The sequence below is a fragment of the Agrobacterium vitis genome (assembly GCF_037039395.1).
Taxonomy (GTDB): domain Bacteria; phylum Pseudomonadota; class Alphaproteobacteria; order Rhizobiales; family Rhizobiaceae; genus Allorhizobium; species Allorhizobium vitis_E.
Window position 1 is genome coordinate 514,599 of record NZ_CP146242.1, and the last position, 56,364, is coordinate 570,962.

General features: G+C 59.7%; 56 protein-coding genes (2 of these 56 running past the window's edge). 22 read left to right on the forward strand and 34 right to left on the reverse strand.

The genetic code is table 11. From position 1 onward, the window contains the following. From V6582_RS04955 to V6582_RS05035, 17 genes are all read right to left on the reverse strand, one after another. A protein-coding gene (locus V6582_RS04955) for a baseplate multidomain protein megatron (RefSeq protein WP_197434485.1) crosses the window boundary here: on the reverse strand, positions 1-3,203 show its 5' portion. The gene continues 655 nt to the left of window position 1, outside the view; 3,203 of the gene's 3,858 nt are visible here — the first part of the coding sequence; it begins with the start codon at positions 3,201-3,203; its stop codon lies off the left edge, out of view. Positions 3,204-3,206: 3 nt separating this feature from the next. After that, positions 3,207-3,641 carry an NlpC/P60 family protein gene (locus V6582_RS04960; protein ID WP_156634335.1) on the reverse strand — a complete coding sequence of 145 codons (435 nt, stop codon included), beginning with the start codon at positions 3,639-3,641 and terminating at the stop codon, positions 3,207-3,209. A gap of 10 nt (positions 3,642-3,651) precedes the next feature. Further along, positions 3,652-4,542, reverse strand: coding sequence for a DUF2163 domain-containing protein (locus V6582_RS04965; RefSeq protein WP_156634333.1), 891 nt, complete (start codon positions 4,540-4,542; stop codon positions 3,652-3,654). Beyond that, on the reverse strand, positions 4,539-5,174 hold the full coding sequence (locus V6582_RS04970; RefSeq protein ID WP_156634330.1) for a phage distal tail protein, Rcc01695 family: 636 nt from the start codon (positions 5,172-5,174) through the stop codon (positions 4,539-4,541). Before V6582_RS04970 ends, V6582_RS04965 begins: the two co-directional genes overlap by 4 nt. A gap of 9 nt (positions 5,175-5,183) precedes the next feature. Beyond that, the gene (locus V6582_RS04975; RefSeq protein ID WP_070167832.1) at positions 5,184-5,783 is read right to left on the reverse strand and encodes a phage tail tape measure protein; all 600 of its coding nucleotides are present in this window, start codon (positions 5,781-5,783) and stop codon (positions 5,184-5,186) included. 3 nt (positions 5,784-5,786) lie between these two features. Further along, a complete protein-coding gene (locus tag V6582_RS04980) occupies positions 5,787-6,029 on the reverse strand; it encodes a rcc01693 family protein (protein WP_156634328.1) in 243 nt (80 codons plus the stop codon). Then, positions 6,026-6,382, reverse strand: coding sequence for a gene transfer agent family protein (locus V6582_RS04985; RefSeq protein WP_156634326.1), 357 nt, complete (start codon positions 6,380-6,382; stop codon positions 6,026-6,028). Before V6582_RS04985 ends, V6582_RS04980 begins: the two co-directional genes overlap by 4 nt. Positions 6,383-6,441: 59 nt before the next feature. Further along, on the reverse strand, positions 6,442-6,852 hold the full coding sequence (locus V6582_RS04990) for a phage major tail protein, TP901-1 family (RefSeq protein ID WP_070149403.1): 411 nt from the start codon (positions 6,850-6,852) through the stop codon (positions 6,442-6,444). 283 nt (positions 6,853-7,135) lie between these two features. Beyond that, positions 7,136-7,540, reverse strand: a complete 405-nt coding sequence (locus V6582_RS04995) for a DUF3168 domain-containing protein (RefSeq protein ID WP_156634324.1) — start codon at positions 7,538-7,540, stop codon at positions 7,136-7,138. Then, the gene (locus tag V6582_RS05000) at positions 7,515-7,697 is read right to left on the reverse strand and encodes a hypothetical protein (protein ID WP_156634322.1); all 183 of its coding nucleotides are present in this window, start codon (positions 7,695-7,697) and stop codon (positions 7,515-7,517) included. The genes V6582_RS04995 and V6582_RS05000 overlap by 26 nt, the downstream gene beginning before the upstream one ends. Then, positions 7,694-8,032, reverse strand: a complete 339-nt coding sequence (locus tag V6582_RS05005; RefSeq protein WP_234889841.1) for a phage head closure protein — start codon at positions 8,030-8,032, stop codon at positions 7,694-7,696. Before V6582_RS05005 ends, V6582_RS05000 begins: the two co-directional genes overlap by 4 nt. Further along, entirely contained in the window at positions 8,032-8,601 is a 570-nt protein-coding gene (locus V6582_RS05010) for a head-tail connector protein (protein WP_156634320.1), read from the reverse strand. Before V6582_RS05010 ends, V6582_RS05005 begins: the two co-directional genes overlap by 1 nt. Before the next feature lie 170 nt (positions 8,602-8,771). After that, positions 8,772-10,034 (reverse strand): phage major capsid protein, encoded by a 1,263-nt coding sequence (locus V6582_RS05015; protein WP_156634318.1) that lies wholly within the window; start codon positions 10,032-10,034, stop codon positions 8,772-8,774. 11 nt (positions 10,035-10,045) lie between these two features. Then, the gene (locus V6582_RS05020; protein ID WP_156634316.1) at positions 10,046-10,615 is read right to left on the reverse strand and encodes an HK97 family phage prohead protease; all 570 of its coding nucleotides are present in this window, start codon (positions 10,613-10,615) and stop codon (positions 10,046-10,048) included. A gap of 37 nt (positions 10,616-10,652) precedes the next feature. Beyond that, complete coding sequence (locus V6582_RS05025; protein WP_156634315.1) at positions 10,653-10,970, reverse strand: DUF6107 family protein; 318 nt, start codon at positions 10,968-10,970, stop codon at positions 10,653-10,655. Between the two features lie 189 nt (positions 10,971-11,159). Beyond that, a complete protein-coding gene (locus tag V6582_RS05030) occupies positions 11,160-12,377 on the reverse strand; it encodes a phage portal protein (protein ID WP_156634313.1) in 1,218 nt (405 codons plus the stop codon). Between the two features lie 314 nt (positions 12,378-12,691). After that, complete coding sequence (locus tag V6582_RS05035; protein WP_156634311.1) at positions 12,692-13,300, reverse strand: glycoside hydrolase family 19 protein; 609 nt, start codon at positions 13,298-13,300, stop codon at positions 12,692-12,694. Positions 13,301-13,568: 268 nt separating this feature from the next. Between V6582_RS05035 and V6582_RS05040 the strand changes: the two genes are divergently transcribed. Then, a complete protein-coding gene (locus V6582_RS05040; protein WP_197434484.1) occupies positions 13,569-13,712 on the forward strand; it encodes a hypothetical protein in 144 nt (47 codons plus the stop codon). On the opposite strand, the gene V6582_RS05045 is transcribed toward V6582_RS05040, so the two are convergent. The 5 genes from V6582_RS05045 to V6582_RS05065 form a co-directional block, all read right to left on the reverse strand. Beyond that, complete coding sequence (locus V6582_RS05045) at positions 13,713-14,957, reverse strand: DNA-packaging protein (protein WP_420360228.1); 1,245 nt, start codon at positions 14,955-14,957, stop codon at positions 13,713-13,715. A 246-nt stretch (positions 14,958-15,203) separates the two neighbouring features. After that, complete coding sequence (locus tag V6582_RS05050; RefSeq protein ID WP_156634309.1) at positions 15,204-15,770, reverse strand: hypothetical protein; 567 nt, start codon at positions 15,768-15,770, stop codon at positions 15,204-15,206. Positions 15,771-16,458: 688 nt separating this feature from the next. After that, positions 16,459-16,890, reverse strand: coding sequence for a Cu(I)-responsive transcriptional regulator (gene cueR / locus V6582_RS05055; RefSeq protein ID WP_156634307.1), 432 nt, complete (start codon positions 16,888-16,890; stop codon positions 16,459-16,461). A gap of 415 nt (positions 16,891-17,305) precedes the next feature. Next, positions 17,306-18,358 (reverse strand): hypothetical protein, encoded by a 1,053-nt coding sequence (locus V6582_RS05060; RefSeq protein WP_156634305.1) that lies wholly within the window; start codon positions 18,356-18,358, stop codon positions 17,306-17,308. A gap of 96 nt (positions 18,359-18,454) precedes the next feature. Further along, positions 18,455-18,919: a YcgN family cysteine cluster protein gene (locus V6582_RS05065; protein WP_197434486.1), complete on the reverse strand. Its 465-nt coding sequence runs from the start codon at positions 18,917-18,919 to the stop codon at positions 18,455-18,457. Between the two features lie 241 nt (positions 18,920-19,160). On the opposite strand from V6582_RS05065, the gene V6582_RS05070 reads away from it, so the two are divergent. From V6582_RS05070 to V6582_RS05085, 4 genes are all read left to right on the forward strand, one after another. Next, positions 19,161-21,284, forward strand: coding sequence for a transglycosylase domain-containing protein (locus tag V6582_RS05070; protein ID WP_349508924.1), 2,124 nt, complete (start codon positions 19,161-19,163; stop codon positions 21,282-21,284). Positions 21,285-21,390: 106 nt separating this feature from the next. Further along, the gene (locus tag V6582_RS05075) at positions 21,391-21,981 is read left to right on the forward strand and encodes a DUF1214 domain-containing protein (protein WP_337739224.1); all 591 of its coding nucleotides are present in this window, start codon (positions 21,391-21,393) and stop codon (positions 21,979-21,981) included. Then, entirely contained in the window at positions 21,974-22,525 is a 552-nt protein-coding gene (locus V6582_RS05080; RefSeq protein ID WP_156631693.1) for a DUF1254 domain-containing protein, read from the forward strand. The genes V6582_RS05075 and V6582_RS05080 overlap by 8 nt, the downstream gene beginning before the upstream one ends. A 224-nt stretch (positions 22,526-22,749) precedes the next feature. Next, positions 22,750-23,847 (forward strand): helix-turn-helix transcriptional regulator, encoded by a 1,098-nt coding sequence (locus V6582_RS05085; protein ID WP_156631485.1) that lies wholly within the window; start codon positions 22,750-22,752, stop codon positions 23,845-23,847. Between the two features lie 266 nt (positions 23,848-24,113). Here V6582_RS05085 and V6582_RS05090 read toward each other — a convergent pair whose 3' ends face one another. Then, a complete protein-coding gene (locus tag V6582_RS05090; RefSeq protein WP_156631486.1) occupies positions 24,114-24,545 on the reverse strand; it encodes an exopolysaccharide production repressor protein in 432 nt (143 codons plus the stop codon). An 826-nt stretch (positions 24,546-25,371) separates the two neighbouring features. Continuing rightward, positions 25,372-25,560 (reverse strand): hypothetical protein, encoded by a 189-nt coding sequence (locus V6582_RS05095; protein WP_197434354.1) that lies wholly within the window; start codon positions 25,558-25,560, stop codon positions 25,372-25,374. 426 nt (positions 25,561-25,986) lie between these two features. On the opposite strand from V6582_RS05095, the gene V6582_RS05100 reads away from it, so the two are divergent. Beyond that, positions 25,987-27,045, forward strand: coding sequence for a DUF2336 domain-containing protein (locus tag V6582_RS05100; RefSeq protein ID WP_156631694.1), 1,059 nt, complete (start codon positions 25,987-25,989; stop codon positions 27,043-27,045). 116 nt (positions 27,046-27,161) lie between these two features. On the opposite strand, the gene V6582_RS05105 is transcribed toward V6582_RS05100, so the two are convergent. Both V6582_RS05105 and V6582_RS05110 read right to left on the reverse strand, forming a co-directional pair. Then, a complete protein-coding gene (locus V6582_RS05105) occupies positions 27,162-27,518 on the reverse strand; it encodes a DUF1491 family protein (RefSeq protein ID WP_156631488.1) in 357 nt (118 codons plus the stop codon). A 61-nt stretch (positions 27,519-27,579) separates the two neighbouring features. Then, positions 27,580-28,215, reverse strand: a complete 636-nt coding sequence (locus V6582_RS05110; protein WP_156631489.1) for a TetR/AcrR family transcriptional regulator — start codon at positions 28,213-28,215, stop codon at positions 27,580-27,582. 179 nt (positions 28,216-28,394) lie between these two features. On the opposite strand from V6582_RS05110, the gene V6582_RS05115 reads away from it, so the two are divergent. The 4 genes from V6582_RS05115 to V6582_RS05130 are packed head-to-tail and all read left to right on the forward strand — an operon-like array spanning position 28,395 to position 35,040. After that, the gene (locus V6582_RS05115) at positions 28,395-29,468 is read left to right on the forward strand and encodes an efflux RND transporter periplasmic adaptor subunit (protein ID WP_337739226.1); all 1,074 of its coding nucleotides are present in this window, start codon (positions 28,395-28,397) and stop codon (positions 29,466-29,468) included. 1 nt (position 29,469) lies between these two features. Further along, complete coding sequence (locus V6582_RS05120) at positions 29,470-30,564, forward strand: efflux RND transporter periplasmic adaptor subunit (protein ID WP_156631490.1); 1,095 nt, start codon at positions 29,470-29,472, stop codon at positions 30,562-30,564. Further along, positions 30,561-33,686, forward strand: coding sequence for an efflux RND transporter permease subunit (locus V6582_RS05125; RefSeq protein ID WP_337739227.1), 3,126 nt, complete (start codon positions 30,561-30,563; stop codon positions 33,684-33,686). The genes V6582_RS05120 and V6582_RS05125 overlap by 4 nt, the downstream gene beginning before the upstream one ends. 1 nt (position 33,687) lies before the next feature. After that, on the forward strand, positions 33,688-35,040 hold the full coding sequence (locus tag V6582_RS05130; RefSeq protein ID WP_156631491.1) for an alpha/beta hydrolase: 1,353 nt from the start codon (positions 33,688-33,690) through the stop codon (positions 35,038-35,040). 65 nt (positions 35,041-35,105) lie between these two features. Here V6582_RS05130 and V6582_RS05135 read toward each other — a convergent pair whose 3' ends face one another. After that, positions 35,106-36,236 carry a peptidoglycan-binding domain-containing protein gene (locus V6582_RS05135; protein ID WP_156631492.1) on the reverse strand — a complete coding sequence of 377 codons (1,131 nt, stop codon included), beginning with the start codon at positions 36,234-36,236 and terminating at the stop codon, positions 35,106-35,108. Beyond that, positions 36,208-38,031 (reverse strand): ATP-binding protein, encoded by a 1,824-nt coding sequence (locus tag V6582_RS05140; protein WP_337739228.1) that lies wholly within the window; start codon positions 38,029-38,031, stop codon positions 36,208-36,210. Before V6582_RS05140 ends, V6582_RS05135 begins: the two co-directional genes overlap by 29 nt. 470 nt (positions 38,032-38,501) lie before the next feature. Between V6582_RS05140 and V6582_RS05145 the strand changes: the two genes are divergently transcribed. After that, positions 38,502-38,966, forward strand: a complete 465-nt coding sequence (locus V6582_RS05145) for a DUF5330 domain-containing protein (RefSeq protein WP_156631494.1) — start codon at positions 38,502-38,504, stop codon at positions 38,964-38,966. 125 nt (positions 38,967-39,091) lie between these two features. Continuing rightward, on the forward strand, positions 39,092-39,505 hold the full coding sequence (locus tag V6582_RS05150; protein WP_156631495.1) for a SufE family protein: 414 nt from the start codon (positions 39,092-39,094) through the stop codon (positions 39,503-39,505). A 77-nt stretch (positions 39,506-39,582) separates the two neighbouring features. On the opposite strand, the gene V6582_RS05155 is transcribed toward V6582_RS05150, so the two are convergent. Next, on the reverse strand, positions 39,583-40,284 hold the full coding sequence (locus V6582_RS05155; RefSeq protein ID WP_197434355.1) for a TetR/AcrR family transcriptional regulator: 702 nt from the start codon (positions 40,282-40,284) through the stop codon (positions 39,583-39,585). A gap of 258 nt (positions 40,285-40,542) precedes the next feature. Here V6582_RS05155 and V6582_RS05160 point away from each other — a divergent pair, with 258 nt between their 5' ends. Continuing rightward, positions 40,543-42,255 carry a CocE/NonD family hydrolase gene (locus tag V6582_RS05160; RefSeq protein ID WP_197434356.1) on the forward strand — a complete coding sequence of 571 codons (1,713 nt, stop codon included), beginning with the start codon at positions 40,543-40,545 and terminating at the stop codon, positions 42,253-42,255. Between the two features lie 88 nt (positions 42,256-42,343). On the opposite strand, the gene V6582_RS05165 is transcribed toward V6582_RS05160, so the two are convergent. Then, positions 42,344-44,287 carry a MacB family efflux pump subunit gene (locus tag V6582_RS05165; protein ID WP_156631498.1) on the reverse strand — a complete coding sequence of 648 codons (1,944 nt, stop codon included), beginning with the start codon at positions 44,285-44,287 and terminating at the stop codon, positions 42,344-42,346. A 3-nt stretch (positions 44,288-44,290) separates the two neighbouring features. After that, the gene (locus tag V6582_RS05170; RefSeq protein ID WP_432706308.1) at positions 44,291-45,517 is read right to left on the reverse strand and encodes an efflux RND transporter periplasmic adaptor subunit; all 1,227 of its coding nucleotides are present in this window, start codon (positions 45,515-45,517) and stop codon (positions 44,291-44,293) included. 992 nt (positions 45,518-46,509) lie between these two features. On the opposite strand from V6582_RS05170, the gene V6582_RS05175 reads away from it, so the two are divergent. Then, on the forward strand, positions 46,510-47,169 hold the full coding sequence (locus tag V6582_RS05175; protein WP_156631499.1) for a hypothetical protein: 660 nt from the start codon (positions 46,510-46,512) through the stop codon (positions 47,167-47,169). A 202-nt stretch (positions 47,170-47,371) separates the two neighbouring features. On the opposite strand, the gene V6582_RS05180 is transcribed toward V6582_RS05175, so the two are convergent. The 3 genes from V6582_RS05180 to msrB all read right to left on the reverse strand — a co-directional run bounded on the left by V6582_RS05180 (position 47,372) and on the right by msrB (position 49,388). Continuing rightward, positions 47,372-48,220: a DUF6456 domain-containing protein gene (locus V6582_RS05180; RefSeq protein WP_156631500.1), complete on the reverse strand. Its 849-nt coding sequence runs from the start codon at positions 48,218-48,220 to the stop codon at positions 47,372-47,374. Further along, entirely contained in the window at positions 48,213-48,578 is a 366-nt protein-coding gene (locus V6582_RS05185; protein WP_156631501.1) for a helix-turn-helix domain-containing protein, read from the reverse strand. The genes V6582_RS05180 and V6582_RS05185 overlap by 8 nt, the downstream gene beginning before the upstream one ends. A gap of 381 nt (positions 48,579-48,959) precedes the next feature. After that, the gene (msrB, locus tag V6582_RS05190) at positions 48,960-49,388 is read right to left on the reverse strand and encodes a peptide-methionine (R)-S-oxide reductase MsrB (protein WP_156631502.1); all 429 of its coding nucleotides are present in this window, start codon (positions 49,386-49,388) and stop codon (positions 48,960-48,962) included. A 328-nt stretch (positions 49,389-49,716) separates the two neighbouring features. Here msrB and V6582_RS05195 point away from each other — a divergent pair, with 328 nt between their 5' ends. The 8 genes from V6582_RS05195 to V6582_RS05230 form a co-directional block, all read left to right on the forward strand. Continuing rightward, a complete protein-coding gene (locus tag V6582_RS05195; protein ID WP_156631503.1) occupies positions 49,717-52,095 on the forward strand; it encodes a putative monovalent cation/H+ antiporter subunit A in 2,379 nt (792 codons plus the stop codon). After that, entirely contained in the window at positions 52,092-52,511 is a 420-nt protein-coding gene (locus tag V6582_RS05200; protein WP_060718949.1) for a Na+/H+ antiporter subunit B, read from the forward strand. Before V6582_RS05195 ends, V6582_RS05200 begins: the two co-directional genes overlap by 4 nt. Continuing rightward, a complete protein-coding gene (locus V6582_RS05205; protein ID WP_156631504.1) occupies positions 52,511-52,888 on the forward strand; it encodes a Na+/H+ antiporter subunit C in 378 nt (125 codons plus the stop codon). The genes V6582_RS05200 and V6582_RS05205 overlap by 1 nt, the downstream gene beginning before the upstream one ends. Before the next feature lie 50 nt (positions 52,889-52,938). Next, a complete protein-coding gene (locus V6582_RS05210; RefSeq protein ID WP_156631505.1) occupies positions 52,939-54,543 on the forward strand; it encodes a Na+/H+ antiporter subunit D in 1,605 nt (534 codons plus the stop codon). Further along, positions 54,540-55,013 (forward strand): Na+/H+ antiporter subunit E, encoded by a 474-nt coding sequence (locus V6582_RS05215; protein WP_015915337.1) that lies wholly within the window; start codon positions 54,540-54,542, stop codon positions 55,011-55,013. Before V6582_RS05210 ends, V6582_RS05215 begins: the two co-directional genes overlap by 4 nt. Before the next feature lie 11 nt (positions 55,014-55,024). Continuing rightward, positions 55,025-55,438, forward strand: coding sequence for a cation:proton antiporter (locus V6582_RS05220; RefSeq protein ID WP_156631506.1), 414 nt, complete (start codon positions 55,025-55,027; stop codon positions 55,436-55,438). After that, positions 55,438-55,803 (forward strand): monovalent cation/H(+) antiporter subunit G, encoded by a 366-nt coding sequence (mnhG, locus tag V6582_RS05225; RefSeq protein WP_156631507.1) that lies wholly within the window; start codon positions 55,438-55,440, stop codon positions 55,801-55,803. The genes V6582_RS05220 and mnhG overlap by 1 nt, the downstream gene beginning before the upstream one ends. Positions 55,804-56,216: 413 nt before the next feature. After that, positions 56,217-56,364, forward strand: partial view of a MucR family transcriptional regulator gene (locus V6582_RS05230; RefSeq protein WP_156631508.1) — the 5' end (the start) only. Its footprint extends 284 nt past the window's final position; only the first 148 of its 432 coding nucleotides appear in the window; the start codon lies at positions 56,217-56,219; the stop codon falls past the right edge of the window.

A 56,364-nucleotide genomic window follows, 5' to 3' on the forward strand; every position in this document is an offset into this window, starting at 1 on the left:
CGGGAGCCAGAGGAAAAACTGCCATGCGACAGAGTAACGGTCAGACGATTGGCCCTGTCGAACCGGCCCGACACACCCGCAGCCAACGCCGATGACAGGCTACCGAGCGTTGCCGGGCCATCCACCACGACACGGGTGGCGTAATTCTCGGTCTCCGCGGATGACGACAGCACGATCTTGCGCCAGGGGCTGGCATAGGCCGCCGCGCGCGCAAAACTGCCATCCTCACCATCATCAAAGCGCGGCAGGTCCATCAGCCGCCACAGCGGCGCAAACCCATCCGAAGCCCTGCCGCTCTGCACCCGCCCGCTGCTAGCAACGGTAATCGCGCTAGACACCGGCGCTGCCACTTCGGTTAATTCCAACGACAGCGTGCTGCTGTCCTCAATCCGGGTGATCAGGAACCGGCCAGATGGCCCGTCCGGCAAGGTCAGCACGTCGCCGGGCTGAAGCGCCAGCTGCGAGGGCGATAGCGACAGGGTCAGGCTGCGCCGCCCGATCCGGTGATCACGCAATTGCGTTTCAACCACGGCCAGAGCGCTCGCCTCATCCAGCACCCCGGGCAGATCGCTGGACAAAAGCTTGGCCGAGGTTCCCACCACGCGGCGTGAGCGGACGCTGGCATCCTCGTAATCATTGGCGGGATCGTAAAAATCCAATACGGCCTGACCGGCATAATCGGTGCTGTCGCCCCGGGTCTCGGTCCAGTACGGCTCATCTTCGGTATCGACGAAAACCCGGGTCTCGACGCCTTTCAGGCTGGCGGCCTGGCGTGAGCGGAACCGCAGCACGGCACCGTCCTCGATCACGTCGAGCAGGAAGGCCTCGGTCAGCGGCTCGATCAGGCTGCGGGCCGAGGATATATCGCCCTGCACATAGCCCGAGAGATCGCCGCTAACCGCAGACACGTCGTAATCGGAAAAGCCGCAATCTTCCAATATCGCGGCGATCACCTCGGCCAGCGTGCCAGTCCCGAGACGTCCGTTCAGCCAATGGCCGCTGCGCCAATTATCGCCATCGGCAAACAGATCGGTATCATAGGGAAAGGCCGGAAAGGGCCGGCTGTCCCAGGTCCAGAGAAAGATATGGTCGGCATCGACCATGCCAGCGGGTGCCGAATCTCCCTGCCAATAACCCAGATGCGCTTCAAGAAACCGCCGTTGCATGGCATCCGAGCGCATGCCGGAGGAAAAATAGGGAAGCGCATTTTCCGAGGATTTCGGATCGGGAAACACGTTCGGCTGGTTGGCGCCACGCTCCACCGCCGGACAACCCAGTTCGGTAAACCAGATCGGTTTCATCTTTGGTTCCCAGGCGCTTGGCGTGGAAAGCTCAATGCCACCGACCCTGTTGTAATGGCGGTTTTCCCACCAGGACTGGATGTCCTTATAGCGATAGACCCAGGGCTTGCCCGCCAGCCCATCCGTAATGGCGGCGCGCTCGCGGCGCTTGCGGGCGGCAAGGTCTGGGTAATACCAGTCATAACCCTCCCCGGCGGCAATCTGCGCCTGCATGGCGGCACGGTCATCGGCAATGATAAACCCGTCAGGATTATCAGCAGTGAAATCCGCGTCATTCCAGTCCGACAGCGGCATGTAATTGTCGATGCCAACCGCATCGATGGCCGCGCAGGCCCAGAGCGGATCGAGATGGAAGAACACATCGCCGGAGCCATCGGCAGGATGATAGCCGAAATATTCGCTCCAATCGGCACCGTAGGTCAGCTTGGTGCCGCTCCCCAGAATGGCGCGCACATCCTCAGCCAATCGCATCAAGGCGGCAACGAAGGGAAAACTGTTGTCCGCACCGCGCAGGGTCGTCAGGCCCTTCAGTTCCGAGCCGATGACGAAACTGTCCACCCCGCCCGCCGCCTTGGCCAGCAACGCAGAATGCAGCACAAGGCGCCGATAGCCGCTATCGCGACCGTTCTTGTTGCCTGTATAAAGGATCGTTGTGCCGAGCACGAAGAAATCATCGACTGTGGTCTTGCCCATGAAGGCCTCGACAATGGCGTCCACCGCATCCGTACCGTCGGGCGAACCGGCAAGACCAGGGGCCGGTGAACAGGTGATGCGACCACGCCAGGGATAGGCCGCCTGTTCTGTCCCGCCATAAGGATCGGCCAAGCCGTTGCCTGCGGGAATATCCATCATCACGAAAGGATAGAGACAGGTGGCAATGCCCCGGCTGTTGAGATCCTTGATTGCCTCAATGACGCTTTTATCGCTCGGTGTGCCACCATAGGCCGGGCCGCCGTCGTTCTGGCTGACCAGCCGGGCCTGTGAGCGCCCGATGCCTGCAACATTCCAGGCACGGCTTTCGTCGCGCCGCCTCGCCACTTCGACCCCCGGCATGATAGCGCATTGATCGGCCCGCAGATCGGTGCCGAACCAGCTGACAACAAGGGCGGCGCGGACGAGATTGGGGCAGAGCGCCTGCAACTCATCCAGCGAGGCCTGCCAATCGGTGGCGGCCACCAGCGTGTTGCGGTTGATGATCCGCTCTTCGCCATCGCCGGTTTCCTCGGTAATGGCTGTGGTGGCATAGCCGTGTTCGGTGGCACCGGGAATGATGGTCACGGCCCTGACCTGGCTTTCCAGCGCGCCCAACGACCGGAGCACCTCAAATTGCAGCACGGGAAGACGGTTGCCGTAATCGTCGAGCGGCAGGCGCTCAAACACCACATAGGCGACGCCTCGATAGGCGGGCGCATTGCCCTCGCCCTGTTTGGCGGCAATCAGCGGATCGACGCCCTGGTCCTCACTGCCAGGATAAAAGCGCATCTCGACCTCGGTCAGATCCACTTCCTCGCCATCGGCCCAGACCCGGCGAACGGCCGCCACAGGGCCTTCGCACAAAGCCAGCGCCAGATTGCCGTAATAATCGTAACTCTTGGTCTTGCTGCCGGTGGATTTACTGCCGGAGGTTTCGGTGGTGGTCTTTTCCTCAAACCGCGTCGCCCAGATCAGCGTGCCGCCAATGCGCACCGTGCCATAGGCCCGGTTCAGCGCCGTGCCTTCGCTGGCCCCACCGATCCGCGCCGACGACAGATGCGAGCCTGTCGTGGTGGAGCTGCCGTTGATCAGCGCCTGATCGACCATATTGCCAGCCAGCGACCCAACGGCACGACCCAGCATGGTGCCGACCGGCCCGAATATGCTGCCGATGGCCGCACCGGCTGCCTGGAAAACAAGAGTTGCCATCGATCACTTCTCCGGAAAACGATAGACGCCCGCGACACGCCGCCGCCAGGCGGGCACCAGGGCGGAGCGAACCACCGCCGCCTGCTCATAGGCGTGAATGAAATGCTGGTCGGGTGCCAAAAGCCCCAGATGCTTGGCGGCGTAATGGGCGCGAAACCTGAAGACCAGGAGATCGCCGGGCAAGGCCTCGCCAAGGCTGTCGATCAGGGTGAAATGCCGCCCCGCCGCCTCGATCAACCGGTCCTCTCCCGACCGCTCGGCCCAATCAGGCGCATAGGCAGGCGTTACTTCCGGCTCCTGCCCATAAAGCTCCCGCCAGATGCCCCGAACCAAGCCAAGACAATCGCAACCAACGCCCTTGGTGGAGGCCTGATGGCGATAGGGCGTACCAATCCAGCCGTCGGCAAGGGTAAGGACATGCCCGTTGATGAAGGACATGCAATCCCCCTCACTCAAACAGCACCGACCCGTCATGGGTCGTCTGGCCGCTGACATAGGAATAGGCGAAATCGGTGCCCGGCATATGCGGGAAGCCACGGAAATTAGCGGCGTTGGCAAAGCTGTCGCGGCAGGTGGCGAAGCGTTTGTCGCAGCCGATGGTGACGGTCAGTGCGTCGCCCGGTGACAATGTCACCTCCATGGGCAGCCACAATGTCAGCTCGGTGCCATCTTCACCGGCGCGGCTGGTCTCGACCTCGGCGGTCAGGCCGGTCTCGGCGCCTGATGTCACGGTGATCCGGCCATAGCGGAAATGGTCGTCGCCATAGGCATCCAGGCCCGAAACGGTCAGCCGGTCGGACGCCGCCATCGCCACCAGAACGGCGCTGACGGTGCGGCCCTCAGCGCTCAGGTCGATACCGCAGCGGCTATCGCCCAGACTGGCATCGCAGCGGCGGCCAAGTGTGCGGCCCTGATCCTGGGAGAGCTTGGCGGCAAAGCTGCGCAATTCGGCGGTAAACTGCCCCGTCTGGCGCTTGACCTCGCCAACATCCTGCACCTTGAGCAGAACATGCTGGTCCGGCACCTGCCAGTTGACACGGTAGACCTCGATCCTCGCCCCATCATAGCGCCCGGCGATCAGATCGGCTTCGGTAATCACCTTACTGGAAAAACCACCGGCAACTTCGGAGGTAGGCGCCGACAAGGTGTTTTCCGCCTCACCATCGCTGGCGGAAAAACCGCTGGCGGCATGAAACAGCGTACCAAGCAGGGTCAGATCCCGGTCGTGATCGGTAAAGCCCAAAACCTGCCCATCGCTGCGGGTGACGCGCCAGCAGGTGCACAGCGTCGTGGCGTCGCCCGCCAGATGGCGCGCCAAAGCGGCATCGATTGTCCTCATGGAATGATCTCCGTCAGCGAAATGGAAGGAATGCTGCCAGCATTGAAGGCTTCGAGATTGATCTCGATCCGGTCCGTGTCGAAACGCACCGGAACGTCAAACTGGAAGCCCGCCCGGATGACGGCACCGGACACAGGAATAAAATCCTGATTAAATGTCACCAGCCCGGTGGTGCTATCGCAGTTGAACCCGTTGACCGGCACGCCATCCACCGAGATCAGCACCGTGCCATCGACCGGCTTGGCAATGCTGCGGTTCCAACCGCCACCGGCATCGCCATAGGTCTTGACCAGTTGAAAGCTGGCGGTGACGCCATCACCGACGCCGATTTGCTGGTCTTCAGCGCTCACCGCCCGGCCCGGCCCGGCAGAATTGGCATCCAGAGGATCTCGAAACCGGAACCCGGCCATCTGGCCACCGCGCGCCTCGAAAAACTCCAGGATCGTATAGAGATCGGCAAGCGATTTCACCCCCGATCCGGCGTCGTAGCTGCGGCGCGAATTGGCCCAGCGCTGGTTGCGCACTTCGCGCCCATTCGACAGGTTGACAATGTCCGTGCGCCGCACCGGCCCGCCGCTGGTCGAAAGCGACACGCGCAGCGGAAAGCGCACCTCGTGAAAGGCGGTTGCCATGGTTTCACCTCACAAATTGCGCTGACCGCGCTTGACGGAACGCGCCAGCAGGCTGGAAATCTGCGACTGGCTCTTGGTGAAGCTGGACGCATCCTGGGTGGTGACATTGACATTGACCTGCGTGCCGGAGGAGCCGCCGCCCTGGGTGGCAACCCCCAGCGAGCCATCCGAGCCGCGTTTCAGCGGCAGGATTGCCTCGCTGCCTGCCTCGCCCATCAGCCCGGTATTGCCGCCATCCATGCCGAAATAGGTGGGGCTGGACACCACCCCACCGGACGCAAAAGGCGTGATCGAGCCGGGCACCCCACCTTTCTCGAAGGCAAACAGCGAGCTGATCCCCGATGAAAGGCTGGATGTGGCGCTGGAGGCCAGCGACGACAGACTGCTTTGCAACGGTTGCAGCCCGGATGACAGGGTAATGCTGGACAATTGGCTCGCCAGCGATTTCAGCGTGTCTTCCAGATCGCCACCGCCGCTCGTGGCGGATTTCAGCGCCGATGTCAGCGCGCTGCCAAAGCTTTTCGAGCGGCTTTCCAGATCGTCGAGGGTCTTGGTCGCCCCGGAAGCGTCGAGATCGATCCCGAAGGACAGAGTTTCGTCATCGGCCATGGTCTACCTCTTTATGTTGCGGTCAGGATAGCGGGCCATCAGCACCTCCAGGTCGGCACGGGCAAGCTCAGCGCGGGCGGTGGCGACAGGGCGAAACGCCCCGCTCATGGCGGCGAATTCGCGCGGGGTCAGCGCCCAGAAGGCCTGCGGGGTCAGCCGCAGCAGGTGAAATCCGGCATGCATCACCGCCTCCCATGGAAAGGGAGGCGGCTTTACCGTGTCGGATCGACCCGCTGCGGCACTCAAGGGCGGGCGGGGTCGCCCTCACCGGCTGAGGTAGTTTGACCTGAGGTTCCAAACGTGACGAGCAGCAATTCGCGGACGATGGCGACGCAGGCGGCAAGCCCGCCCTCGACGCACATGTCCGCGACATCCTCGTCGGCGCAGCAATTGCCGCCGCCCCGCAAACCGACGGCCAGAATACGGATGAGGTCGCGGCTGGAAAGCTTGCCACTGGAAAACCGCAGGGCAAGATCCGCCAGACTGTCGGCAGCAAAGGCCGTTTCCAACTCGGCCAGCGCCCCCAGCGTCAGGCACAAAATCCGCCGCTCGCCATCGATCACCGCTTCCACTTCGCCGCGCCTGCGGTTGGCGCGCATGCCCGTCCCAACGTTCCCCGTCCCGACTTTCCCCGTCCCGACTTTCTCTGTCCCCCCGTTCATGCCGTCACCTCAAAGGCAATAGCCCCTGCCGATTCCAGCGCGATGTCGAATTTCAACTCGCCATCATGCTCGCCGGAATAGTCCAGCGCCGTCACCTGAAACAGGCCGGTCACCGTGCCGAAAGCCGGGATCACCACCTGCCAGCTCAACACCGAGCCGGCGAAAAACGCCGCCCGGACCAGTTCATCGGAGGACTGGTCCTTGAACAGTCCGGCCCCCGACAACGAGGCGCGTTTGGCACCGGCACCGGCCAAAAGCTCCCGCCAGCGCCCGGCGCTGTCGGCATCGGTCACATCGACGGTTTCGGTATTGAAGGCCAGCTTGCGTGAACGCAATCCTGCAACGGTTACATAATCGCTGCCGCTGATAATCTTCAGCAGCAGGTCCTTACCCCTCTGGGCCACCATAAAAATCTCCTTGAAAAATAACTAGAAATCCGCAAACCGGCCGCCAACCACGCCAGGGCGACATCCACCCCCTCACATTCCCTCGAAGGTCTCTCCCCAGGGCGGGACCGGCCAAAAACCGGCACATCCGCCCATCCCTTTTCAGGAAGAAGACCCAGGACAAAGGTAAGGAGACCAAGAGACCCGCAGGGGAAGCACCAAAATTGGTGTAACCGCGAAAAATACACGCAAAACGAAGGGAACGGTTGCACTCGACGGTGCTGCATGCGCTATGAGACGGCCGTCAGGCTATGACAGCGCGAAATTGCAGCTCGGTCAGAAACAGGCCGGTCTTTGCCTCACGGCGGCCGACGGTTTTGATGTGGCGCAACGCGATCAGGCGGGCATGGGCGAGCGTCAGTGCCGCGTCCTGCAACACGGCGCGCACCATCGCCGCCAGGCTTTCCGCCTCGCGGCGGCTGAGCGAGGACCAGGCCTGCACACTGACAAGCGCCTCAATCAGCCCATCATCATCGGTGGAAAGATCCGTGACCGTCACTTCGCCCACCATCAGATAAGGCTGGGCCGAGCGCAGCAGCCGCCGGTCCTTCATCCCATCGGCACCGATAATCGCCGCAATACCGGTATCGGCGAGCGCCGCCGCCGTCATCGCGGTGAGCAGGTCATTGACCGGACTGTGCGTGGTCATCGGACGTCTCTCCAGTTTTCTCGCCCTTCGGCGCCTCACTTGCATTTTGCCGGCGGCTAGCGGCCCGGCTGGCGGCCTCTTCCACCCTGCGCCGCAGCGCAGCGGTAAAATCGGTTACGGCACCCTCCTGCCCATTTGCTGAAAATTGCAGGCTCATCTGACCTCCTCCTCACAATCCAGCAGCAGAAACCGCTTGGTCTCATCCGGGTCGCACAGCGCCCGGACCACCAGGGTCCGCCTTCCCTTCACCAGCCGATGGCCGCGCGCCACATCGGTGCGAAAGCGAATGGTCACCGTCTGGTTGATGGTGGCGATTTCCGCTTCGCCGCGCTCTTCACGGGTGAAGGATTGCGGCTCGATAAGCGCCCAGAGCGTGGCAATCGCCTGCCAGCCCTGGCTCACCCCGCCCTGGCCGTCAGGCGCGTTGACCGGCTGCTCAAGCGTGAGGCGCGCCGTCATCCGGCCCGGATCGGGCATGGTGAAGGTGCCCATCACAGGCTCCTGCGGGAAAAAGGCGCGATCAGCCGCTCATAACCGACCGGCACGGCGGCAGGCTGATCAGCCAGCGCCACTGCGCCACGAAACGCATACATGGCCGCAACATGCAGGCTCATCGCCCGGCGCAGCGTATCGGGCACATCAGTGGCGGCAGCCCCGAAGCCCGCGGTAAAATCGATCTCGATGCCGTTGATCGGCCGTCCCGGCAAGGGCCGGTCGCGCAGCCACAGGCGGGCTGGACGCGCCTGTCCATCCAGCAGATGATCTTTCAGTGAAACATGAAGTTCATCGCCGTTTTCATCAAAAACCGTCACGGCATCAATGGTTTGCACCGGACCTTTGGGAAGCTGAATCACCTCACCATTCGGCCAGTCATCCAGATAGAGCCGCAGCGATTGGCGCATCAGGCAAAGCCCGGTCTCAGCCTCCAGATGCAGGCGGGCAGCGGTGATCAGGCCGGAGAGAAGATCGTCTTCATCATCGGTATCGATCTTCAACTGCGCCTTCACATCGGCAAGGGTCAGCGGCTCCGCCTGCGGCGGAGTGAGGGTGGTGATGGTCATGTGTTGGGGTCTCCGGAAGGTGTTGGAGCAAGGATCTACCCCCTCTGCCTTGCCAGGCATCTCCCCCTCAAGGGGGGAGATCGGCTAGCCGCAACGGCCATGCGAAGGGCCAAGTCCGGCAGGACAGAGGGGGGTATCACACGGTAAAAGCGGAAATTTACCGAACCAAATCAGCTTGCAGCAAACTTGATCAGCTTCAATGCTTCAAAGTTCTGCATTCCACCGCCAACCCGCTTGGTGGTGTAGAACAGCACATAGGGCTTGGCCGAATAGGGGTCGCGCAACACCCGCACGCCCATCCGGTCAACCACCAGATACCCAGCCTTGAAATCGCCAAAGGCGATGGAAAAGGCGTTGGCGGCGATATCGGGCATGTCCTCGGCCTCGGCAATCGGAAAGCCCATCAGTGAGGCCTCAAGGCCGGGGCCTGCGGGCGGCAGCCAGAGATAATTGCCGTCAGCATCCTTGAACTTGCGGATTTCGCCTTGCGTCTTGCGGTTCATCACAAACGTGCCGTTCTGGCGATGCCCGGCCTTCAACGCATAGATCGTGTCGAGCAGCACGTCGGATGGCCCGCTTGCCGCAAAGCCACCAGCGGCACCGGTCGCCTTGAAGCCGATCTTGCCCCAGGCCCAGGCGCTGTCGGCCACCGTCTCATAGGCCAGAAAGCCCTTCGGCTTGTTGACACCGTCACCGGCCACAAAGGCCGCCCCTTCCTGTTCGGCAAAGGCGATGTCCACCTCTCCGGCAATCCAGGCCTCAACATCGACAGCCGCATCGTCCAGCAGCGACTGGGTGGCGGCGGGCATGGCGTAAATCTCCATGGTGGGAAAGGAAAGTTCCGTCAGCTGCGGCGTATCGGTCTGGGTGCGGGCCGCGGTTTCGGCCACCCAGCCGGAGGCCATGCCCGTCGGGGCAAACGGCTTTTTCAGCACCGCGCCCGAGACCTGCCGGACGCTGGCCAATTGACGGATCGGCGAGATGGAGGCCAGCCTGCGGCCAATCTCGCTATCGGTCTCGTCGGTGACCAGATAACCGCCATCCGCATCCGACCCAATCGCCATGGATTTGGCGTCGAGATCGCGCAGCGCCGTCTCATCGCCGCGCCGGATATAGGCCTCGAAGGCCGCCTTGCGCTCCGTCGCCTCCAGGCTGGTGGACCCGCCGCGATTGCCGTTCGACCCCAGCGCCGGACGCAGTTTTTTCAGCGCCAGCTGGTCCAGCAACCGGGACTGTTCGTCCATTGCCTTGTTGATCCGCTCCACCTTGTCGCGGGTGACGACATCGGCGGTCAGTTTCTGCTCGATTTCGCCAAGCCGCTGGTCATTGGCCTGCTTGAAGCCTTCGAACGCTTCCATGAAATCGTCGAAAGCGGCGGCCATGGTTTCCGGGATCGCCTTGATTTCGGGTGCTGACATGTGATGATCGCTCATAAATCCATCCTTTATTTGAAATTGCTGGTGGCCATCGTCCGGGCTGCCCGGCGCATCGCCCGGATCAGCTCGGTATCCTTGTCGCGGAAAAACCGCTGATGCTTGACATTGGAAACCCTGGCCGAGGGGGCCATGGGAAAGGTGACGACGGAAATTTCCCAGAGATCGGCCTCCAGAATGCGGCGAATGCCGGTCTTGGCGTCCTGACGGGATTTCACCGTCTGGAAACCGATCGACAACCCGTCCAGCGCACCTGATTTCATCAGCGCGCGCACCTCCTCGGCGCGCTTGACGCCGGGGGAAAGCCGTCCCTCGACATAGAGCCCCCGCGCATCTTCCTTGAGCAACGTCCAGCTGCCAATCGGCTGGTTGGGATCGTGCTGGTACAGCATGCGGATGCCGCCTGCGCCACGCCCCTGCAAGCTGGTGCGAAAGGCCCCCGGCTCGATCACGTCGCGCCCCAGATCCACCTCGCCGAACACGCTGGCATAGCCGCTGAACGTGCCGTCGCCGCTGAGATCCGACAGGGTCAGATCGGCAAATTTGCGCACCAGCTTTCTTGGCCCGCGATAAGCGTGCATGAATTCCTCCTTCAATGTTTGAAATTGTGGGGCTGGCTCAGCCGCCCTTGGAGCCGTATCTGCCCGCCAGTCGCGCCAGCACGCCCAGCGCCCACCAGGCCGAAAGGCTGGCAAGCGTCGCCCCCGCCAGCATGATCTCGGCACCGGACAGGCTTTGCAGAATGTCCAGCTTGCGGGCCAGCCATTGGCCAGTGGCGCCGCCGAAGATCAGCCCGATGGCCAGCCCGGTGAAAAACCGGCTGGCCGCCTCGCGCCGGCCCCTCGGCAGAAGATAGACCAGCGAGATGGCGGAGCCCGCCAATGCGCCCGCCAGCCGCGCACCCCATAAGGGGGTGTCGGGTGTAAAATCGGTCATTTTGTTAATCTTTTCGTCTTATGATTGCGGAGACGGACGCAAATCCGCCCTGGTTTATCCGAGGATTCTAATCTTTAGAATCGCTTAGGCGCATCTGCTCACAAACAGGGTGCAGATGTTCACACTCTGAATCACCCTCCTGCGGAACAGAGTCCGGATCAGGCATCAACCTCTTGAAACTTCGAGGCTTTACGCGTCGTACCCAACCGCCTGGCGCTTTTCCTCGTCGGTGAGGAAGCTGGCGGACCCGACCCGTGACCACAGCGCGTCACGCTCGCTGGACAGGCCCTCGACCTGATCGAGATCGGGCTTCAGGCACAAGACCTCGCCAAACCCATCGGACAGAAACCCCGACAGGCTGGCGGCGGTGCGGCGGATCAGTGGCAGCACCGTTAGCCGGTAGAAGGCGCGGTTGGCCTCCTGGTAATTGGCATAGGTATTGTCGCCGGGAATGCCGAGCAGCATCGGCGGCACGCCGAGCGACAGGGCAATATCGCGGGCCGCGCCATTGCGGGCATCGGTAAAATCCATGTCGCGTGGGGTCAGGCTCATCGCCTTCCAGTCCAGCCCGCCTTCCAGCAGCATCGGTCGGCCCGCCTGCATCGGCCCGGAATAGCCCTGCTCCAGCTCCTCTTTCAGCCGCTGATATTGTTCCGGCGGCAGGTTGCCGCCCTCCTTGGGCTGATAGACCAGCGCCCCGGAGGGACGGGCGGAATTGTCGAGCAACGCCTTGTTCCAGGTGGCGGCGGCATTGTGCAGGTCCAGCGCGTTATGGGCGGAAACCAAGGGCGCATAGCCGCTGATGTCGTCAAGCGGATGAAACAGCTTGAAATGCAGGATCGGCTGCGGCTCGCCTTCGGCGGCCAGACGGCGCGTCACCCCGGCGGCGCGATAATCATAGGCGACCGGCCAGCCATCGGCCCCCTCAACGACGCTGACCCGGTCGGGGCGCAGCAGATGCAGTTCCATCAGCCGACCGCCAAGCCAGAGCGGCTCCAGATAGGCATTGCCCGACAGCAGCAGATGGCCATAGAGCATTTCGAAAAAATCCGCCCCCGTCGCCCGCCCGTTGGGCCGCGCCAGAAGCGCCAGCGCCGGATGCTCGCTCAATTCTCCCGCCCCATCCTGCGGCAGGCCCTGATAGAGCAGAAGCGGCACGGCAGCCGCCGCCTCCGACACCAGCCGCACCGCCCGGTGCGCCACCGGATTGCCGAGAAAGCCCGCGCGTGACAATGCCGCATAAGACCGCCCCGTGCCACGCCCGGCGCCGGTGGAGAGCAGCATTTCCACCCCCGCCCGGGGTCTTACGCCCGCTTTTGTCTGGCCGGACGTTGTGTTGAGTGGCGTCGCCGACGACCCAGCAGCACGATTGGCCCACCTAAACGGCAGGCGAAAGGAAGACAGCATGATGTTCTCCTGAAGTTGAAAGTGTCCCGTCGGGTATTTGCGCAGATGTGCCCATCAACAGAGAGAAAGGCACGACACATGCGGCTCTTGCCGCTTCTCCTCATCCTTTCGGGAAAATTGGCCTCTCGGAAAAATTGACGGGGAGAAGAAGGAAAGAGCCGCAGCGTTTATGGCTTCCTCTCCCCAGCGGGGAGAGGTCCGCTGAGCGTAGCGGAGGCGGGGTGAGGGGGAACCCAGCACGCAAAGCTAAAAGTGTCGTGTACTATGTCGCCTTACAAAACCCATGGCGCTTTCATCCACGCTCTCAGCAAACCTCACCCCAAGCCCGCCACAATAGCCCGCCCATACCCGGCCACCAGGTCCGCCCGGTCCAGCCCGTTGACGATGCGCCGGGCGCCGTTCCAATCGCTTGCCGTGGCGGTAAAGACATCGCCAAGCCTGACACCCGAAAACAGCCCCTCGCGCATGCCGACCACCAAAATATCCGCCGCCGTCGCCATATCCAGCGCGCGGCCCGGATCAGCAAGGAGATCGACGCCCAACGCCACCGACAGCGCCTGATAATTGCGCTTATGGGTGAGCTGCACGAAGCCCCGGCCAAACCAGCTCCGTCCCGCCTCGTCCAGCCGCCAGTAAGGCACGCTTACCTGGGGCAAGCGGCCCGCCGCATAGGCGCGCTCCAGCCGATCGATGGCCTCGGCATCGGTTTTCGCCAGTGTTTCGCGCAGGGGCTGGAAGCGACCCGCCGTTTCATGAAAGGCGGTGGCCAGCACATAGGCGATATGGCGTCGGTCGGTCAGACCATGGCGCGCACTGCCCGCCAGGATGGCGTTAATGCCCTGCACCTGAGCTGCGGCAAGCCGCCCGCCACACAATTCACCGCGGATGCGGTTGAAGAGCAATTGCAAAGCCGTGCTGTTCATAAACTGTCAATTCCCCTTAAAATGGCAGGGTCCAGCCGAACGCGGTGCGATTGAACCCAAAAAATGGCGGGATTTAAATCGGTTAAACAAAATTCAATCGGTTCAGGACCCATCACGAGATATTTACAAAGATTTAAGCTTGTGGAACTTTCACGCGCAATGCTGGTTTATGAGCAGCACAATGCCACATGCCCTGCCGCGCCATGATCGGCGCCCGGCAGGTGACAAGTCAGTTCAACAAATCAGATCGTTTAACAGGAGACATGCGATGGACGCCAAGAGCACCAGCCAGATCAGCAAGACGATTGCAGAGGCCAGCCGTACCATTCCTGCCCATATCGTTGAACGCCTCGAAGCCGAATGGCGCCAGATGCGCCAGCCTGCGCCCCAACCAGCCCCCTCTACCAAGTAATTACAGCGTGCGAATGCGCGGCTCGCCCGCGCCTTCCAGCAAAAGCGCGGTCAAGGCCCAGACCAGCGCATCCAGCCGGTCTGGCGACCGGCCATTGGACAAGCCATCCGGGCCAAAATCACACATTTGATCTTCCAGATCGGCAAACCGGGCCGCGTGAAAAACGCGGCCCTGTTCATAGAGAGCCGCCACCGGCTCAGCCCGCAAAAACTTGCCGCGCGTCGCCCGCACCATGCGCACCGGCAGATTGACATCGACGCTTTTCAACAGCGCGCCCACCATTTCCCCACCCTGATTGACCTCCGCCACCACCCGGTCTGCTTCAAACCGGCGAAAGGCCCGCACCACGGCGGTCGCCCAGCTGGCCGGGCTTTCCCCGGTGACCGAACAATCAGCCAGCACCACCGCCCGGCCCAGCCGGTCGAGACCGGCAACGACGATACCGCAGACAGATTGCGCCCCTGCCCCGGAGGGCGGATCAACGCCGACGACGATCCGGTGCAGCGGTTCGCTGAGCCTGACCGTCAATTGCTCCAGCCGATCACGACGCCAGAGCGCGTCCTCGCGGTCTTCGATCAGCTCGCCATCCAGTTCCTGACGGCCGAGCCGCGTGCCGCCATAGCGGGCCTGCAAGGCCTCGATAAAGCCGGGTGCAAGATTACCGGCATTCCCGAAGGTGGAAAGCCGGGTCAGCCTTGTGCCGGGGTCTGCCAGCAACCGTTTCAGGATCGGCACCGGACGCGGCGTGGTGGTGATCACCTGGCGGGGATCATGCCCGAGCCGCAGAGAAAACTGCAGCATGTCGAAGGTTTCCTCGGCATGTTTCCATTTGGCGATCTCGTCGCACCAGGCATAGTGAAACTGCGGGCCGCGCAGGCTCTCCGGGTCTTCAGCGGAAAACATCTGCGCCATCGCTCCATTCGGCCAGACCAGCCGGCGCCGGGAAATTTCCACCTCCGGCCGTTTGTGGCGGGCTATCCGGGCAATGCCGGAAAGACCATCCACCATGACCTCGCGGGCATCGCCCAGGGTTTCGCCAACCAGCGCAATTCGCACAGCGGATTTTTCGCCAGCCGAAGCGATCTCATGCACCCATTCGGCCCCGGCCCGGGTCTTGCCGGAACCGCGTCCGCCCATCAGCAACCAATTGCGCCACGCCCCATCGGGCGGCGCTTGCAACGGGTGCCGCAGCAAGGCCCAGCTGCGCGCCAACCGCTGGAGAGCGGCAAGCTCCAACCCTTGCATCACGTCCCCACCGTTGTTGCCATCCGCCTGACCAGCCAGAACCGGAGAATTATGGTCCTGCTGTGCGCCGATCGCCTGCGCCAGTAGCACCCCCTCATCCCCCAGCGCCAAAACCGTGTCACGCAAGCTTTGCATTTCCCGGCGCAGGGCGGATAAACCATTGTTTTCGGCCTGCGATGCCGCCAGAAGGGCGGCAACCGATATGCCCGCCGACAGCCGATCCGAACGTCCTGTCACCTGCGATCCTCACGCTATTGTCTGAATTACCTGGTCGCTTGCTTCACCCGGAGGGCCAGTTGCCGTCATTGGGGTGGCCAGGGGGGTCGTAAGGCTTTCGGCTTTCCACCGTTCAAACAGCAGCGCCGCCTTGGCCTCCGCTTGGGTCTCCACCAGCGCCAACAGCCGGGCCTGGGCGACATCCAGCGTCTCGGTCTCCCCCGCCCGCTCCTCCTCGGCTTCGCGGTCGCGGGCCAGTTGGCGTTGCAAGGCATCGATCTTTTCCAGCGTGCGGACAATCACCGACATGGCTTCGGTCGCCGCCTTCAGATCGGCACGGGCGAACTTTGCCGCCGCCTCGTCGCCCCCCTCCATCAGCGCCGCCGCCCCTTCGCGCAACAGCCGAAACTGCTCGAATTGCGCCGACATTTCCCGCGTCAGCTCATTGAGCAGCCCGGCATAATGATCGCTCAAGGCCGCGAGATCGGCAGCCTTGATTTCCAGCCCGTCGCTGCACGCCAGGCTATGCCGTTCGAAGGAGGAGGACAGTGCCGGTAAAGGCCAGCAGCCGTAGAGCGATATATCGAAATCATCCATGATGAATGTCCTCCCGGCAGGCGAGGCTCCCATCACAATGAAAGGGAACCGCCACAACCAGAGTTAAAGCGCTGTAAGTGTATGAAAGAGAGCGTAAAAACCGAACCGGAAGGACCGAAGCCGCAGATTTCCGACCGTAGACAAAACCTAACAAAACACCGTCACGGTGTCAATGACTATTTTCCTATTTAGGTTTTTTTTCTTATTTTAAATTGTGACGGAGCTGCCGTCTTCCATGAAGCGGAGCGTCACTCGACACCCAATCAGTAGATGATAGAAGAGCGTCGAGACCATTTTCAGTCAAATTTCACAATTGCCGGTTCTAGCCCGTGCATTTTATAAAATTCACAAGGGACATTGTAACCCTTTGAAACTGCCGTATTTATAGACGTGGACTGTTGAATCCGAACCGCGTGAAGACATCAGCAACCGCTATGCCAAGGCCATTGTCATTCGAACAACAGACGCACGGATCTGTCTGGTTCAGCACACAGCCGACTGAGGTCTTGATTGACGGCCGGTCTTTCGACCGGCCGCCCGCCCCATTCCCCCGCCCCCAGGGTTCAGGTGCGTCCGACAACGGGCTTTTCGCCCGTATGCGTCCTGCCGCCAGTAAAAAACACTGCGGCAGATATAAAGAATGACATCATAGCGGATGATGCGTTCGCCTGATCTGGTATGCCGAGGCTCAGGCCTCTTCCATTTCCACCTTGCGGCTGCTGTCCGTGGAAGAACCACCGCCCAGCTTTTCCAGAATCGGGCAATCCGGGCGGTCGCCATGTTCGCAGTGATCGACCAGGTTTTTCAACGTGTCGACCATGGCCTGCATGGCTTCCATCTTGTCTTCGAGTTCGCGCAGATGGTTCATGGCCACCTCGCGCACATCGTCGTTCTTGCGGCCAGAGTCGCTCCAAAGCGCCAGCAACCGCTCCGTTTCCTCCAGGGAAAACCCGAGGGTCCGCGCTCGCCGCACAAAGCGCAGACGATGGACTTCATTTTCGCCATAGACCCGATAATTGCTCGAGGTGCGCCGTGCCGGCAAAACCAGCCCGATTTCCTCATAGTAGCGGATCATCTTCGCAGAAACGCCGGAGGCTGCGGCGGCTTCTCCGATATTCATGAGCTTGTCCTTCCTGGTTGCAAGCAGAAATAGTAAAATATCCAGCTCGCGACGTTTTCAAAATTGCATTCTAGCTTTTAACTATCAATATCGGCAGAAGTAAATAACCAAAAAAAGTTACATTGGATTCACACATTTTTACGTGAACGACAGCAAGAGCCCGGCTTCTCCGGCTCGAATTGCCAAACACTCCTCATGCCTGCAATTTCACGCCAAGCGTATCGCGATCCGATACATTAACGTCTCGAAACGATACAGAAAATCGATCGGCAAATTCGAGATTGTGATAGTACAGCTCGCGATATCCCAAGCCGCTATATAGGTAGTCACAACCTGCGGTTCAATCCTCAACCTGAACGATGGCGCAAAAATCCGAGCGGCGTGCAGCACCTGAAGGCGAGGCAAAACCGAGATGTCAGTCGGGCAATATTTCGGAAAAATCGAAATCATCGCGATAGAGATCGAAACTCGCCTTGATCCGATCCTTGACACGCTGAGGCAATTGCCTGCCTCGACCGCTGACGCCCTTGTTGAACCGGGCATGACCCGCCTCTATCGTCTCGGAAAACACCTCGGACAGCTTTGCGGAATCGACGAATTCCGGCCCGACAAAGGTAGCGATCCTCTCAGCCAAAAGCTGCTTGTTGCCGAGGAAATCCTCCTCGTAGGAGACCCAGAGCGGCTTGACCAGACCAAGCACTTCGCAGCGCTTCCAGCTCATGAAGAATTGCAGATACCAGGCACATTGGCGATCCACCAGGATCAGATAGCGCGTCTCATCGTCCAGCTCGCAATAATTGGATGGCAGGCCATCGCTGAAATAGATGGCGTCCTTGTCACGGGTCGTCGCCCATTCCTGCTGCTGCTTGCGCATCATGTCGTCCAGGCTGACCAGACTGTCATAGACATTGCGGTAGGTAACGATCGGGCGAATATTGTAAAGCTCAAGCTGCCGGCAAAGATAGGGCGTGCAGCGCAAATGATGCTGCGCCACATAGCCAAGGCCATTATTGCCATATTGGATCAACGCCAATTCATCCGTTTCCTGCTCACGCAGGGTAATGCCCATGGAAAAAGGCGTCTGTGGTGACAAGGCTGAGGACATCAGTACCGCCATCGGCACATTCAATACTTTCATCAAGCTCTGACCGATGAAGGTGGAAGCCGATTTCGGCAGACAGGCGACCAGAACATTCGGCTGACGCGCGCGCGAGGCCGTCAGCCGTGCCCGCATGAGAGCCTCGCCGAATTCCGGCACGGAAATCGCCAGACTGTCGGCGGCGGCATCGCTCATCTTTGGCACATAGAAAGGATGCGCCAGCGAAAACACGCCCGAAATCGCAAAAGCATCGGCGGGATCGGTCCGCCGGAGAAACTCATCGAATTTGCGCGATACCCATTCCGCATCAGGCACCGGAGCCGCTTCACGGACAAAGCTTTTGACAAACGACCAGTCAAGTCTCGACATAGGCTCTCCATTGCACCGAAACGGTTTCAATCGAGATGAAATTATAGTGTAAAACTTGTACGAGACTTACCCTGGGGATAGGCCATCAGATAACCCTCAGGGCGCGTCCCCGGCCACCGTCAATGGCCAGTCACAAAGATAGTCCTCGAAATCCTCGACAGAAACATGCTCTTCGCTGACCGTGCGGCCCCGGGCGGAAATCCCGGCCTGATGAACGGTTTCGGGATCGCCGGAAACCAGCGGATGCCACCAGTAAAGGTCGCGCCCCTCATGCACCAGCCGGTAGCCGCAGCTGGGCGGCAGCCAGGCGATATCCTCAACCTGATCCGGCGTCAGCTGGATACAATCGGGCACGGTGGCCTGCCGGTTGGGATAGTCCTTGCACCGACTGCTCTCGCCATCCAGCAGACGACAGGCGACGGAGGTGAAGATAACCTCGCCGCTTTCCCAGTCCTCCAGCTTGTTGAGACAGCACAGGCCACAGCCATCGCAGAGGGCTTCCCACTCCACAGTGTTCATCTCGTCAAGGCGCTTGGTCTTCCAATAGGGTTTGCTGGTCATCATGCCCTTGGCCATCGGTGGGATGCGAGCATCCAATCCGCGGCAATCTTATAGATTCGTTAAAAGTTAAGTCGCATATGATCCATTGGCTGGGATATATCGCGATCAACGCAGACATGGGCGCAAGCTTGGCGCCTGTCAAGCGTTGCATGTGAAGCGTTGAATATGCCTACAGCATCCTCGGCACTCTCCGCCCGTGATATTGTAGCAGATCATCTTAAGGCTCGGCCCCGGAACCGCCATGCAGAAGAAAAAGCGGCATATCTTCCTCAAACTCGATGCCTGGCTGGATTCCACCCTGTGGAATACCGGCTTCCAGGCCGCGGAGTTCTGGGAGGAAACCACGATCTTCTTTCGCCGGTTTCGCATGCGCGGCTGGAAGAAATGGCTGTTCGAGGCACTGGGCGAAGCGATGACACTGGGCACCGCCGGTGCCGTCGTCATGCTGGCGCTGGCCATGCCCGCCTTTCAGGAAACGGTGAAGGATTGGCGCAATCGTGGCGATTTCGCCGTGACCTTTCTGGATCGCTACGGCAATGTCATCGGCCATCGCGGCATTATCCATGAAAACTCCGTGCCCTTCGAAGACCTGCCCGACAATCTGATCAAGGCGGTGCTGGCCACCGAAGACCGGCGGTTTTTCGACCATTTCGGCATCGATTTCATCGGCCTTGGCCGGGCGCTTAGCGAAAATGCCCGAGCTGGCGGCGTGGTGCAGGGCGGCTCGACGCTGACCCAGCAGCTCGCCAAAAACCTGTTCCTGACCAATGAGCGCTCCATCGAGCGCAAGATCAAGGAAGCCTTCCTGTCACTATGGCTGGAGGCTAATCTTTCGAAACAGGAAATCCTGTCGCTCTATCTCGACCGCGCCTATATGGGCGGCGGTACATTCGGGGCGGCGGCGGCCTCGCAATTCTACTTCGGCAAGAGCGTGCGCGACGTCAATCTGGCGGAAGCCGCTATGCTCGCCGGGCTGTTCAAGGCCCCGGCCAAATATGCCCCACATGTCAACCTGCCCGCCGCCCGTGGCCGCGCCAATGAAGTGTTGAGCAATCTGGTGCAAAGCGGCTTGATGAGCGAGGGCCAGGTGATTGCCGCCCGACGTAATCCGGCCACCGTGGTCGACCGGGCCGAGCGCGAGGCGCCGGACTTTTTCCTGGATTGGGCATTTGACGAGGTGCAGCGTGTCGCGGCCCGTTTTCCAGAACATTCGCTGATCGTGCGCACCACTATCGATCCGGGCTTGCAAAAAGTCGCCGAAACCGCTGTGAGCAATACGCTGCGCGAATATGGCGAGCAATATAATGTCAAGCAGGCGGCCCTCGTGACGCTTGAAAGTGGCGGGGCGGTGCGCGCCATGGTCGGCGGGCGCGATTACGGCGAAAGCCAGTTCAACCGCGCCACACGGGGCCTGCGCCAACCCGGCTCCTCCTTCAAGATCTATACCTATGCGGTGGCGATGGAGGCGGGCCTGACACCGGAGACCACCATTGTCGATGGTCCGGTCAATTGGGGCAATTGGAGCCCGCATAATTACGGCAACAGCTATGCCGGGCGCATTACGCTGACGACGGCGCTGGCCAAATCGATCAACACCGTGCCAGTCCGGCTGGTCAAGGACCGGCTGGGCGTCGATTCCGTCATCCGTATGGCGAAAGCCATGGGCGTGGAAACCCCGATCCGTAAGGATGTCACCATTCCGCTCGGCACCTCGGAAGTGACCGTCATGGACCAGGCGACAGCCTATGCCGTGCTGCCCTCGGGGGGCCTGCAATCGCGCCGCCACGGCATTGTTGATATCAGAGATTATCGCGGCCATGTGCTCTACGATTTCGACCGCGACGAACCCGCCCCGCGCCGGGTGCTGACCGAGCAGGCAGATAACTACATGAACCAGATGCTGACCAAGGTCCCCTATATCGGCACGGGCCGCAAAGCCGCCCTGGACGGCATTCTCACCGCTGGCAAGAGCGGCACGACGCAGGCCTATCGCGATGCCTGGTTCGTCGGCTATACCGGTAATTTCACAACCGCCGTCTGGTTCGGCAATGACGATTATACCTCGACCAACAACATGACCGGTGGCTCCCTGCCCGCCATGACCTTCAAGACCATCATGGATTACGCCCACCAGGGCGTCGCCGTCCGGCCAATTCCCGGCGTACTGGAACCGGCGACCGTGGCAGTGAAGGCACCAGCACCGGCCAAGGGCGAACCAAAAGGCACAGCACCCGCCCCCACCCCGCCCGAATTCGTCCGCCCCCGGACCCTCTCTGTCGAAACCACCGCCCTGCTCCGCCAGATCGGCACAATGCTGACTGAGGCTGAGCCGCTGGCACCAGCGCTGAGGGCGGCGCTGGATTGAACAAAGGGGTTGCCATGGCACCGCGCGAAGCGCGCGCGGTGCCATTTCCCTGCCCTGAATTGAGTGCTACCGGTTTTCAATAGATCAACAGGGTTCGAATCATCGCGTGTTCCGGGTTCCGCTTCTTGTCGCCATTGCGCTTGCCATTGCTTTCGGGCTTGGCATCCAGTCCACGCTGATGGCGCTGAATGCCACGGTGGGCTTTGGCGAGATCGAGATCGATGGCTGGCGGGCGTTTCCGCAGGCGCAGACCGCCGATGCCGATCCTTATGCGCGCTCCCACCGGGCCAAGGCCGGGCGGTTACTGCTGGGCAGCGCTGAAGGGCTGAGTTTCATCGCTACCACCGATATGAGCGGACGCAAGCTGAATACACGCTGCCGCTACCGGCTGTCGGGTACGGTGCCGATGGCGCGCTACTGGACGCTTTCTGCCAGCCGCCCGGATGGAACGCCCCTGCCCGTCTCACCCAACCTGCCGGGGGCGCTGAATTCCGTCACGACGCTGAAAAACCGCGATGCCAGCCTGGAGATCAGCATCGGTTCGCAAGCAGCGCCCGGCAATTGGCTGGCCATTCCCGCAGGAAGCGAAGATCTGATGCTCAACCTGACCCTGCTGGACACGCCGGTCGCGGGCAATTCGGGCCTGGTGAAACTGGCCATGCCGCATGTCGAACAGATCGGATGCGGCGATGCGTAAGCTGATCTACGCCATTCTTGTCGGCCTGGTCGGGGCCGTGGTGCTGCATATCGTCATCATCCTGGCATTGCCGCATTTCACCGGCAAGGACGCCTATACCCGCGTGACCATGGAAGGCCCGCTGTTCAAATTCTATAGTCTCGACAGCCGGGCGGACCGGGCGGGCCTTGCCAATGGCGATCCCTTCCTCAAACTCGCTGCCTGCGCTTTCGATGTCAGTGAGGCGCCGGTGCATCTGACAGCAGAGGGCAGCGTTCCCTTTTGGTCGGTGGGTATTTTCGACCGCGATGCCAATGAAGTCTACAGCATGAACGACGCTACATCCGTCGAGGGTAAGCTTGACATTATTGTCGCCACCCCGGCCCAGCTCGCCCGGCTGCGCACCACGGCACCCGATGCGCTTGCCCAGACCATATTGGTGGAAATGCCGGAAACCCAAGGCTATGCCGTCTTGCGCACGCTTGTGCCCCAAGCCAGCTTCACGCCCGATGCACAGGCTTTTCTGACCAATGCTGGCTGTGATCAGACAGCCATAGATCCTTAAAGGATTTCGTGTTTCAATAAAAAACAGAAATATTATTTCGTGAAACCCTCTCCAAACTATTCGATTAATTTAAAATTTTATCTTTTTAACTTATATAAAATTAATCTGTTCGATTATATGGCTTTTTCGACTTAAAAACAGACAATGTTATTAAGCCAAATGGACGAGATTGCTTTGGAAAAGCGCGCCTGCTAAACATAGCGATATTGATATGTGAGATTGCTATGCCCGAAAGTATCATCGATTGCATTTACGAGGCGGCCGCCGAACCGGCGGCCTGGGAACATGCACTGGATCGCTTGGCGCATCTTGTCGGCGCCGAAGGTACCCTGCTTGTCAATGTCTCAGATGAGCTGATGCCTTTGATCACGACTCCAGGGGTGCGCGATCTCTATTCTGATTTTTTCAAGCAGGGCTGGACTGCCGACAATATCCGCACCAGAGCCCTGCTGAGTGGTAGCAAATCGAAATTCATCAGCGATGTCGATCAGTTTTCACACGAGCAGATGCGTGATGAGCCCCTTTACCGGGATTTTCTCTGGCCGCGCGGCTTCGGCTTTGCCGCTGGCGTCAGCTTCGATCTTCCCCAGGAGAAAATCATTGCCATCTCGATTGAACGAAAGCGTGACAGCGGTCCTATCGAAGAAAAACATCTTGATCTTCTCAACAGCATCGGCCGGGACCTGCGTCGCAGCCTGATCCTTGCCTCCCAGCTTGAATTCAAGGCGGTCGATAACAGTCTGCGGGCATTGCAGCTGGCGCGGCTGCCCACCGCCGCTCTTACCGCAAAAGGCAAGATCCTCGGCTGCAATACGGTGTTTGAAGCAAGCAATCCAAGATACGTCATTTCGGCCTTCGACCATTTGCGCTTTCTCCATCCGGCAGCACAGGCAAGTTTTGAAGCAAGTCTTGCCGCAGGAATGGCCGCAGGCAGCAGCCGCAATGAGATGCAGGGTGCTCAATTCGCCTGCCCCGGGCAGCCGGGCCTGCCGCCAGCAATCGTCTATCTCATTCCCTCGGCCCGGCTGAATATCGGATTGTTCAGCCCCGTCAGCTTTTTCATCATTCTGGTCCCCCTCAGCCGTAGCAATGGCCTGACCTCGGAGATGATCCAGTCCCTGATGAATTTGACGCGGGCCGAGGCACGCTTGACGAAACTGCTTCTTGATGGCGAGCCGCTGCGCGATGCCGCCCAGACCCTTGGGATTCAGCTGGAAACCGCCAGAAGCCAGATAAAAACCGTGCTGGCCAAGACCGATATGGCCCGGCAAACCGACCTGATTGCCGCCCTGACGTCGCTCCATTCACTGGAAGCGGATTGACGGACAGATACGAAGGCTCGACGACGCCTACACATCTCCCCTTAAGACATGTCGGATCGCGGCAAAATCGTTGATTGACTGGTGTATTCAGACAAAACTGAAACGAGAGTCTGTCCGGTTCAATCTGAGCCTGACAGACTCTACAGCGCCGTGCATTTTATAAAACGCACATAGGACGCCGTAACACTTTAAATCTGCTGCATAATTTTCACCTTAATCGAGTCCGATTTAAGGAATTATGCCGTAGGCATCTGAACGCACAAGCTTCAGTGTTTGTCCGCCTTGTTGACGTGTGTCAGGGGGCAGGCACGATACTTGTCCTTTTCCTTTTGCATTTCACGATCATGAGCAGCCTGGCTTTCTCGAATATCGGAGATCCGGGATCTCACCCGGCGCATGACAAGCCAGACGACCAGGAAGAAATAGCCAGTTTGAAGAATGACGGCTGCAACAACCGTCCTGATGATCGTTGATGTGAGCAGCCCTGTCGACACGTAATTATAGATGGCAAAGCCCAGCAAAACGATAGAGATTCCTAGAAACACACGTGGCGAATACATCAAGCTGCCACGATCGGGTATTCCTGCCAAATCCTCGTCATAGGGTTCCCACTGACTGTCTCGATCCAGCTTTGATTTTTTGCCGCTCTCCTGTGTAGTCCGACTATATCCAAGCGTAGACTCTGTATCTTTATGCATAAAATGCCCCCACTTGAATTGATGCTATCCACTCACAACAAGATTTTTCAACCATTTTTGGGTGCGTTAAACATCCCCCAAATGGGGGTTATTTTTAATTATGCGCAAATATAATAATATCTTTAAAACAACCATCGATATAATTAAAAATCGAAATATATATTTTATAAATTGCAATTGTCAAAAAAAAATTCTTAGTCATAAAAATTACATAAGTAATAGTTGCACAACCTCTGTGTGCTCACGCGAAGCGCATCGCTTTCAAGAATAAATCAGGCATGAGAATTGAAATATTACCGCGTCTTATACCCGCTGGATAACACGCGGAATGCTATAGAGAATTCCGGGACGCATCCGGAGAAGGATGAATGAAAGTTTGCGTTGGGACGATGTGGCTCTCCGGTTTTCCCGAAAAGACAGTCGAGAACACGAGAAGCGAGAGGATGATTGGTTCAATCCGAACCTGACAAACTCTATTGCACAATTCATGAAACCGGAATCGGCTTCATGAATTGTGCTCTACAGCGCCGTACGCCGTAAAAACGCGAGCAGCCTCAAAACGACATTGAACAAATCTGCTTGTATCCCTGGTCAATCGCCAGCGGCCAATCGATCTCTTCTCGCTGCTGTCTCTGCTTTGGATCATAAAAGCCAGCCTCACTCCACCCCATGGAAGAGAGGCTTCACGGCAGCGCAGACCGTCTTACTACGGTTCGAACACGCCACGCATCCCTGCCTTGAAGGCACTGCAAGACTTTCAAATGCCGATGGCGCTTGCGGTATTTGCACAGGGAATACGAACGGTTATTTTCAACGGCCGATCCTATTACCCTTCGTAGGGATGGATGTCCTGCACGGGCCGCTTGCCGGTGAGCGAGGCGGCGCCGATCAGCAGAGGTTCGGTGCGGGTATAGCGCACGCCGGTAAACAGCAGGATACGGGCCTGTGTCGGCGCGGGGGGGCGGTTGACGGGCTTTTGATCCAGCCGGTCTTTCAGTTTCACGATGTCAGCCATGCTCGTCTCCATTTGGGGTAGATGAGACGGATGAAGAGATCGATTTCATCCTGCCCCGGCAAAGGGGCCAGCACATCCAGCCTTGCCGTTTTGGGCAGCAAAGACAGGCATTCTGCGCTTTTCTCCAGACATGAGGGGTAAACAGCCATCCTCATGAAAAGTTGCTTTTATACTGAATAGTTTCCCGTTTTGCCGGGAAGCCTTGCTGCCATTTCCGAGTAAAAGCGATGACACTGCAACGCTCACACAAGGATATGCTGATTTATCAAGGTTTCCTTATTAAACACTGTCGATGGTTAACAGCTTGCTAACGATTACCGTCTATTTTGACCGAATTGGTATTGCGTTGGGACGGGTAATGTCGTGGATCATCAATTTCGGGCGTTGGAAAATCCGAGGATCGGCCGCAAGAAGGACGTGGTTTTAATGGCCACCGTTTCCAGTTTCGAAAGCCTCGAACATCCCCGCAAGGCCGATCTCCGGCAGTTTGCCCTGCTGTTCCAGCCCTTGTTTCAATACTCGTCCGAAGAGGCCCGGCGCGATGCCGTGGCGGCGCTGTCGCAATCGCCCAATGTGCCGGAAGCCGTCGCATTTTTCATCGCCAGCCAGCCGCTCGCCATTGCCGCACCATTCCTGATCGCATCGCCCTGTCTGTCAGATGAATTGCTCATCACCATCGCCCGCACCCAGGGCGTAAATCATGCCCGCACCATCGTGCGCCGCGAAGATTTGTCGCCCGCCGTCATCGATGCACTGGCCGGCCTGCGCTTCATCGACCCGTTGCCCGAGCCCGCCCAGCACGTGGACAACGAAGATATTGTCCAGGACATGATGGAAGCGCCGCCGCGCGCCATTCGCCTCAGGCCCGACGCGGCTGCCAAGCCTGAAAACATACCCGCTCTCGCCCCTGAGGATGCGGCGGAAGAACAGACGGTGGCGCAGGAGCCAGATCAACTCTCCGTAGAGACGCGGGAGCAAGATCCGACACACAATCCGACACACAATCCGGCAAGGGCACAACGCGAGGAAGCCTTGCGTCAGACCTTGAAGGCGCTGGACCGTCACCTCAACCGCCAGGACCACGACCGGCTGGGCCGGCTCAATCTCAGCCCCGTGCAGGCGGCCCTGCTGGTGCGTTTTGCCCGAGAAAACGAAGCGGGCAGTTTTGCCACGGCCTTGGCCGATGCGCTGTCTTCAAGCCGCTGGCTGGCCGAACGTATCCTGCTCGACACCTCCGGCCAGCAGCTGGCCACGACGCTGACCGGCCTTGCCATGGCCATTCCCGACATGATTTTCATACTGACCCGGCTCTATCCCCATCTCAGCCAATTGCAGCAGGGCGAACCGCGCGTCGCCAGACTGATCGCCGCGCTCGACGGCAGGGACTGCGAAAAGCGCATCGATGCCTGGCTCAGGGCCGATCGCTATACCTATCAAAGCAGCCAGAGCGACATCCAGCCATCGGCAATACCCGCTTCCCGTTGAAAATGCTGCATAATTCCTTAAATCGGCATCGATTCAATGACGCCGCTGTATGTCCGTGAAAAGTGGAAAACGGTTTTCCTGAAGAGACAATCGGCAGCAATAAGCGAAGCTGCCCTTCAGCTTCCCTCGCCAACCAGCGACAAAAGACCGTCCAACTGGTCGATCTCGATTTCCACCAGCCACAGATCCGGATCGAAACGGCGCTCGCGCTCCATCAGCGCCGCGACCTCGCAGGCATCGACCCTGTCCAGGCGGCGCTCGAAACGGCGGTCGCCTGACATTTCGGCGTCATCGGTCTCAATCAGGCTTTGGGGGGCGGGAGCGTAAAGACTTTCCAGACCATCGCGAAACCGCTGGCGCAGGAAGATGGCGCCCGCCTGGTCCATGCCCTTATGTTCCACAGCGGCAAAGCCGCCGGCGGAAAACACGCGGCGGATGATGGCGGCGACGAAAATATCGGAGCGAAGGCGCATCCCGCCTGTCTATAGACAGGATGGGCGGAAAGAAAGGCACCTTTCACAGGGATGATCGAGATTATTCGGCCTTGTCGCGCATCAGGGTCCGCATCACCATATCGACATGGGCCTCCATATAGACCTTTTGGTCAAGTGGTCTGCGTTGCGCAAACAGGATCGACCAGAGATTGAAGTGAATGGCCGGGCCAATCAGCACATCGGGAAAGGAAGCGGCCGGACCTGGCAAAAATTCGCCAGCAGCGATGCCTCCCTCCACCAGCGTGCAGACCGTTTTCAAGAGAGGCGCAACGAATTCGTTATAATGCCTGTCTACAATATGGGGAAACCGGGTTCCCTCGCTCACCGTCAGACGCAGGAGTTCGCCACATTTGCAATCGCCGGCAATCATCTCATAGGTCATGCCGATCATTTGCTTCAATCGTTCGGCATGGGTGCCTTCCAATGTTTCAGCAGAAGCACGCAATTGGGACAAAGGCAGCGACATCTGCCGGATGCTTTCCTCGAACAAGGCCTCCTTTGACGGAAAATAAAGATAAACTGTGCCCTTTGTAATGCCCAGTCGCAGAGCTACATCTTCCACACGTGTCGCAGAAAAACCTTTGTCCAGGAATTCTTCAAATGCAGCTTCCAATATTTCCTGCGGGCGCTTCGCTTTCTGTTCGGCCCGGCTGATCGTTTTCAATCGCTTTGCCATGACCGTTTTCCTTGAGGTTTGAGCGAGCGGACTTGCGTAAGGCGGTGGAGCGAAAGCCCCGGCACTCCGCTTTCGATTACTATACCGGTAACCATCGCTCCGGCAACTATATTGACTAACCGTACAGTCATTGGTATCTACTCGAAACGACCCGTGAATGCAATGGTGGGGACCTCACAGTGCGGTTACAAACGACTTTATCCGGACTGGCTTGCGTCCTGCTCGCCGTGTTTCTGGCAGGCTGTAATGAAAAGACCGAGAGCCAGTCTTCGCCGCGCAGCGTCACGGTGACCAAGGCCCAAACCACGCAGTACCAGCCCTCGGTGGAAATCTCCGGATCGGTGAAGGCGCGGGTACAGTCCGACCTGTCGTTTCGCACGGCTGGCCGGGTGATCGAGCGCCATGTCGATGTCGGCGACCGGGTCAAGGCGGGCGACGTCCTGGCCCTGCTCGACAATACCGAGCAGAAGGCCGATATCGCCGTTGCCCAGGCCGGGCTGGAATCGGCCCAGGCGACGATGCGCCAGAAGAAATTGGCCTTCGACCGCTACAAGGTGCTGATCCAGACCAACACCATTGCCCAATCCACTTTCGACCAGGCCCGCGAGGATCTCGCCACGGCTCAAGGGTCGTTGCAGACCGCGCAGGCCAATCTGGCCACCGCCCAGGATGCGATGACCTATACGCAGTTGAAGGCCGATGCCGACGGCATCATCACCTCGCGCAGCATCGAGGTGGGACAGGTGGTTTCGGCAGCGCAGGCGGCCCTGACGCTTGCCCATGACGGACCGCGCGATGCGGTGTTCGACATGTTCGAAGCGTTTTTCCTGGAAGGTGCGCCATCCGAGACCGTCGAGGTCTCGCCGATCGGCGACCGCGCCAATGCCAAGGACGGCAAGATCCGCGAAGTCTCTCCGGCCATCGACACCAGCGCTGGCACCATCCGCATCAAGGTCGCCCTGCCCGCGGATACGCAATGGTCGCTCGGCACGACTGTCGTCGGACGGTTCCGCGCCCAGCCGCAGCAGGGCATCGTGCTCCCCTGGAGCGCCATGGCCTCGGCCAATGGCCAGCCCGCAGTCTGGGCGGTCAACACCGCCGATAGCTCCGTCAGGCTGCGTAAGATCGACATTGCCCGCTACCGCGTCGGCGATTTCGTGGTGGCATCCGGTGTCGCGCCCGGGGACATAATCGTCACCGACGGCGGCAAGTTTCTGACGGACGGCCAGGTCGTGGCCTTTAAGGAAAAGTGACATGCGCCTCTACCGTCCAATCATCACCCTTCCCTTTCTGCTTGCCCTGGCGCTTGCCGCCGGTTGCAGCGAGAAGGACGACCAGCAGGCCGCAGGGCCACGTCCTGTCCGCTCGATAACCGTCAAGGCCGAGCGCCTGTCGGGGGTCAGCTTTGCCGGTGTGGTCCAGGCGCGGGTCGAAACCGATCTCGCCTTCCGCACACTTGGCCGGGTGATCCTGCGCAAGGCAGAAGTCGGCGATCTCGTTCACAAGGGCGACGTGGTCTCCGAAATCGATCCGCTGGCGCTGCAATTTGCCGTCAACAGCGCCGAGGCCGACCTGCGCAATGCCCAGGCGGCCTATGAGAATGCCCAGATCACCGAAAAGCGCCGCCGCACGCTCGCCACCATCAATGCCGGCAGCGTCGCCGATTTCGAAGTGGCCGAACAGGGCCTGAAATCGGCCGAGGGAAGCCTCAACCAGGCCAAGGCCAAGCTGGACAAGGCCCGCGAGCAATTGGGCTATGCGCGGCTGCAGGCGGAATTCGACGGCGTCGTCACGTCGGTATCCGTCGAAGTCGGGCAGACGGTAACCGCCGGGCAGACGGTGATGAAAGTCGCGCGGCTCGACCAGCGCGACGTGATCGTCGATGTGCCGGAAGGACGGATCGGCGCACTGAAGGAAGGCACGAAGTTCAGCGTGGCGCTACAGCTCGATCCCACCAAGCAGGCCATCGGCACGCTGCGCGAGATCGGCCCGGAAGCCGATGCGGAAACCCGCACCCACCGGCTGAAGATCGCCATCAATGACGCCCCCGAGGTGTTCCGTCTCGGCGCAGTGGTGACCGCGACCGCAAGCCGTGATGAAGAGGACGGCGTCATCCTGCTACCGTTGACCGCCATCCTCAGGAAAGACGGCGCGACCGGCGTCTGGGTGATCGACCGGGCCAATGCCACGGTCGCCCTGCGCAAGGTCGTCCTTGATGACGCCACCACCGACGGCACCCGCGTGAAGGTCCTGTCCGGATTGAAGGAGGGCGAGCAGGTTGCCGTCGCCGGCGCCAACCAGCTTGCCGAGGGACAAAAGATCAAGACCGATGAGGAGCCGCGCCCGTGAAGAAATTTAACCTGTCGGACTGGGCGCTCGAACATCGTTCCCTCGTCTGGTATTTCATGATGGTGTTTTCGCTGGCCGGCGTGCTCGCTTATATCGGCCTTGGGCGTGAGGAAGATCCGTCCTTCACCATCAAGACCATGGTGGTTCAGGCCCAATGGCCCGGCGCCTCCGCCCAGGAAGTCACCCAGCAGATCACCGACCGGATCGAGAAGAAGCTGCAGGAGCTGGAATCGCTCGACTATACCAGGTCGATCACCACGGCTGGCCAGACCATCGTCTTCGTCAACCTGCTCGATACCACCAAGGCCCGCGACGTGCCCGCCACGTGGCTGCGCGTGCGCAACATGGTCCAGGATGTCCAGGGCGACTTTCCCTCCGGTGTCGTCGGGCCGTTTTTCAACGACCGTTTCGGCGACGTCTACGGCAATATCTTCGCCTTCACCAGCGACGGCCTGACCCATCGGCAATTGCGCGATCTGGTCGAGAGCGCCCGCACCAAGCTGCTGACTGTGCCCAATATCGGCAAGGTGGATATTGTCGGCACCCAGGACGAGGCGATCTATCTCGAATTTTCCACCCGCAAGATTGCTGCCCTCGGCATTGACCAGTCGGCGATCATCGCCACGCTTCAGGCCCAGAATGCCGTCACCCAGTCCGGCTTCATCGATGCCGGGCCGGAGCGGATCGCGCTTCGGGTCGGCGGGCGCTTCATTTCGGAAGACAGCCTGCGGTCGATCAATCTCAAGGTCAATGATCGCTTCTTCCCGCTCACCGATGTCGCCACCATCAGCCGTGGCTATGCCGACCCGCCGACCAGCATGTTCCGGGTCAATGGCAAGCCGGCGATTGGCCTTGCCATCGGCATGAAGGCCGGCGCCAATCTGGTGAATTTCGGCAAGGCGCTGGACAAGACCATGGCCGACGTCATCCAGGACCTTCCGGTCGGCGTTTCCGTCGACCGGGTCGCCGATCAGCCAGCGGTGGTGGAGGAAGCGGTTTCCAGCTTCACCCATGCGCTGTTCGAGGCGATCGTCATCGTGCTGGCCATCAGCTTCATCAGCCTTGGCCTGCGCGCCGGACTGGTGGTGGCGATTTCGATCCCGCTGGTTCTGGCGATCACCTTCCTGTTCATGCAATATGCCGGCATATCGCTGCAGCGCATCTCGCTCGGCGCCCTGATCATCGCGCTCGGGCTTTTGGTCGACGATGCGATGATTGCCGTGGAAATGATGGTGGCGCGGCTGGAAGTGGGCGACAGCCTGCGCAAGGCCGCCACCCATGTCTATACCTCGACCGCCTTCCCGATGCTGACCGGAACGCTCGTCACCGTCGCCAGCTTCATCCCGGTCGGGCTGAACAACAGCAATGCGGGCGAATTCACCTTCTCGCTGTTCGTCGTCATCGCCGTGTCGCTGGTGGTCTCCTGGGTGGTGGCGGTGCTGTTCACGCCGCTTCTGGGCGTCACCATGCTGCCGAAGACCATGAAGAAGCATGCCGACCACAAGGGCTGGTTTGCCAGGCTGTTTGCCAGCATGCTCCACTTTTGCCTGCGCTGGCGCTGGCTGACCATCGTTGCGACGATCGGCGCCTTCGCCCTCTCGCTCTATGGCATGACCCATGTGCAGCAGCAGTTCTTCCCCAGCTCCGACCGCCCGGAACTGATCGTCGACTGGAACCTGCCGCAAAACAGCTCCATCGACGAAACCAACCGGCAGATGGCCAGGTTCGAACAGGAGCAATTGGCCAACAACCCGGATATCGACCATTGGTCGACCTATGTCGGCCGGGGCGCGCCGCGCTTCATCCTGTCTTTCGACGTGCAGCCGGATAACATTACCTTCGGCCAGATGGTCATCGTCACCAAGGGGCTGGACGTGCGCGACAAGCTGCGCCAGCAGTTCCAGGCCTATCTGAGCCAGACCTTCCCCGGCACCGATGCCTATGTAAAGCTGCTGGATATCGGACCGCCGGTCGGCAAGCCGGTGCAATACCGCGTATCCGGCCCCGACATCCAGAAGGTGCGCGATTATGCGGGCAAGCTGGCCGCCATTGTCGGCACCCACCCGCTGCTCACCAATATCGCCTTCAACTGGTATGAACCGGCCCGGGTGCTAAAAGTGGATGTGTTGCAGGACAAGGCCCGTCAGCTCGGCGTCACCTCCGAAGACATCGCCCAGACCCTTAACAGGGTGGTCGAGGGATCGACCGTCACCAAGGTTCGTGACGACATCTACCTGATCAATGTCGTCAGCCGTGCCGAAAAGAAGGATCGCGGTTCCGTCGAAACGCTGGTCGACCTGCAACTGCCGAGCAGCAACGGCCAGTCTATCCCGCTGTCGTCGGTCGCCACCTTCCATTACGAACTGGAGCAGCCGACCATCTGGCGGCGCGACCGCATGCCAACGATCACCATCGAGGCCGCCGTCAACGGCCCGACCCAGCCCGCGACGATCGTCAACGCGCTGAGCGGCAAGGTCACCGAGTTCGCCAAGGCGCTTCCGGCAGGCTATACCGTCAATATCGGCGGTGCGGTCGAAGAGAGCAACAAGTCGCAGGGGCCGATCATTCAGGTAGCACCCCTGATGCTGTTCATCATGGCAACGCTGCTGATGATCCAGTTGCAGAGCTTCCACCGGCTGTTCCTGGTGTTTTCCGTCGCCCCGCTGGCGCTGGTCGGCGTGGTGATCGCGCTACTCACCAGCAACGCGCCCCTTGGCTTCGTGGCGCTGCTCGGCGTGCTGGCGCTGATCGGCATCCTGATCCGAAACTCTGTCATCCTGGTGGTGCAGATCGAGGACCTGAGAAAATCGGGCGTTGCGGCCTTTGCGGCGGTGGTCGAGGCCACCGAACACCGGATGCGCCCGATCATGCTAACCGCCGCCGCCGCCACGCTGGCGCTGATCCCGATCTCGCGGCAGATCTTCTGGGGACCGATGGCCTTTGCCATGATGGGCGGCATCGTCGTCGGAACGGTGCTGACCCTGCTGTTCCTGCCCGCGCTGTACATCACCTGGTTCAGGATCAAGCCGGAGAAAAACCAGGCACACAGCAATCACGCCTCCGATACCCATGGCCCCGACAACGGAGCCCCCGACAGCCATGCTATCGGAGCCGAGAAATAGGATGCCGACCCTCGGCTGGCTCAAGAACGGGAAGCGGGAACATGCCCGCTCTCCCTTGACCCATGAATATACCCTCCCGCCTTCCCCTTCCGTAAATGCGCCGGCCGCATGCGGACCGGCAAGATCCAATCCCGCTTTTGCCGGACATGCCTTTATTCCCTTCCTCGTCATTCTCGTGCTGGGTGGCTGCGCGGGCCGTCCAGAAAGCGTGCTGAAGCCTGTGCCGGTTGCCAGCGACGCCAGTCAGGTGAATATGCTGGTGTTTACCACCCGCAAACCGGCGGACGATCCCGGCCTGCTTTATTCCGGTGATCGCGGCACGGCGATTTCGGTGAACAATGTGGTGGTTTCCATTCCCCCGGAACGCAATCGCAAGGTGGGTGAAGTGCAATGGCCGTCCCGTGTGCCCCCCAATCCGGAACATGATTTCGCGGTGCTGAAGGCCGATAAAGTCCCGACGGAATCCGAGGCTTTGCAGTGGTTCAACGCGACCCGGAACAAGAAGCGCCAGGCCGTGATCTTCGTGCATGGCTTCAACAATACATATTCGGATGCGGTTTTCCGCTTTGCCCAGATCGTCCATGATTCCGGCACGGACGCATCCCCGATCCTGTTCACATGGCCATCGCGCGGCAGCGTGTTCGACTATCTCTACGACAAGGAAAGCACCACCTATTCCCGGCGGGCGCTGGAAGACCTGATCCTGCAAGCCTCGAAAAACCCCAATATCGGCGAGGTGACGATTATTTCCCATTCCATGGGCACATGGCTGACCATGGAAGCGTTGCGCGGCGTGGCGATGCGCACCGGCAGGGTTCCAGCCAAGGTCGGGAATGTCATTCTCGCCTCGCCGGATATCGATGTCGATGTGTTTCGTCGTCAGCTGATTGAAATGGGGGCAAGACGGCCGCATTTCACCATCTTCACCTCCAACAAGGATAAGGCCTTGTTCGTGTCGCGGTGGCTGTCGGGCGGCGTCAACCGGGTCGGCGGCATGAGTCAGGCCGATCTGCAACCGCTGGCCGCCGACATGAAAGTGCTCGGCATCACCGCCATCGACACCAGCAGCGTCGATAGCCACGATCCGCTGGGCCACACGGCCTTTGCCGATAGTCCGGAGATCATCCGCAATCTGGGCAAGAGCATCGCCGGACAATCCATGGAAGGCGGCCAAACCACCTTGGGCGATCGGGTCGGCCTGGTGGCAATCGGCACGGCCAATCTGGCCGGTTCGGCGGCCCGCACCGTGGTCACGGCTCCCATGGCGGTGATCAGCAACGATGCGCGTCAATCGCTCAAGCAGGAATTCTCGTCGGGGCAGAAACCCCTGATCAACGGAAAAATCGCCTATTAGAATTTGCTTTGGGAAAGTAGAAGCCGGGTTTCCGTCAGGAAATCCGGACAATCTGCGAAAGCTACTTACAAAGCGCCGATGGATTTCAGCTTTTTCAGCACCGCCATATTCGGTTCACCGGTTTCCGGCAGGCGATAATGACGCTCGAAGTGGCGGATGGCAGCCTTGGTCTTGTCGCCAGCCACACCATCGACGCTGATATCGGTATAAGCGATATTGATCAGGCCGCGTTGGATATCCATGATCAGGCTTGCTTCCTCGCTTGCACCCGTTCCATTGACACCAGTCCCATTGGCACCAGTCGTGACAAGGCTGGCAGAGGCAACGGGTGCCTGTGGCACTGGCGCATTTGCTGTCGTCGCGGATTTGGCCAGCGCACCGGACTGGGTTTTGACCGTGGAGGCAGCGGCGGTCGATACCGGAGTTGCCGTGGGCAGCCGGGTGGGGTTGGGCCGCACAGGCGCGGACTGCGCGGTGGTGACGGTCTTTTCCGCATTGCGAATGGCAGCGGCCACGGGATCGATGGCATCATCCGCTGTCGCCGTGACTTGAACCGGCCGTTCCATAGGGCGCACTGGCGGCGCACTCGCCTTGGGGGGCGCAACGGCGGGTGATTTCTGATCGACGCTCAGCGCTGCCAGCAGGTCATCGCTGGGCGCACCGGTGACGGGCACGCCAATCCGCCGCTGATAGGCGCTGATCGCCGCATCGGTTCGAGGGCCCCGTTTGCCATCGGCGGCGCCATCGTAAAGCCCCAGGCGAATGAGCTGCGCCTGAATGCCAGCGGTCAGCGGATCGGCGCCAGTATCCGTGGCCGGCAACACACCTGTTGCTGAACCAACGGCGCCGGGCGCTGGGCTGACAGGGGTGTTTTCCGCTGTCTGGCGCTGAATACGGAACGTGGTGACGTCATCAGGGTCGGGTTTCAGGGGGTGGTTGCTGTTCAGCCCCAGCATGGCGGTAAAATCATGCGGATCGCGGGTGCGCAGGAAGGGAGACGGATGCCGGCCCGGCTGATACCAGAAAGCGTTGGCCGCAACGAAACCCATGACCACGACAAAGCCGACCGTGCTGGTGAACCGGGCTGGATTGCGCGCGCAGAGGCGCATGGACGCTTGAGCGGCCAGCAACAGAAAACCCGGCTCCTTGCGGGCCGGTTTTCTTTTATCAGGCGATTTTCGCTTTCGCGTCGTCATTCACATCCTTTTGCTGGCCCATCCTTTGGCCCGGCTGCCCGCTACCCTGCCGTTCATGCGTTTGTCCTGCGCCCTCTTCAAAAGAGACCTCATCCATCTGGTGCTGCCGCGACGATTGGGCAATCCCCCAATCAAGCGCGCCCATATCAAGCGCTCCCGTGTCAAGCGCCCCTCTGTCACCAGCACCTCTATCGCCCGCTAAAGTCTCGCTCATTGAGCCGTCGAGCCTCTCGCGAGCAGGCTGCCTTTCACTGACGGGCAAGCGTGGCGGAAATTCGATCTGACGGCTTTCGCCTGTGGATTGAACCCGGGCAATGCCCGATCCGTCGATTGGCAGGGTGATGGAAACCACCGTCCCCTCCCCCTCACGGCTCGTCAACAGGAATGTGCCGCCATGCAGCGCAACGAGGCCCTTGACCAGCGACAGGCCCAGGCCAACGCCGTCGAATTTCCTGTTATAATCACTATCGACCTGGACGAAAGGATGGCCGAGCAGAAGGATGCGATCCTGGGCAATACCAATACCCGTATCGCTGACAGAGATCACCAGATCCTTGCCGAAACGTGCCGCATCCACGGTAACAACGCCACCCGCCTCGGTAAATTTAATGGCGTTACCAACAAGATTGATCAGGATCTGGCGCACCGCGCGCGGATCGGCGGTCAGCTCGCTCACATCCCGGCCAATGCGACTGGTGAGCTTCACGCCCTTTTCCTGGGCCTGCAAGGCCAGCATGTTTTCACAATCGTGAATGGCCTGCGAAAGCGAGAACGGCTCCACCAGCAATTCGTAGCGCCCGGCCTCGATGCGGCACATGTCGAGCATGGTATTGACCACAGACAGAAGATGGCCGCCGGACTGGCGGATCAACCGCACATATTCCCGGTGACGCTCATCTTCCATCCGGCCGAAATAATCGCCCATCAGAATATCGGAAAACCCGAGTATGGCATTCAGCGGCGTGCGCAATTCGTGGCTGACGGCGGCAAGAAAGCGCGATTTGGCTTCATTGGCCGTCTGTAGATCCGCATCGAGCTTGACCAGCCGCTGCGCCATCTGCTGTTGCTCGCGGCAATCCAGCATCTGCACGAAAATGCCTGCAATGCCACCGCGCTCGTCGCGGCGCACGGCCATGTCGAGGCCAACAGCCATCAGCGTGCCATCGGCAGCGTCGTCGCCCGCAGTTTCGCTATACTGACCTTCGCCGGTGTCGCCCTTAACGCCTTCAGGATGACCGGTCGGGCGGGCAAGCCGCAACTGCACACGGCCAATATCCTCGCCCTGGCGCAAGGCATCAAAGGCACGCACGAAGGCGATACGGTCGGTGACATGCACCTGATCGATGAAGGGACGGCCGAGCGGATTGCGCAGGAACGGCAGGAAATCGCGGGCATCGCGCCCACCGACGGTCTCGACCCGCGCCTGGGCATCCAGGGTGAAAACCATGCCGGGAAACAGCGACAGATCGATGGAAGCGCTCGTATCCAGGGAATGGCGGATGGCGGGCTGGCGAGCCGACAGACGCGCCAGCCACAGGGCGGCGACCACGGCGATCAGAAACAGGCCGGCAACAATGGCAACGCCGAGCGGCAGGGCAACGGCGACACCTTGAAAGAAGGAAAGGGTAAGGGGCACGAGGACCAGAGCTGGCAAGCAAGCCAGGACGACGCAGCGTGCCGCCGCAACTTCGGCGCGAGACGGCGAGGCTTCCGCGCCGATGCGCGTCACCACCAGGGTCACGGCTTCGTTGAGAAGGGTCTTTGCCCGATCAGCGATTTTACTCAATACCAACACGCCAAATTTCCGCGATTTGCGGTCCTCTTTACCGACCAAACCATAGAGGTCGCCGCCTTAAGGAAAAGATAAAGGGAAAGCTGCAAAACCCGCCTAAACCGGTGTTTCCGTCTCGGAAAGGGACAAGGGCCGAAAGCTTTCGAAAACATGGTTAATGCGGCGTAAGCAACGGATTTTGCATGTTTTTCCGCATCCTGTTAATATCTATGGCGCTTGGCGGAATGAAAAAGCCCGGGAACAGAAGGGTTCTGCCGCAATTATGCTTAACCTCGGTCGTTAAACTTTGACTAGAATGTGGTTCAAATGCGGAAAGAACGCATTTTATGAAAATACGCAGAAAATCCGATTATGTTTTGCAAAGCGATATTTCCCCGCGAATCATAGTCTGTTTCGCAGCAGCCCGGCCATTCGACCGGCGCAACCGACGCGACAAACGAAAAAATGTCGCAGAACGAGACGGATGAGCGGTCATGTGGTTTCTGATCAAGGGAGCATTCTGGTTTACGCTGGTATTGGTCGCCCTGTCCTATCTGGGCGGCGCGCCGCGCGATGGATCGGCATCTGCACCGCAATTCGAGCTGGCAAACGCCGTTTCGGCCGCATCTGGCGCCTATGATTACGTGTCCGGCCTCTGCGGCGAAAAGCCCGATGTCTGCGTAAAGGGCGGCCAGACGCTCCAGGCCATCGGAATCCGGGCGCGTGAAGGTGCGCTGGTCGCTTATCAATTGCTTAACCGTCAGTTCGGCACCGGAGAGGATCATCAGGCCATCAGCGTCGATACAGCGCCCGCCCACGGCAGCGTCACGGAAGCGGCAATCGCCACCCCTGCCGCCGCCGGCGAAGACCATATGGTGACCGGTACGGTCTCTGCTGCTGGCAATGGCGTGCCCCTGACCATCACCGTTCCAAGACCAAGGCCGAAACCCGCAGGTTGAGTGATTTTTAACGGCGCAGCCGGTTCATTTCCGCATGGGAAAGGCCTATATGGCCTCAAGCAGCCTCCAAAGCCATCACCGGAAGCCACCTAAAACACCCGAAAAACCGCCTGGATGACCCTCCCATGACGCCCATCGACCAGATTATCGACGACTTCGCCTATCTCGACGATTGGGAAGACCGCTACCGCTATGTGATCGAACTGGGCAAGGCACTGCCTGACCTGCCGGAAGAGCAGCGTATCGCTGAAAACAAGGTCAAGGGCTGCGCCAGCCAGGTCTGGCTGGTGACGAAGGCAGGTGAAGGTCCAGATCCGATCCTGACCTTCGAAGGCGATTCCGATGCCCATATCGTCAAGGGCCTGGTCGCCATCGTGCTCTCAGCCTATTCCGGCAAGACCGCCTCTGAAGTCGCAGGCTTCAACGCCCTCGACCTGTTCGGCAAGCTCGGCCTGATCGAACACCTCTCCGCCCAACGCGCCAACGGCCTGCGCTCCATGGTAGAGCGGATCAGGGGCGAGGCTGTGGCGCGGGTCTGAGAGGGCTGCCGGTGCTGCCAAGGCCATAAGAGCCGCCCCATCCGCTTGCCACTATCTTTGTTGCCGCATCATAAAACTTATGCGGCTGGATTGGCCGATGCGATTGCCAGTTCGAATTCCTCCGTCAGCGCGCCGACTGCGGAACGGATGATCATTGCCAGAATATCTTTCATCGTCTGCTCCCTGCGGTCCTCAGGTTGGAGGAAGAATGCCATTGTACCCTGGCCTGCCAGAACGTGCGAAATGGTAATCGAATGGGTGAAAAACAGCAGGGATGCATCCTGCCGGTGGACCAGTCCCAGGTCCATTCCTTCCAAGAGAAGCGGTACCGTCGCATCGTGAAAAGGATCGATCAGCGAGGCTTTCACCCGTTCCTGGCGCGGGCCTTCCTGAACCATCTCCTGGAGAATGAACAGACCATAATCCGGCAGGTCGGCATTGAAGCAGATAAAGGCGGCATAGAAATCCGCCATTCTCTGAGAATAGGCCAAAGGGGCCACAGAAATGGCCTGCAAGGTGCTGATGCAGGGTGCTGCGCGCAGGTTCAGGCGTTCAAGGCATGCCTCCCATAGGGCGGCTTTTGAGCCGAAGTGATAATTTGCCAGAGCAATATTGACCCCGGCCTGCCTTGCCAATTCCCGCAGATTGACCCCGTCAAAGCCCTGGCGGCCAAAAGCATGAATGGCTTTCGAGAGAATTGCCTCACGGCCAACCTCTGCTCCCAACCGGGGCCTGCCGACCCGGGTCGGCTTTATCTTGGCTGGTGGTTCGTCGCTCATGGTCATGTCTGCTTCATCGATAAGGCCATCGGCTGAACTTGTGCCTCCTGACCGAACAAGCCGTCAATGACGACAGGCAATAAAAAAATTAAACACCTGTTGTATTTTTATGCAAGTGGCGTAACGTCCGGTATTTCCTGACATGCGCAGAGAGCACGATGCAGGAAATGAATGTCAGTCACTGGGAGGAGGCTGGACCCTGAAGCCATGTCTTTTATTGGCCAGCGAAAGCAAGACCGGTGCCAAATGGAGGAACAAATGAATATTACCAAGGATTTAGACGGTATCGACGTTATTTTCAGAAAAGCGGTGGTCGATGAGAGCTCCGCCAATTTTCGGGTGGATGAGCGTAGTTTCATTCTCAAGAAGGGCAGTACCCACCGCGAAGGCGGCATGCCGCTGAAGTCGGATGTGCTGGTGGAACGGGATGTGGCCGTGACGCTGCGCGACGGCGTGACGATCAGGGCGGATCTGTACCGTCCGGTCGAAGAAGGCCAATATCCGGCCATTATTGGCTGGAGTCCTTATGGCAAACGCGGTGGCATGTTGAACAACGATCTCTTCAGGCATCCGACACGCATGGATGTACCCGTTGAATGGGAGGATGGGCTCAACAAGTTCGAAGCCCCGACGCCCGCCTATTGGGTTGCCCATGGCTATGTGATCATCGCGCCGGACAGCCGCGGTGCCGGTAATTCTGAAGGCGACATCCACGCCTGGGGACGCCAGGAGCCGGAAGACGAATACGACCTGATCGAGTGGGCGGGCGAGCAAGCCTGGTCCAATGGCAAGATCGGCCTGACCGGCAATTCCATGCTGGCGATGTCGCAATGGTTCGTCGCTGCCATGCGCCCGCCGCATCTGGCCGCCATTGCCCCCTGGGAGGGGGCCTCCGACATCTACCGCGATACGGCCTGCCGCGGCGGTATTCCGGAATTCATCTTCTCGGAAGGCATATTCGGACGGCTGTGCGGCCACGGTCTGGTGGAAGACATTCCTGCCATGACGGCCAGCCATCCGCTTCTCGACGATTATTGGAAAACCAAGATCTCTGGCCTCGAAAACATTGATGTTCCCGCCTATGTGGTGGCCTCCTGGACAAATCTCCTGCACACGGGCGGCACATTTCGCGGCTGGTCATCGATTTCATCGACGGAAAAATGGCTGCGGGTCAACAATACCCATGAATGGACCGATTATTTCAACCCTGACAATGTCGATGATCTGCGCCGCTTCTTCGACCATTACTTGAAAAATATCGACAATGGCTGGGAGGCAACGCCGCGCGTGCGTCTTTCGGTGATGGACCCGGGCAACCGCGATACCGTCAACCGCAGCGAGGCCGCCTTCCCGCTCGAGCGTCAGGTGACAAAGGCGCTTCATCTCGCCCTGAAAGACGGCAAGCCGGTGCTGTCACACGAAAGTCACGCTGAACCCGCCAGCCTTTCCTACGATGTCGCGGACAAAGAAGGCCTGGCCTTTTCCATCGTCCTCGACGAACTGACGGAACTGACCGGTTCCTTCAACCTGAAGCTCTGGGTGGAAGCGGACGGCAATGACGACATGGACCTGTTTGCCTTCGTCCGGAAACGCGACAAGTCCGGAACGGTGCGGGAATGTAACGTGGTGACGGGCCGCACCCATGTCGGCCCCAATGGCCGCCTGCGCGTCTCGCTGCGCGCCACGGACCCGCAGCGCTCGACGGAACTTGAACCCTTCCTGCCCTTTGATAGCCCGAGCAAGCTGAAACCGGGGGAAATCGTGCCCGTCGAAATCGGCTTCTGGCCCTATGGCATCCGGTGGCAGCCGGGCGAAACACTGGAACTGGTGATAACCGGAACCGACCTGCTGATCAGGCCGGAATTTCCACAATTGCCGCCGATTCCAACCCTCAACAAGGGCCGCCATATCATCCACTTCGGTGGGGAATACGGCTCGACACTGCTCGTGCCCTACATTCCCGGATCGTGAACAAAATAGCAGGATGGCCCGCCAGCCGGTCCGGCAAGAAGGCGGGGCTTTTCTTTGGCCCCGCCTTCCCAATCCTTGGCCCGCCTTCTCAATCCTTTGACAGCGCCGCCACCGGGTCGAGCCTTGATGCATTGCGGGCGGGCATGAAGCCGAAGACGAGGCCGATCAGGCAGGAGCAACTGAAGGCCGCCACCATGGACGTGGTGGAGTAGACCAGCTCGAAATCCGTGACCAGCATGCTGAAGACAAAGCCGATCGACAAGGCAAAGCCGATGCCGAGCCCGCCGCCGATCAGGCAGACCAGCACCGCCTCGATCAGAAATTGCTGGAGAATATCCTGACGGCGCGCGCCGACCGCCATGCGCACGCCGATTTCGCTGACCCGTTCGGAAACCGACACCAGCATGATATTCATCACCCCGATACCGCCGACGATCAGCGAAATCACCGCAATTGCCGCCACCAGCAACGTCAGGGTCTGGGCGGTGCTGACGATGGTCTTGCGGATATCGTCGGTGTTGAGAATGAAGAAGTCCGTTTCGCCGTGGCGGCCAGTAAGAAACGTGGTGACGGCACTTTCGGCCACGGAACTGTCGACGCTGTCATCGAGCCGGACCGTGATGCTGCGCAGCGACAGATCGCCGAGGAACCGGGTCTGGACGCTGCTATAGGGCAGATAGGCCTGAAGATTGGAGTTCGAGCCGAAGCCGCCCTGCTGGGCCTCGATGACGCCGACAATACGCACCGGCACATCGGTCAGAAACACCGTATGGCCAAGCGCCAAGGCCGGATCGTCGCCAAACAGTGCCTTTGCGGCATTCTGGTCGATCACCGCCTCCTGGGTCATCGCAACGACGCTGGCGTGGTCGAACAGCCGCCCGGCCAGCAGCTTGGAGCCCTTGGCGGTGAAATACTGATCGCCGACGCCGTTGACCAGCACATTGGCCACGGTGGCTCCATAGCGCACCGTGCCTGAGGTGGAAACGGTCGGGGTCACGGCAGAAACATAGGAGAGCCGCGCCAGGGCATCGGCATCGCCGACCTTCAGCGTGGTGATCTTTCCTGAGCGCGTATCTCCAAACCCTTTGCCCGGGAAAATCTCCAGCGTATTGGTGCCAAGCCCGTTGATATTGGAGAGCACTTTCTGCTGGGTGCCAGCCCCGAGCGCCACGACTGACACCACCGAGGCGATGCCGATGATAATGCCCAGCATGGTCAGGAAGGTTCGCAGCCGGTGCGAGGCCAGTGCGCGCACGGCCATCATGAAGGCTTCACCCAGCCGGTCGAGACCCGGGAAACGATGCGGTCGGGCCGAGGATGGCAGGGTATTTTCACGCACCAGCACCGGCTTGTCCTGGCGGCGGTCGGCGATAATCTCGCCATCGGCAATCTCGATCACGCGTTCCGCGCGCGCAGCAACGCCCGGATCGTGGGTGACGATGATGATGGTGCGCCCCTCGGCATGCAATTCATCGAGAATGCGCAGCACTTCCTCGCCGCTATGCTTGTCGAGCGCGCCGGTCGGTTCGTCGGCCAGAATCACCTCGCCGCCATTGATCAGCGCGCGGGCGATGGACACCCGCTGCTGCTGACCACCGGACAATTGGCCCGGCCGGTGGCGCAGCCGTTCGCCCATGCCCAGCCGTTCCAGGATTTTGGTCGCCCGGCTGCGGCGATCCGAAGGCGAAATTCCGGCATAGATCGCTGGTACTTCCACATTACCAAGCGCCGTCAGATCCGACAGCAGGTTATAGCGCTGGAAGATGAAGCCGAAATGCTCGCGCCGGAGCGCCGACAGCGCATCGCTGTCCAGTTCGTCGGTGCGCTTGCCATCGATCTCATAGGTGCCGCGACTCGGCCGGTCGAGCAGGCCGAGAATATTCATCAGCGTCGATTTTCCCGAACCGGATGGCCCGATGATCGAGACCATTTCGCCACGGTTGATATTGAGATTGACGCCCTTGAGGACAGCAACATCCTCTTCCCCGGAGCGATAGATGCGGGTGAGGTTCTTCAGCTCGAGCAGGGCCATGGATCACATCCCCCCGGGTGGTGGCCCAAAGCCCCCCGATACCGCTTTGATCGACGTATCGGCCTGGCCGATGACGATCTTCTCGCCCTCGTTCAAACCCGATTTCACCTCGGCATTGACCCCGTCATTCAGGCCGATTTCCACCGTTCGGGTGACAATCGCATTGTCGGCTCCCACGACCCGCAGGCTGGCCTTGCCGGTCTTGACGCCGGTGCCGAGCGCCGAGGCAGGCACCGTCAGCACATTCTTCACCGCGCCAAGCACGACATGCACTTCCGCCGTCATATAGGTGCGGAAACGGCCATCGGAATTATCGACATCCAGGATGCCGTTATAATAAATCGCCGAGGACGATGTACTGGAGGAACTGGAGGAACTGCTTGATGAGCTGGAAGTGGAGGTGGTCGAGACGCTGCTGTCGCTGGTGATCGATTCCGGCGCGGGCTCGATGGATTTCAGCACCGAATTGTTGCGCACGGAAGGCTGGCCGAGAATGTTGAAATAGACCGCCTGCCCCGGCTTGACATTGACCACATCGGCCTCGGAGATTTCAGCCCGCACGATCATCTGGTTCAGGTCGCCCAGAATAACGATGGTGGGCGCCGATTGCGTGGCATTGACGGTCTGGCCCTGCTGGTTGACCACGGCGAGAACCGTGCCATCCATGGGCGCGGTGATGCGGGTGTAGCCGAGATCGGCCTCGGAGGTTTCCACCGCGACTTCCGCCTTGACGATCTGGGCCTGAAGGCTGTCGATCTGCGCCTTGGTCTTGTCGCGGGTGGCGACCGCGCTTTCAAGATCCGCCTGCGTGCCGGAATTGCTGGCCCGCAGATTCTGCTGGCGCACCAGCGCCAGTTCGGCGCTGACCAGGGTCGCCTCGGCCTCTTCCTTCTGGGCCTTGATATCGGCCAGCGAGGCTTTCGAGGTGCGCAGGTCGTTGACCTGGGTGACCGAGTCGATCTCGGCCACCAGGCTGTCCTTCTTGATGGTGTCACCAACCTTGACATGCAGGGCCGTGATACGGCCGGACACCTGGGCGCCCACCGCAACCAGCCGGGACGGCTTGAAGATGCCGGTGGCAAGCACCGTTTCCTCCACATCACCGCGTTTGACCGCCGCCAGCAGCAGCCCATCGGTCGGATTGGCCTCAGAACGCTTGAACAGAGTGAAACCAATGGCGGCAAGCGCCAGAACGACGATGACAACGACTGCGAACAGTTTACGCGACACTATGATCCTTCCTTCAGCAGTGTGAACCGCTGGAATCCTTACGTCAGCGGTGTGAGCCGCTGGAATTTCTGTCTCAGGTCAAATGATGCCGACCTGATTTTCTCCAGTTCTTACAGAGTGTTAACAAATGTAAAGGCAGCTCTGGGCCAAGGTAAATTTATAAGTACTCTTAAGTACCGATAATCTGAGGGGACAAAGGGTGTCAATCAGCGCAAGGATTAAACTTCGGCAACAAACAGCAACCCCGAATGTGTCGAACGGGGCTCGCATCAAGGCCCGCCCGCGCCAGAATGACGCGATCAGGCGCCAATCCATTCGGAAACAGGCCTTTGTCTGTCTGGTCGAGCAAGGCGACATAACCATCACGACCGACCAGCGCAGGGCTGTTTTCATGCCAGCCTTGCTGCGCGCTGTCAGGCAGGTGTCAGGTCTTACCGAGGTATTCGCAAACCGGGATATCGAGCGCCCAAGGCTGGATCTAGCGGAATGGTTGAGCGCTCAGCACCGAAGCGGGTGCATCCGCATCGAAAATCCTTTGTCGGCGACCCGAAAAACGCCCCGACCATCTGCGATAGTGCCTGGCCATTTTTGCCCGTGGCGTCATGCTGTAGAGGCTGAGATATCCGGATAACCCATTTCTTGATCAGCTCCGCTTTTCTCCCTGGCGCAAGCGTGGATGACCAGCCTCGCGCAAGGCAAAACGTTATAAATTATACCTATTCACTAGCACGGCATGATGCCGTCGTGAATGCGACAGGGCTAACGCCCGCTGCGCTGCATTTTGGAATGCCACCGGTCCAGGATACGGCTTTTTGCAGCAGGCGTTCCCAGTCTTTACTGATCATATCTTTACCGATCATGCGCCCAGCGCCGGCAATTATCTCCGGCCAAAATGAAGCGGTCGCATTTTCAGTGGTTGCGTAACCGGCCATCGACCAGACCCGGTTTCAGGACAGACGCAGAATGGCACGGTCGCACACGGAGAGAGGTCCATGCAAGTTTCTAGCAGCAATGCATCGCAATCTACCTATACATCGAGTTCATCAAAGCAAAAATCCAGCAGCGGCAGCGGTGGTCTGTTCGATTCTCTGTCGGGTGGCGGCAGCAGCAGCGGCAGCAGTAGCGATGATACACTGCTCAACGCGCTCTTCGGTAGCGATAGCACCGAGGAGACGGATGAGAGCGATACAAGCGAAAGCGTATCGACCGATCCGTCCACGTCGTTCGAGGCATGGCTGTCACAGCTGACCTCGGCAACGGCGGCCAACGGCGACACCACATCGGATGAAGACAAGGACGCAGAAGTCACCGCCAGTTCTTCGGACTCGACAAGCACTGAAGCGCAATCGGCCACAGCCAGCGCATCCAGCACGGATGCCGCCACCGTTGAAGACGATCTCCTGTCGCAAGTGTTTGCAGTGCCGTCCGCTGGCGCTTCGACGGGCGCCAGTTCGACGCAGACATCCACGTCATCGACAGAGGATACCGATAGCGCCACCGCATCGTCGTCAACGGACAGCAGCGACGACAGCGATACCGACATGTCGGATGAAGATCTGCTATCCCAGTTGAAGAACTATGATGGCAACCTGAGCTACTTTGCCGATCAGTTCATCAATCAACTCGATCTGCCCGGCGGCGGAGCCGCTTGATAAGCCAAGTGGCGGAGCCGCTTAATAAACGAAGTGGCGGAGCCGCTTGATAAGCCAACGGCGGAGCCGCTTGATGAGCCTTCAAGATGCTGAGGCATCCTGGCTTTGAGCAAATTCCGGCTATCACAGGTGCGTAGTGCTTGAGATAGCCGGAAACGCCATCCGGTTTTGACGGTCGATACAAACTCCGTCACCGGAAGCCTCAGGCCGGAACGTTCGAGAGCGGCGGACGATAATCGCTTTCGCCCCAGTGACGAAGGCCAGACCCGGAGCGGGCCGGTGGTGGCGCATAGTGACGGGCCAGCGCCAGCAGCGCGGTCCGCAGCATCAGCTTGGCCGAGCGGGCCGGCCATTGCCGCTCACGCTCCACGGTTTCAAGCCCCTTGGCAAAACAGCAGATATCCAGAACGACACCCGATAGATCCGGCCCCAAAGCCGTCAGCGCCTCGCCGACCCGCAGCCGTGCGGCAAGCGCGCTGTCGGTCAGATCCGGCCCGGATGGCCGGGCGCCTTTGTGCTTCTGCGCCAGGCGCGGTTCAAAGGACGCGGTGATCCGTGGCTGCAAATGACCACGCTCGAAATCCGCCGCCAACCGCTCCCCGGCGGCGACCGCTTCCGGTGGCAGATAGGGCTTGCCAGTCCGGTCCCGCAGCCGGGCCACCGTTGAAAACGGTTGGTCGTCGAGATTGCGCCGCACCAACGAGCGATTGCCATCCGGCTCCACAAGAGCCTCGGTCGCCCTCTCCCCATGCTGGCCCGTAAAGATCTCGTCCTCGCGCTCAGCCATGGCCCGCTTCAGGAAGCTTTCCGCCTCGCAGGTGGCCGTGAGCCTATTGTCTTTCCGCCGGACCAGACCATCCGCCAGCGCCTTGTGCAACAGCGCGTCGGGCACACGGCCCAGCAGCACGCCATCCTCAACCCGCAACAGCGCGGTTTCGCCAGGACCGGCTGGCTCCAGCAGCACACCCCGGCTTGCCAGCCGCAACAGCCGCAGCAGTGGCTTGATGGCCGATGCCGGGTTTTGCGGCGAATGACTTGCGGGCTTACGCATCGCGTCCATCCTTGGCCACCGTCGACAGCACCGCGACGACCCGTTCCAGAACGCTGAGAAACTGGTCGAGAGCCGCATTTTCGCGTCGGTCTTCGATGACATGGCAGGCATAGGATACTGTGCTTCGGTCATAGCCGAAAGCGCGGGCGATTTCCTGTTGCGGCAGGCTCAGCACCACGTGGCACAGATACATGGCGATCTGGCGGATCTGGCAGCGCTGCCGCCGCCGCCCGGCATGCACGAGACCCGGGCTCTGGAAAATTACAAATATTTCCTCCGTCACCCTGGCAACGGAATGGCACAGGAGCCGGCTGGAGGCCTTGACCGGCACAGGATGTTCAAGCGGCATTGCTGACATGATAACGTCTCCCTTTATAGGATTTTATTCATATCAATATTCGCAATCCCTGTGAACGTTCTTTCACGCTCCAAAAATTCTCCTGATTGTTTTGATTGGCGTTTTTATTGAAACCCACAGGCGTGTTCAGGATTATTTTCCACAGACCCGCGAGTTTACCCTTGCTAATTCAGGGGGATTTTATGGAGGCCGGTGCAATGTGCAAACGTGCCACAATCCTGTTGAGACGCTGCACGTTAGAACATCGGTATTTTGCATAGGCGCTTTTGCTCGAATGCAATACGCCTATGCAACACCAAATTCACGTCGCAACGAATTGTGTCACAGTCTGCTCAAGAATTGCCATTTGCAGACGGCCAGCGGCGATTATTGGATAGACTGTCAGGGTTTTTGCTCGAACACCATGGAATGACCATTGATGCAATAGCGCAGGCCGGTCGGCTTGGGACCATCGGGAAACACGTGGCCGAGATGGCCACCGCAGGTGGCGCAGCGGATTTCGGTGCGCACCATGCCATAAGCCGTATCGCGATGTTCGGTGACGGCGTCAGGCGTGACCGGCTCGAAATAGCTCGGCCAGCCGCAACCGGCATCGAATTTGGTATCGGAGTAAAACAGCGGCGTGTCGCAACCGGCGCAGCGGTAAAGGCCCGGCTCGAAATTATCCCAGTAAGGACCGGTAAAGGCCCGTTCCGTGCCGTGTTCGCGCAGGATTCGATACTGATCCGGCGTCAATTGTTCGCGCCATTCGGCCTCGCTCCGCTCTGCTGCTGCGGGCTTTTCACGGCTGTCGATGCTGTCCTCGCTCATTGTCGCGTCCTCACTTGGCTGGCTGTGGCTGGCTTATCGGTGCTGGCTTATCGGGTTTCAAGCCTATAGATAGTGTTTCGCCCCCTGGCTGCAAGCCGGATGCGATGCTGGACGGACCAACGGATCTGTTAAAGCACGTTATAATGGAGAATTGGGGGTGGCCGTTCCGGTCGAAATGCTTATATTTGCCGCGGACCTGTCGAAGCATTGCTGTTTGGGCATCAGTGTCACCATAAGATTATTGAAAAGCCGCAATCGCACTTGCCTTTTGCAGGTTTTATAGCCCGTGCGACCGCGACCCATCGTGTTGCAGACGACAGGAGACAAGATGATCGCTCATGCCGCCGGTATGACATTGCTGGCTTTGGTCCTGCCATTTCTGGGCGCCTGTCTGGCACCGTGGCTGGTACGGCACCTTGGCAGCCTGGCGGCGTGGGTTCTGGCGCTTCTGCCGCTGTTTTCCTTCGTGCATTTCCTCGGTTTCCTGCCGGAAATCTCCCGCGGCGAGGAAGTGACGGGCGGCTATGCCTGGGTGCCGAGCTACAATGTCAGCTTTTCCTGGTTTATCGATGGATTATCCCTCACCTTCGCGCTGCTGATTACCGGCATCGGCACGCTGATCGTGCTCTATGCGGGCGGCTACATGAAGGGCCATCCGCAGCAGGGCCGGTTTCTGTCCTTTCTGCTGCTGTTCATGGGCGCCATGCTGGGTGTGGTGATTTCAGACAGTTTCCTGATGCTGTTCATCTATTGGGAACTGACCTCGATCACCTCCTTCCTGCTGATCGGTTTCGACCATGAGCGCCCGGCTGCGCGCCGTGCCGCGCTGCAAGCGCTGGTGATTACCGGCGGCGGCGGGCTTTTGCTGCTGGCCGGTTTGATCCTACTGTGGAACGTGTCGGGCGTCACGCAATTGTCGATGCTGATGCATAGCAACAATATGGTCACCGCCAGCCCCTTCTATCTGGCGATCCTGCTGCTGGTTCTGGGCGGAGCCTTTACCAAATCGGCGCAATTTCCCTTCCATGTCTGGCTGCCCAACGCCATGGAAGCCCCGACACCCGTCTCGGCCTATCTGCACTCGGCCACCATGGTCAAAGCCGGGGTTTACCTGCTGATGCGCTTGCAGCCGGTGCTGGGTGCCACACCCGCCTGGGAAATATTGCTGCCGTTTTTCGGCGGCGTCACGCTGATCGTCGGTTCGGTCATCGCCGTACGCCAGACAGACCTCAAGCTGATGCTGGCCTATACCACCGTCGCCTCGCTGGGGTTGATGGTGATGTTGACCGGCTTCGGCTCGCCGCATGCGCTGTCGGCCGCCGTGCTTTATCTGGTCGCCCATTCGCTGTTCAAAGGCGCACTGTTCATGGTGGCTGGTATTCTCGACCACGAAGCGGGCAGCCGCGACCTGACCAGGCTTGGCGGGCTGGCGCGGGCCATGCCAGTTACCTTCACGGCGGCGCTGCTGGCCGGGCTTTCCATGGCCGGACTGCCGCCGCTGTTCGGCTTTCTCGCCAAGGAAGAGATCTATGAGGCGCTGGCGGGCGGCAATCTTCGCGCCCTGCTGTTTACCGCCATTGCCGTGATCGGCAATGCGCTGATGATGGTCGTCGGGTTGGCACTGGCCTTCAAGCCGTTTCTGGGGCGCGCTGCGACCAGTCCGAAACCCGCCCATGACGGCCCCGCTCTGCTGTGGCTGGGACCACTGGTGCTGGCCTTGGTAGGGCTTGGGGCTGCGGTGTTTTCCGGGCTGTTTCACCAGGCGATTTCCTCGCCGATGGTTAGCGCTGTCACCGGCAGAACGGTGACCGTTTCCATCGGCCTTGTCCCGCATATCGGCGTGCCGCTCGCCCTGTCGCTGTTAACCATCGCCATCGGCCTGGTGCTGTTCATGCTGCTCGACAGGCTGCGCCGCCTGGTCGCGAACCTTATGGAGGGGCTCGGTCCTGGCCCCGATCAGGGCTTCGACCACATGATGGCCGGATTGGTGCGGCTCTGCTTCCGCATCACGAATGTTCTGCATGGCGGGCGGCTGGATGTCTATGTTACCGTGACCCTGATTGCCATTGCCGCCGCTTTCCTGGTGCCGATGATGCTGTTTGGCGAGGCGCCGTCCTGGCCGGTGCTGCCGGAGCGGATCGAACTGCATGAAGCTGCCTTCCTGCTGATTGCCGTGGCCGGTCTTTACGGTGTCCTGCGCGCCGCCAACCGGCTGGATGCCATCGTTGCGCTCGGCATCCAGGGCTTTGCGATCTCGGTGATCTTCCTCCTGTTTGGCGCGCCGGACCTGTCGTTTACCCAGTTCATGATCGAGACGCTTTCGGTGGTGATTCTGGCGCTGGTAATGACGCGGCTGAAACTGCATCCCGCCGATCACCGGCCCTTGGCCCAGATCCTGCTGGACGGCACGGTAGCACTTGCCGCCGGGGCTGGCCTGACGCTGATGCTGCTGAAGGTGACGCAAATCCCCTTCGACCCAACCCTGACGGAATTCTTCAACAGCTATTCCAAAGTCATCGCCCATGGGGCCAATGTGGTGAACGTCATCATCGTCGATTTCCGCGGCGTCGATACCATGGGCGAAATTGCCGTGGTGATGATCACCGGGCTTGCCATTCTGGCGCTGATCCGGCTGCGCGCGCCCAAGCCAAAGGCTTCGCTTTCAGGGGTGGCGCATGAAGGCAGTGGGGTGGGAGAGCCTCGATGAACAGTCTGATCTTTCGCACCGTTGCGCCCGTCGTCACTGCGCTGATGCTGCTGTTTTCGGTTTTCGTGCTGCTGCGCGGACATAACGAGCCGGGCGGCGGCTTTATCGGCGGGCTGATCGCCGCCTCCGGCTTTGCCATCTACGGCATGGCCTTCGGCGTGCAGGCGGTACGCCGCGCCCTTTACGTCCATCCGCTGTCGGTGGCGGGCTTCGGCCTGCTGATGGCCTGCCTGTCCGGCTTCGTTTCGGCTTTTGCCGGCGTGCCGTTCATGACCGGGCTGTGGATCACACCGCATATCTTCGGCGTCGATGTGCCGGTCGCCACCGTCACCAGCTTCGATATCGGCGTCTATCTGGTGGTGGTCGGGGCGATTACCTCGATTGCGCTGGCGCTGGGCGAAAGGGAGAATGACTGATGGAAGCGATTTTCTCCCTGCTGGTCGGGCTGTTTGCCACGACGGCCTTCTACCTGATCATGTCACGCCATATCGTGCGGGTGCTGCTAGGCATCGTATTGCTCGGCAATGCCGTCAATCTCGGCCTGTTCACCGCCGGACGGCTGACCCGGGAGGTGCCGCCGATCATGATGAAGGGTGAGGACGTGCTGAGCATGGCCGCCGCCAATCCGCTACCGCAGGCGCTGATCCTGACGGCCATCGTAATTTCCTTTTCGTTCTTCGCTTTCCTGCTGGTGCTGTCCTACCGCGCCTACCAGGACCTCGACACCGACGACACCGATGAAATGCGGTTGGCCGAACCGAAAAATCCGCCCTTGCCGCCGCTTGATTACTGAGGATTTCCCGGCAACACGACTGCTCTAAACTGAAAGACCAGAACAACCGCATGGCCGTTTCAACCACCAATACTGAGGCTCTGAATGCCGCCCTGGCCGCTGCCACGGTACAGACGCCGACCACGTTAGCCCAGTGGCTGCCCATCCTGCCGGTGGCCCTGTGTCTTGCCGGTGGGGCCGTGGCCTTGATGCTACGTGACCGCACCCGTCTTCAGCCGATGATTGCCCTTCCCACCCTGATCCTGCTGGTGCTGATCGATCTGGCGCTTCTGCTCGAGGTCATCAAGGACGGCCCGCTGACGGTGATGATGGGCCGCTGGATGCCGCCCTTCGGCATTGCCTTCACCGTCGATATCACCGGCGCGCTGTTTGCCCTGACGTCTGCCATCGTCGCCCTGGCCTGCGGCGTCTATGGGCTGACGGATATCAATACATCCGGTCGCCGCTATGGTTTCTATCCGTTTCTTCTGGTGCTGATGGCCGGAGTGTCCGGCGCCTTTCTGACAGGCGATATCTTCAACCTCTATGTCTGGTTCGAAGTGCTGCTGATCTCGTCCTTCGGCATGTTGATCCTCGGTTCCGAGCGCAAACAGATTGACGGCGCGCTGAAATATGCGGTGCTCAACCTGATCGCCACCACGCTGTTTCTGATCACTATCGGTTTTCTCTATGCCAGCTTCGGCACGCTTAACATGGCCGATATTGCCCGTAAGGCCAATGGGTTGCGCGATACCGCCCCGCTGATGACGCTGGCCACGCTGTTTGCCCTGGCGTTTTCCATGAAAGCCGCCGCCTTCCCGCTGAATTTCTGGTTGCCTGCCTCCTATCACACGCCGCGCATCGTGGTATCGGCATTGTTTGCCGCCCTGCTGACCAAGGTCGGCATCTACAGCCTGCTGCGGGTCGTGGTGATGCTGTTTCCGATTGAGCGCGAGCAACTGAGCCTGGTGCTGGGGGTGATTGCTGCCGCCACCATGATTCTCGGTGCGATTGGCGCTCTCGGCCAATCCGACATCCGCCGGCTGATGGGCTTTGTCGTCATTTCCGGCATCGGCATCATGCTGGCCGGTATCGCCATTGGCGCGGTGCAAGGCATCAGCGCGACGATTTTCTATGCCATGCACTCGATCCTGTTGATGGCAGCGCTCTATCTGGTGGTCGGCCAGGCCGGGCGGATGAGTGGCAGTTTTGCATTACAGGACATGTCTGGCCTTTACCGCGCAGCACCGGGTTTTTCCTTCCTGGCGCTGGCGCTGTTCTTCGCTGCAAGCGGCCTGCCGCCGTTTTCCGGCTTCTGGCCAAAGGTTATGCTGTTGAAGGCGGCGCTCGATATCGGCGCCTGGTGGATGGCCGGCGCAATCCTGCTATCCGGCTTTCTGACCACGATTGCGCTGGCCCGGGTCTTCCTGCTGGCTTTCTGGCGGACACAACCGGCCAGGGACGAATCAGACGTGAATTCCAACCAGGCCAATCCAGAAATCCTTGCCGCACCAACCCGCTCATCCCTTGCGCCGATCCTGCTGCTGGCAGGCTTGATCGTCTGGTTCGGACTGTTTCCTGAAAAGCTCATCGCACTCTCGCAGGACGCCGCCGTCGGGCTTGTCGATCCATCGGCCTATATCACCTCGGTCTTTCCCACGGAGGCGCGCCCATGAGGCTGTTGATCCTCAACCTGCTGATGGCCATCATCTGGGTGGCGGTAACCGGCAGCGCCAGCCTGCATAATCTTCTGTTTGGTTTCGTGCTGTCGCTGGCGGTGGTGGGCTTGCTGCGCGAGCAGATCGGCGGCGTCTCCTATCTCAACAGAACGTGGCGCATTCTGTCCCTGCTGCTGCTGTTTCTCAGCGAACTGGCCAAATCCGCTTGGAAAGTGACGATCATGGTCCTGTCGCCAGGGCTCGATATCAAGCCCGGCATTTTCGCCTTTCCGCTCAGCGTGGAGCGCGATTTCGAAATCACACTGCTGGCCAATCTCATCACGCTGACACCAGGCACCCTGTCGGTGGATGTGTCTGAGGATCGAAAGATCCTCTATGTCCATGCACTGGATTGCAGCGATCCGGATGCGGCCCGGCGCGACATTGCCGAGGGCTTCGAGCGCAAGATCCGCGAGGCATTCCAATGATCCATCCAGACATGACAACCGCGCAAGTCCTCGTCCATCATGCCTGCAATGGCGGGCTGCTGTTGCTGGCCATTGCCTTTTTCCTGACCGTCTACCGGGTGATGCGTGGCCCGACCCTGCCCGACCGGGTAATTGCGCTGGACATGCTGGTCGGCATCGTCATCGGCTTTATTGCCGTCTTCGCGATCAAGTCGGGCTATGTGCTCTACATGGATATCGCCATTTCGCTCGGCCTGGTTGGATTTTTGACAACTATTGCTTTTGCGCGATTCATCCTTGTGCGCGGCGTTATTGGCGAAACACCGGAAACCGAACCGGCAATTCGGGCGGCAGCCGAACAATTAGCTGTGGAAAAGTCGCGCATGGAGCGCAGGCGCAAGCGGAGTGGCGCGGAGTGGCACATGTCCCAAAAGGAAACAGATTAATGGAAATAGCGGCGGCGGTTTTAACATCTGTATTGATTCTGAGCGGTTCTTTTTTTGCGGTGATTGCTGCAATTGGTCTGAATCGCTTGCCGGACCTGTTCACCCGCATGCATGCAGCATCCAAGGCCGGAACGGTGGGATCTGGCCTGCTGTTACTGGCAATTGGCGTCAATTCCGGAGATTTGTCGGTTTTTGCACGTGCATTTTGCGGATTTTTCTTCTTTGTACTGACGGCGCCGGTCTCCGCCCATCTGCTGGCAAAAGCGGCGCGGCATGTCGGATATCCCCTGGCCCAGGCTACCGTGCTCGATGAAATGAGCAACGGCATTGGCAACGGCAAGAAGGACTTAGTTAACAAATTATGAATGAGACCGTTCTAAAAGTATCATAAGAGCAGAGTGCCATTCATATTTGATCTGATCTACATTCTTTCACGCACAAGAATTAGGATAAATAGGAACTGGACATTTTTCCCGATGTTGATAATTCATTAAAAGGACTATTTGGATCACTGAACCGTTTTCAATTTCGATCTAGTTCAAAAGCAGCATGTATTTAGCCGATACAACCGCCCGGGTTGTAGACCAAAGGCGGACAATGAATTTGGAGACTAGTTTTGGGTTAATGGCGTAAATATCTAATATAACATTGCCATCCTAGCTGGCTGGCAGTGGATTTTATGTGGGGGTATCACGCAAACCAGTCAAACTGGTTTGAATTCAGTGTCGGCGGTGGGTGGCAAACGAACCGTCAGGCAGACATATGACAGGAGAAAAAAATGAGTGAAACGGCATTTGGATCGTCAGGAAACGATCTTCTGGTCGAACTGACGGCAGATATCGTTGCAGCGTATGTCAGCAACCATGTTGTACCAATCGGGGACATCAGCCACCTGATTTCGGATGTGCATACCGCATTGTCCAATA

Excerpts from the sequence above, each read along its gene's own strand:
- V6582_RS05215 (WP_015915337.1), top strand. The coding sequence starts at position 54,540 with ATGAGGCTGTTGATCCTCAACCTGCTGATGGCCATCATCTGGGTGGCG.
- V6582_RS05110 (WP_156631489.1), bottom strand. The coding sequence starts at position 28,215 with ATGGCAAAGCGATTGAAAACGATCAGCCGGGCCGAACAGAAAGCGAAG.
- V6582_RS05025 (WP_156634315.1), bottom strand. The coding sequence starts at position 10,970 with ATGACCGATTTTACACCCGACACCCCCTTATGGGGTGCGCGGCTGGCG.
- V6582_RS05155 (WP_197434355.1), bottom strand. The coding sequence starts at position 40,284 with ATGAGCGACGAACCACCAGCCAAGATAAAGCCGACCCGGGTCGGCAGG.
- V6582_RS05050 (WP_156634309.1), bottom strand. The coding sequence starts at position 15,770 with ATGGATGATTTCGATATATCGCTCTACGGCTGCTGGCCTTTACCGGCA.
- V6582_RS05120 (WP_156631490.1), top strand. The coding sequence starts at position 29,470 with ATGCGCCTCTACCGTCCAATCATCACCCTTCCCTTTCTGCTTGCCCTG.
- V6582_RS05210 (WP_156631505.1), top strand. The coding sequence starts at position 52,939 with ATGGCCGTTTCAACCACCAATACTGAGGCTCTGAATGCCGCCCTGGCC.
- V6582_RS05100 (WP_156631694.1), top strand. The coding sequence starts at position 25,987 with ATGGCCACCGTTTCCAGTTTCGAAAGCCTCGAACATCCCCGCAAGGCC.
- V6582_RS05065 (WP_197434486.1), bottom strand. The coding sequence starts at position 18,919 with ATGACCAGCAAACCCTATTGGAAGACCAAGCGCCTTGACGAGATGAAC.
- V6582_RS04970 (WP_156634330.1), bottom strand. The coding sequence starts at position 5,174 with ATGGCAACCGCCTTTCACGAGGTGCGCTTTCCGCTGCGCGTGTCGCTT.
- V6582_RS05195 (WP_156631503.1), top strand. The coding sequence starts at position 49,717 with ATGATCGCTCATGCCGCCGGTATGACATTGCTGGCTTTGGTCCTGCCA.
- V6582_RS05145 (WP_156631494.1), top strand. The coding sequence starts at position 38,502 with ATGTGGTTTCTGATCAAGGGAGCATTCTGGTTTACGCTGGTATTGGTC.
- V6582_RS05130 (WP_156631491.1), top strand. The coding sequence starts at position 33,688 with ATGCCGACCCTCGGCTGGCTCAAGAACGGGAAGCGGGAACATGCCCGC.
- V6582_RS05015 (WP_156634318.1), bottom strand. The coding sequence starts at position 10,034 with ATGAGCGATCATCACATGTCAGCACCCGAAATCAAGGCGATCCCGGAA.
- V6582_RS05150 (WP_156631495.1), top strand. The coding sequence starts at position 39,092 with ATGACGCCCATCGACCAGATTATCGACGACTTCGCCTATCTCGACGAT.
- V6582_RS05010 (WP_156634320.1), bottom strand. The coding sequence starts at position 8,601 with ATGACCATCACCACCCTCACTCCGCCGCAGGCGGAGCCGCTGACCCTT.
- V6582_RS05070 (WP_349508924.1), top strand. The coding sequence starts at position 19,161 with ATGCAGAAGAAAAAGCGGCATATCTTCCTCAAACTCGATGCCTGGCTG.
- V6582_RS05220 (WP_156631506.1), top strand. The coding sequence starts at position 55,025 with ATGACAACCGCGCAAGTCCTCGTCCATCATGCCTGCAATGGCGGGCTG.
- V6582_RS05200 (WP_060718949.1), top strand. The coding sequence starts at position 52,092 with ATGAACAGTCTGATCTTTCGCACCGTTGCGCCCGTCGTCACTGCGCTG.
- V6582_RS04985 (WP_156634326.1), bottom strand. The coding sequence starts at position 6,382 with ATGCGCGCCAACCGCAGGCGCGGCGAAGTGGAAGCGGTGATCGATGGC.
- V6582_RS05060 (WP_156634305.1), bottom strand. The coding sequence starts at position 18,358 with ATGTCGAGACTTGACTGGTCGTTTGTCAAAAGCTTTGTCCGTGAAGCG.
- V6582_RS05185 (WP_156631501.1), bottom strand. The coding sequence starts at position 48,578 with ATGTCAGCAATGCCGCTTGAACATCCTGTGCCGGTCAAGGCCTCCAGC.
- V6582_RS05005 (WP_234889841.1), bottom strand. The coding sequence starts at position 8,032 with ATGGGCACCTTCACCATGCCCGATCCGGGCCGGATGACGGCGCGCCTC.
- V6582_RS04975 (WP_070167832.1), bottom strand. The coding sequence starts at position 5,783 with ATGGCCGATGACGAAACTCTGTCCTTCGGGATCGATCTCGACGCTTCC.
- V6582_RS05035 (WP_156634311.1), bottom strand. The coding sequence starts at position 13,300 with ATGAACAGCACGGCTTTGCAATTGCTCTTCAACCGCATCCGCGGTGAA.
- mnhG (WP_156631507.1), top strand. The coding sequence starts at position 55,438 with ATGGAAATAGCGGCGGCGGTTTTAACATCTGTATTGATTCTGAGCGGT.
- V6582_RS05205 (WP_156631504.1), top strand. The coding sequence starts at position 52,511 with ATGGAAGCGATTTTCTCCCTGCTGGTCGGGCTGTTTGCCACGACGGCC.
- V6582_RS04965 (WP_156634333.1), bottom strand. The coding sequence starts at position 4,542 with ATGAGGACAATCGATGCCGCTTTGGCGCGCCATCTGGCGGGCGACGCC.
- V6582_RS05030 (WP_156634313.1), bottom strand. The coding sequence starts at position 12,377 with ATGCTGTCTTCCTTTCGCCTGCCGTTTAGGTGGGCCAATCGTGCTGCT.
- V6582_RS05080 (WP_156631693.1), top strand. The coding sequence starts at position 21,974 with ATGCGTAAGCTGATCTACGCCATTCTTGTCGGCCTGGTCGGGGCCGTG.
- cueR (WP_156634307.1), bottom strand. The coding sequence starts at position 16,890 with ATGAATATCGGAGAAGCCGCCGCAGCCTCCGGCGTTTCTGCGAAGATG.
- msrB (WP_156631502.1), bottom strand. The coding sequence starts at position 49,388 with ATGAGCGAGGACAGCATCGACAGCCGTGAAAAGCCCGCAGCAGCAGAG.
- V6582_RS05090 (WP_156631486.1), bottom strand. The coding sequence starts at position 24,545 with ATGCATAAAGATACAGAGTCTACGCTTGGATATAGTCGGACTACACAG.
- V6582_RS04990 (WP_070149403.1), bottom strand. The coding sequence starts at position 6,852 with ATGGTGGCCCAGAGGGGTAAGGACCTGCTGCTGAAGATTATCAGCGGC.
- V6582_RS05085 (WP_156631485.1), top strand. The coding sequence starts at position 22,750 with ATGCCCGAAAGTATCATCGATTGCATTTACGAGGCGGCCGCCGAACCG.
- V6582_RS05105 (WP_156631488.1), bottom strand. The coding sequence starts at position 27,518 with ATGCGCCTTCGCTCCGATATTTTCGTCGCCGCCATCATCCGCCGCGTG.
- V6582_RS04995 (WP_156634324.1), bottom strand. The coding sequence starts at position 7,540 with ATGACCACGCACAGTCCGGTCAATGACCTGCTCACCGCGATGACGGCG.
- V6582_RS05095 (WP_197434354.1), bottom strand. The coding sequence starts at position 25,560 with ATGGCTGACATCGTGAAACTGAAAGACCGGCTGGATCAAAAGCCCGTC.
- V6582_RS04960 (WP_156634335.1), bottom strand. The coding sequence starts at position 3,641 with ATGTCCTTCATCAACGGGCATGTCCTTACCCTTGCCGACGGCTGGATT.
- V6582_RS05175 (WP_156631499.1), top strand. The coding sequence starts at position 46,510 with ATGCAAGTTTCTAGCAGCAATGCATCGCAATCTACCTATACATCGAGT.
- V6582_RS05160 (WP_197434356.1), top strand. The coding sequence starts at position 40,543 with ATGAATATTACCAAGGATTTAGACGGTATCGACGTTATTTTCAGAAAA.
- V6582_RS05040 (WP_197434484.1), top strand. The coding sequence starts at position 13,569 with ATGGACGCCAAGAGCACCAGCCAGATCAGCAAGACGATTGCAGAGGCC.
- V6582_RS05000 (WP_156634322.1), bottom strand. The coding sequence starts at position 7,697 with ATGAGCCTGCAATTTTCAGCAAATGGGCAGGAGGGTGCCGTAACCGAT.
- V6582_RS05020 (WP_156634316.1), bottom strand. The coding sequence starts at position 10,615 with ATGCACGCTTATCGCGGGCCAAGAAAGCTGGTGCGCAAATTTGCCGAT.
- V6582_RS05045 (WP_420360228.1), bottom strand. The coding sequence starts at position 14,957 with ATGCAAGGGTTGGAGCTTGCCGCTCTCCAGCGGTTGGCGCGCAGCTGG.
- V6582_RS05180 (WP_156631500.1), bottom strand. The coding sequence starts at position 48,220 with ATGCGTAAGCCCGCAAGTCATTCGCCGCAAAACCCGGCATCGGCCATC.
- V6582_RS05135 (WP_156631492.1), bottom strand. The coding sequence starts at position 36,236 with ATGACGACGCGAAAGCGAAAATCGCCTGATAAAAGAAAACCGGCCCGC.
- V6582_RS05165 (WP_156631498.1), bottom strand. The coding sequence starts at position 44,287 with ATGGCCCTGCTCGAGCTGAAGAACCTCACCCGCATCTATCGCTCCGGG.